This is a genomic window from Bifidobacterium sp. LH_416 (genome assembly GCF_056357055.1).
The window spans coordinates 1-57,671 of record NZ_JBKEVJ010000004.1; the positions used below are offsets into that span (position 1 = coordinate 1).

The 57,671-nt window shown below is 53.5% G+C and carries 41 protein-coding genes, 1 tRNA gene and 1 rRNA gene (1 of these 43 running past the window's edge); 22 read left to right on the forward strand and 21 right to left on the reverse strand.

The window, feature by feature from the left end; genetic code table 11:
* The 5 genes from AC1AY0_RS08340 to AC1AY0_RS08360 all read right to left on the reverse strand — a co-directional run.
* A 16S ribosomal RNA gene (locus tag AC1AY0_RS08340) occupies positions 1 to 334 on the reverse strand; the annotation flags it as partial.
* Between the two features lie 677 nt (positions 335 to 1,011).
* The gene (locus AC1AY0_RS08345; RefSeq protein ID WP_476524821.1) at positions 1,012 to 4,143 is read right to left on the reverse strand and encodes a glycoside hydrolase family 3 C-terminal domain-containing protein; all 3,132 of its coding nucleotides are present in this window, start codon (positions 4,141 to 4,143) and stop codon (positions 1,012 to 1,014) included.
* Between the two features lie 195 nt (positions 4,144 to 4,338).
* A complete protein-coding gene (locus AC1AY0_RS08350) occupies positions 4,339 to 5,646 on the reverse strand; it encodes an ATP-binding protein (protein ID WP_476526317.1) in 1,308 nt (435 codons plus the stop codon).
* A 10-nt stretch (positions 5,647 to 5,656) separates the two neighbouring features.
* Complete coding sequence (locus tag AC1AY0_RS08355) at positions 5,657 to 6,412, reverse strand: LytR/AlgR family response regulator transcription factor (RefSeq protein WP_476526196.1); 756 nt, start codon at positions 6,410 to 6,412, stop codon at positions 5,657 to 5,659.
* Between the two features lie 366 nt (positions 6,413 to 6,778).
* Positions 6,779 to 9,688: a beta-glucosidase gene (locus AC1AY0_RS08360; RefSeq protein WP_476524818.1), complete on the reverse strand. Its 2,910-nt coding sequence runs from the start codon at positions 9,686 to 9,688 to the stop codon at positions 6,779 to 6,781.
* Positions 9,689 to 10,079: 391 nt separating this feature from the next.
* Here AC1AY0_RS08360 and AC1AY0_RS08365 point away from each other — a divergent pair, with 391 nt between their 5' ends.
* The 7 genes from AC1AY0_RS08365 (at position 10,080) to AC1AY0_RS08395 (ending at position 18,100) form a co-directional block, all read left to right on the forward strand.
* Complete coding sequence (locus AC1AY0_RS08365) at positions 10,080 to 12,323, forward strand: serine/threonine-protein kinase (protein ID WP_476526197.1); 2,244 nt, start codon at positions 10,080 to 10,082, stop codon at positions 12,321 to 12,323.
* A 199-nt stretch (positions 12,324 to 12,522) separates the two neighbouring features.
* Positions 12,523 to 13,482, forward strand: a complete 960-nt coding sequence (locus tag AC1AY0_RS08370) for a DsbA family protein (protein ID WP_476524816.1) — start codon at positions 12,523 to 12,525, stop codon at positions 13,480 to 13,482.
* A gap of 205 nt (positions 13,483 to 13,687) precedes the next feature.
* A tRNA-Thr gene (locus AC1AY0_RS08375) sits at positions 13,688 to 13,761 on the forward strand.
* Between the two features lie 311 nt (positions 13,762 to 14,072).
* Positions 14,073 to 15,563 carry an aggregation-promoting factor C-terminal-like domain-containing protein gene (locus AC1AY0_RS08380; RefSeq protein WP_101625826.1) on the forward strand — a complete coding sequence of 497 codons (1,491 nt, stop codon included), beginning with the start codon at positions 14,073 to 14,075 and terminating at the stop codon, positions 15,561 to 15,563.
* Positions 15,564 to 15,581: 18 nt separating this feature from the next.
* Entirely contained in the window at positions 15,582 to 16,487 is a 906-nt protein-coding gene (gene rsmA / locus AC1AY0_RS08385; RefSeq protein WP_101625825.1) for a 16S rRNA (adenine(1518)-N(6)/adenine(1519)-N(6))-dimethyltransferase RsmA, read from the forward strand.
* Positions 16,487 to 17,425: a 4-(cytidine 5'-diphospho)-2-C-methyl-D-erythritol kinase gene (locus tag AC1AY0_RS08390; protein ID WP_242689715.1), complete on the forward strand. Its 939-nt coding sequence runs from the start codon at positions 16,487 to 16,489 to the stop codon at positions 17,423 to 17,425. The genes rsmA and AC1AY0_RS08390 overlap by 1 nt, the downstream gene beginning before the upstream one ends.
* A gap of 45 nt (positions 17,426 to 17,470) precedes the next feature.
* Complete coding sequence (locus tag AC1AY0_RS08395) at positions 17,471 to 18,100, forward strand: LytR C-terminal domain-containing protein (RefSeq protein ID WP_101625823.1); 630 nt, start codon at positions 17,471 to 17,473, stop codon at positions 18,098 to 18,100.
* A 60-nt stretch (positions 18,101 to 18,160) separates the two neighbouring features.
* Here the strand turns inward: AC1AY0_RS08395 and AC1AY0_RS08400 are convergent, their stop codons facing one another.
* Entirely contained in the window at positions 18,161 to 19,579 is a 1,419-nt protein-coding gene (locus tag AC1AY0_RS08400; RefSeq protein ID WP_476524815.1) for a CCA tRNA nucleotidyltransferase, read from the reverse strand.
* A gap of 87 nt (positions 19,580 to 19,666) precedes the next feature.
* On the opposite strand from AC1AY0_RS08400, the gene AC1AY0_RS08405 reads away from it, so the two are divergent.
* The 5 genes from AC1AY0_RS08405 to AC1AY0_RS08425 all read left to right on the forward strand — a co-directional run bounded on the left by AC1AY0_RS08405 (position 19,667) and on the right by AC1AY0_RS08425 (position 29,282).
* Positions 19,667 to 20,959 carry an NUDIX hydrolase gene (locus AC1AY0_RS08405; RefSeq protein ID WP_476524814.1) on the forward strand — a complete coding sequence of 431 codons (1,293 nt, stop codon included), beginning with the start codon at positions 19,667 to 19,669 and terminating at the stop codon, positions 20,957 to 20,959.
* A gap of 80 nt (positions 20,960 to 21,039) precedes the next feature.
* The gene (locus AC1AY0_RS08410; protein ID WP_476524822.1) at positions 21,040 to 23,235 is read left to right on the forward strand and encodes a DUF6049 family protein; all 2,196 of its coding nucleotides are present in this window, start codon (positions 21,040 to 21,042) and stop codon (positions 23,233 to 23,235) included.
* Positions 23,232 to 27,290, forward strand: coding sequence for a lipid II flippase MurJ (locus AC1AY0_RS08415; RefSeq protein WP_476526198.1), 4,059 nt, complete (start codon positions 23,232 to 23,234; stop codon positions 27,288 to 27,290). Before AC1AY0_RS08410 ends, AC1AY0_RS08415 begins: the two co-directional genes overlap by 4 nt.
* A gap of 168 nt (positions 27,291 to 27,458) precedes the next feature.
* Positions 27,459 to 27,815, forward strand: a complete 357-nt coding sequence (locus AC1AY0_RS08420; protein ID WP_476526199.1) for an endonuclease domain-containing protein — start codon at positions 27,459 to 27,461, stop codon at positions 27,813 to 27,815.
* 459 nt (positions 27,816 to 28,274) lie between these two features.
* Positions 28,275 to 29,282 (forward strand): NAD(P)/FAD-dependent oxidoreductase, encoded by a 1,008-nt coding sequence (locus tag AC1AY0_RS08425; RefSeq protein WP_476526201.1) that lies wholly within the window; start codon positions 28,275 to 28,277, stop codon positions 29,280 to 29,282.
* Between the two features lie 113 nt (positions 29,283 to 29,395).
* On the opposite strand, the gene AC1AY0_RS08430 is transcribed toward AC1AY0_RS08425, so the two are convergent.
* The gene (locus AC1AY0_RS08430) at positions 29,396 to 30,841 is read right to left on the reverse strand and encodes a YfcC family protein (RefSeq protein WP_476526203.1); all 1,446 of its coding nucleotides are present in this window, start codon (positions 30,839 to 30,841) and stop codon (positions 29,396 to 29,398) included.
* A gap of 50 nt (positions 30,842 to 30,891) precedes the next feature.
* On the reverse strand, positions 30,892 to 32,253 hold the full coding sequence (locus AC1AY0_RS08435) for an amidohydrolase family protein (protein ID WP_476526205.1): 1,362 nt from the start codon (positions 32,251 to 32,253) through the stop codon (positions 30,892 to 30,894).
* Between the two features lie 93 nt (positions 32,254 to 32,346).
* Between AC1AY0_RS08435 and AC1AY0_RS08440 the strand changes: the two genes are divergently transcribed.
* Positions 32,347 to 32,511 carry a hypothetical protein gene (locus AC1AY0_RS08440; RefSeq protein WP_476526207.1) on the forward strand — a complete coding sequence of 55 codons (165 nt, stop codon included), beginning with the start codon at positions 32,347 to 32,349 and terminating at the stop codon, positions 32,509 to 32,511.
* A gap of 52 nt (positions 32,512 to 32,563) precedes the next feature.
* Here the strand turns inward: AC1AY0_RS08440 and AC1AY0_RS08445 are convergent, their stop codons facing one another.
* The 3 genes from AC1AY0_RS08445 to AC1AY0_RS08455 are packed head-to-tail and all read right to left on the reverse strand — an operon-like array spanning position 32,564 to position 35,164.
* On the reverse strand, positions 32,564 to 33,295 hold the full coding sequence (locus AC1AY0_RS08445; protein ID WP_476526208.1) for a GntR family transcriptional regulator: 732 nt from the start codon (positions 33,293 to 33,295) through the stop codon (positions 32,564 to 32,566).
* Positions 33,296 to 33,354: 59 nt separating this feature from the next.
* Complete coding sequence (locus AC1AY0_RS08450; protein ID WP_476526209.1) at positions 33,355 to 34,182, reverse strand: PfkB family carbohydrate kinase; 828 nt, start codon at positions 34,180 to 34,182, stop codon at positions 33,355 to 33,357.
* 13 nt (positions 34,183 to 34,195) lie between these two features.
* The gene (locus AC1AY0_RS08455; protein WP_476526210.1) at positions 34,196 to 35,164 is read right to left on the reverse strand and encodes an SIS domain-containing protein; all 969 of its coding nucleotides are present in this window, start codon (positions 35,162 to 35,164) and stop codon (positions 34,196 to 34,198) included.
* A 408-nt stretch (positions 35,165 to 35,572) separates the two neighbouring features.
* Here AC1AY0_RS08455 and AC1AY0_RS08460 point away from each other — a divergent pair, with 408 nt between their 5' ends.
* Both AC1AY0_RS08460 and codA read left to right on the forward strand, forming a co-directional pair.
* Positions 35,573 to 36,916, forward strand: coding sequence for a cytosine permease (locus tag AC1AY0_RS08460; protein WP_476526211.1), 1,344 nt, complete (start codon positions 35,573 to 35,575; stop codon positions 36,914 to 36,916).
* 77 nt (positions 36,917 to 36,993) lie between these two features.
* Positions 36,994 to 38,241 carry a cytosine deaminase gene (codA, locus tag AC1AY0_RS08465; RefSeq protein ID WP_476526212.1) on the forward strand — a complete coding sequence of 416 codons (1,248 nt, stop codon included), beginning with the start codon at positions 36,994 to 36,996 and terminating at the stop codon, positions 38,239 to 38,241.
* A 72-nt stretch (positions 38,242 to 38,313) separates the two neighbouring features.
* Here codA and AC1AY0_RS08470 read toward each other — a convergent pair whose 3' ends face one another.
* From AC1AY0_RS08470 to rpmH, 8 genes are all read right to left on the reverse strand, one after another.
* Positions 38,314 to 39,630: a ParB/RepB/Spo0J family partition protein gene (locus AC1AY0_RS08470; RefSeq protein ID WP_476526214.1), complete on the reverse strand. Its 1,317-nt coding sequence runs from the start codon at positions 39,628 to 39,630 to the stop codon at positions 38,314 to 38,316.
* A complete protein-coding gene (locus tag AC1AY0_RS08475) occupies positions 39,630 to 40,598 on the reverse strand; it encodes a ParA family protein (protein WP_476503413.1) in 969 nt (322 codons plus the stop codon). Before AC1AY0_RS08475 ends, AC1AY0_RS08470 begins: the two co-directional genes overlap by 1 nt.
* 262 nt (positions 40,599 to 40,860) lie before the next feature.
* Entirely contained in the window at positions 40,861 to 41,526 is a 666-nt protein-coding gene (gene rsmG / locus AC1AY0_RS08480; RefSeq protein WP_476503497.1) for a 16S rRNA (guanine(527)-N(7))-methyltransferase RsmG, read from the reverse strand.
* 144 nt (positions 41,527 to 41,670) lie between these two features.
* Positions 41,671 to 42,204: a Jag family protein gene (locus tag AC1AY0_RS08485; protein WP_476503414.1), complete on the reverse strand. Its 534-nt coding sequence runs from the start codon at positions 42,202 to 42,204 to the stop codon at positions 41,671 to 41,673.
* A 126-nt stretch (positions 42,205 to 42,330) separates the two neighbouring features.
* Positions 42,331 to 43,344, reverse strand: coding sequence for a membrane protein insertase YidC (gene yidC / locus AC1AY0_RS08490; RefSeq protein WP_476524801.1), 1,014 nt, complete (start codon positions 43,342 to 43,344; stop codon positions 42,331 to 42,333).
* Positions 43,341 to 43,658, reverse strand: coding sequence for a membrane protein insertion efficiency factor YidD (gene yidD / locus AC1AY0_RS08495; RefSeq protein ID WP_476524800.1), 318 nt, complete (start codon positions 43,656 to 43,658; stop codon positions 43,341 to 43,343). Before yidD ends, yidC begins: the two co-directional genes overlap by 4 nt.
* A gap of 1 nt (position 43,659) precedes the next feature.
* Positions 43,660 to 44,007 (reverse strand): ribonuclease P protein component, encoded by a 348-nt coding sequence (gene rnpA / locus AC1AY0_RS08500; RefSeq protein ID WP_476524799.1) that lies wholly within the window; start codon positions 44,005 to 44,007, stop codon positions 43,660 to 43,662.
* 36 nt (positions 44,008 to 44,043) lie between these two features.
* The gene (gene rpmH / locus AC1AY0_RS08505) at positions 44,044 to 44,178 is read right to left on the reverse strand and encodes a 50S ribosomal protein L34 (protein WP_007054596.1); all 135 of its coding nucleotides are present in this window, start codon (positions 44,176 to 44,178) and stop codon (positions 44,044 to 44,046) included.
* A 317-nt stretch (positions 44,179 to 44,495) separates the two neighbouring features.
* Here rpmH and dnaA point away from each other — a divergent pair, with 317 nt between their 5' ends.
* The 7 genes from dnaA (at position 44,496) to AC1AY0_RS08540 (ending at position 55,348) form a co-directional block, all read left to right on the forward strand.
* On the forward strand, positions 44,496 to 46,019 hold the full coding sequence (gene dnaA / locus AC1AY0_RS08510; RefSeq protein ID WP_476524798.1) for a chromosomal replication initiator protein DnaA: 1,524 nt from the start codon (positions 44,496 to 44,498) through the stop codon (positions 46,017 to 46,019).
* 722 nt (positions 46,020 to 46,741) lie between these two features.
* The gene (dnaN, locus tag AC1AY0_RS08515; protein ID WP_476524797.1) at positions 46,742 to 47,866 is read left to right on the forward strand and encodes a DNA polymerase III subunit beta; all 1,125 of its coding nucleotides are present in this window, start codon (positions 46,742 to 46,744) and stop codon (positions 47,864 to 47,866) included.
* A 44-nt stretch (positions 47,867 to 47,910) separates the two neighbouring features.
* A complete protein-coding gene (recF, locus tag AC1AY0_RS08520; protein ID WP_476524796.1) occupies positions 47,911 to 49,107 on the forward strand; it encodes a DNA replication/repair protein RecF in 1,197 nt (398 codons plus the stop codon).
* Positions 49,104 to 49,583, forward strand: coding sequence for a DciA family protein (locus AC1AY0_RS08525; RefSeq protein WP_476524795.1), 480 nt, complete (start codon positions 49,104 to 49,106; stop codon positions 49,581 to 49,583). Before recF ends, AC1AY0_RS08525 begins: the two co-directional genes overlap by 4 nt.
* A gap of 166 nt (positions 49,584 to 49,749) precedes the next feature.
* Positions 49,750 to 51,840, forward strand: a complete 2,091-nt coding sequence (gyrB, locus tag AC1AY0_RS08530) for a DNA topoisomerase (ATP-hydrolyzing) subunit B (protein ID WP_476524794.1) — start codon at positions 49,750 to 49,752, stop codon at positions 51,838 to 51,840.
* Positions 51,841 to 52,069: 229 nt separating this feature from the next.
* Positions 52,070 to 54,718: a DNA gyrase subunit A gene (gene gyrA, locus AC1AY0_RS08535; RefSeq protein ID WP_476524793.1), complete on the forward strand. Its 2,649-nt coding sequence runs from the start codon at positions 52,070 to 52,072 to the stop codon at positions 54,716 to 54,718.
* Between the two features lie 69 nt (positions 54,719 to 54,787).
* Positions 54,788 to 55,348 (forward strand): DUF3566 domain-containing protein, encoded by a 561-nt coding sequence (locus AC1AY0_RS08540; RefSeq protein WP_476524792.1) that lies wholly within the window; start codon positions 54,788 to 54,790, stop codon positions 55,346 to 55,348.
* A gap of 260 nt (positions 55,349 to 55,608) precedes the next feature.
* On the opposite strand, the gene AC1AY0_RS08545 is transcribed toward AC1AY0_RS08540, so the two are convergent.
* Both AC1AY0_RS08545 and AC1AY0_RS08550 read right to left on the reverse strand, forming a co-directional pair.
* Positions 55,609 to 56,655 (reverse strand): LacI family DNA-binding transcriptional regulator, encoded by a 1,047-nt coding sequence (locus AC1AY0_RS08545; protein ID WP_476524791.1) that lies wholly within the window; start codon positions 56,653 to 56,655, stop codon positions 55,609 to 55,611.
* A gap of 152 nt (positions 56,656 to 56,807) precedes the next feature.
* Positions 56,808 to 57,671 carry the 3' portion of an alpha-L-arabinofuranosidase C-terminal domain-containing protein gene (locus tag AC1AY0_RS08550; RefSeq protein ID WP_476524790.1) on the reverse strand. The gene runs 1,605 nt beyond the window's last position, so only the last 864 of its 2,469 coding nucleotides appear in the window; its start codon lies off the right edge, out of view; its stop codon occupies positions 56,808 to 56,810.

Consider the following 57,671-nt stretch of genomic DNA (forward strand, 5'->3'; position numbering starts at 1 on the left):
CTGGGCCGTATCTCAGTCCCAATGTGGCCGGTCGCCCTCTCAGGCCGGCTACCCGTCGAAGCCACGGTGGGCCGTTACCCCGCCGTCAAGCTGATAGGACGCGACCCCATCCCATACCGCAAAAGCTTTCCCACACCACCATGCAGCGGTGTGGAGCATCCGGCATTACCACCCGTTTCCAGGAGCTATTCCGGAGCATGGGGCAGGTCGGTCACGCATTACTCACCCGTTCGCCACTCTCACCACCAAGCAAGCTTGATGGATCCCGTTCGACTTGCATGTGTTAAGCACGCCGCCAGCGTTCATCCTGAGCCAGAATCGAACCCTCCACAAAAAAACACGAAAAATGTCATTGCAGAAAGCATCCGAAAAGATGACTCTCAAAACAAAAATTGACGAGAACGTCCTAATAAGGAAAGGACGCTCACACAAAAAACCTCATTCCGATTCAACCAACCAAGGACCCGACGGACAAACCATCAGGCTCGGAACAAGCTGGCAATCATTGACTATAAAGAAGTAGTACAAACACGCTCTTGAGTTCTCAAACCACCACCACACACAAACCGATCCGGACCCGTATTCTCCCTTCCGGGAGGAACCCGAACCGCTCAGCGGCAGCGAAGGAATAACTTACACGAAACCAAACAACAACGCAAACCCACCAAACCAAAAACCACGAAAACCATTGGAAAGACACGCTTCGCCCGGCGTGTCGAAAACGCTGGTTCTCGCATCATCAACGCCACCATAGCTTGCAAAACAACCGCAAACTGCCCCAAATATGTTTCACACCGGCGTGTCACCCACACAATCCTTCCCCTATCAACTCCAAACCAGCCCCAACACAACAACAGAACAGCCGAATCCGCTCACGACCATCTATGGGCAGGATGGACAGCCAAGCGGATTCGACTGCTCAGTTTCAGCAATATTCAGTTATGAAGGCACCGAGCCAGCAGGAGGAAAGCCACCCGGCGCACGATGTATTGAGGTGAGAATACGGAACAGTTACTCGGCTCCAATCACCTTGGCCTTGCGCTTACGCTGCTTCGGTTTGCGATACAACTCAGGGCGTCGCTTCTCATCGCGAGCGCGCATCACCATGCGGGTGATCAGCAACGCAACGATAAGTGCAATAACCACATCCACTGCTACCAAGGTCTTCTTCCACGGACTCATCGTGATATGCAATGTGGAGCCTGGAGTAATACCGTTCATGGCGTTCGAGTTGGCGGTCATGTACGCGATGTTATGAATGGCGTTGCGCATAACCGTACGAGCAGTTGCGCTGTCGTAATCGGAAGCGTTATATCCGGGAGCCTGAATCATATACATATCGGTTCCGGCGCGGATAATCATGTCTCGTTCGGTCTTCGACTTCGACATGAACAGATCCGTGACCACAGCACCATGGAAATTCCATTCGCCACGGAGCACATCAGTGAGCAAGCCGTGATGGGCAAAGCCCATCACACCACCGATGAAGTTCTGGGCGGACATCATCGCCGTAGCGGAACGAATGGTCTTGGTCTGCATCTTGCCGTTGGTGTCCAGATACTGCTCGGTGCTGCGCGCCTCCTGTACGGCGATCTGGAATGGCTTCAGGTACAGTTCGCGTACCGCCTGCTCATTCGCCCATGTTGCCAAGCCTTCGGAACGGTAGCTTTCCTGGTCGTTGAGTGCAAAATGCTTGAGGTAGCTGAACACACCCTTGTCACCTACGCCACCGATTGCAGCTGCAGCCAGCTTGCCCGACAACAAGCCATCTTCGGAGTAATACTCGTACACACGGCCGGAGAACGGGGATCGATGAGTGTTCACAGCTGGCGCATACCAACCGTTAAGCCCAGCTTGCAACGCCTCTTCGCCAAGGCATTCGCCCACCTGGCGCAGCAAATCCACGTTCCAGGTTGCAGCCATCACGTTGGCACCAGCCCATGATGAGGCACCCTCAATGCTCCAGCCCATCGCACCATCCTTGTCGACGGTCGTAGGCTTGCCAATCGAAAGCACATCCTTGGTCTGGTAGGCGGCCATGTACAGCAGCGATTGAATATCGCTCTTGTCACCTTCCCAATCGATCTGATCGAGCAACTGATCCCACTTGGGGTCATCGTATGCCAGACCGCGAAGATCAATCAGTGACAGACCATTGTCGGCATTGGAGGTCGGCTGCTTGGCGGCGTACACTTCGCTGCCCTCGACATTGCCGAGTTTGGCGTCTGTCTGTGGATCGTAGTTATCCCACCATGAGAACTCGTCCAACGCGACCTGAGGAGCCTTGCCCTTGCGATCCTGAGGAGCGGTCGGGAAGGTGCCAGTCCAATCGGAGCGGCTCAGCTGAGTCACCGAAGCGTCATCCATGTATGCGTTCAGCGTCTCGAACTCATTGCTGGCGGCAACATACTTGCCGGATTCAGGTTCGTTCGTAATGGTGCCATCGTCGTCCATCACTGACTGTGCCTGCTTGTCGGCAGTAGTCGGGTTATCATCCGTAAACCACGTGGTTTCATCGACGGAAATCGTGCGGGAATCGATAACGTCATGCGAATTGTTCTTCAGCTCGATGGCATAATCACCGGCTTCCAGCACATATGCGCCAGTCGTACCGTTATCGTTTGCGTGATGGTAGTCGTAGGAGGCCATGTCGTCCCTGTGGAACGTCAGCTTCACCGTAGTGGATTCGCCGGGTTGCAGTTCATCGGTCTTATCGAATGCGCCCAGCACAGTAGCGGATTTCTCAACCTTGTTCGCACGGTCATAATCGGTGTATGGCGCCGTGTAGTACAGCTGAACCACGTCCTTGCCGGCAGTTTGGCCAGTATTGGTGACCGTCACCTGGGCTTCGATATCGCCGTCATGTTCTTCGACGGATTCCAGTTTCTGGTCGAAGGTGGTGTAACTCAGGCCATAGCCAAACGGGTATGCCACGGCTCCGGAAACCGTCACGCCGCCTTTGCCGTCCAACTGGCCATAGACGAATTGAGGATCTTCGACATCGGCGGTTTCGTAATAGCGATAGCCAATGTAGATGCCTTCCTCATATTCGACGTAAGGACGGTCAATCGTGCCAAAACCGGCGCCGGGGATAACATCCCCGAGCAATTGGTTATCCACGAATTTAGCGTTGGTGTAACGGTAGTCGCCAAAGTTGGCATAGGTCGGGTCCTTGGTGAAATCCGTGGCATAGATATCGGTCAAACGGCCGGACGGATTCACCTCGCCACTGAGGATCTTGCCCAGCGAGGCAAAACCACGAGATCCGGCAGTGCCCATCCATACAATGGCATCAGCTTCGAGTTCCCCGCTCATCAGAGGGGTCACTTCCATCGGATTCGCAGCGTTGAGCACCACGACGACCTTGCCGCAATGCTCTTTGGCGGCACGAATGGTGTTCTTCTCGTTTTCGGTCAACGCCAGATAATGCGGCGTGCCATCGTCGTAGGCGTAGGTGCGCTTGTCAATGCCTTCGGAGCCGTTGCGCCGAATGAACACCAAACCTGTGGTGCCTTCAGCGTTATCGATCTTCTGGTAGATCGACGGATCGTATTCATAGATGCGGGCCGACTCGCCTTTATCCATAATCGCCTGCAATGAATTCTTGTCCGAGTCCAAGGCCGGCGTGCCTTTGGCGGCGTCTGGAGCGGTCGCTGTAGCATCGTTCATGGCTGTAACAGCGGACTTGTTGATGGTGAAATGATCGGAGAGGCCCTGTTCGATGGTCACCATGTCTTTGTCGGTCGTCGCTGCGGCGCCTGTGCCGGAATAGACGGGATTCAGATATCCGTAACCGAATGGCGTCACCGTGCTTTTCTCGGCGAGCGGCAATGTGCCATTGTTCTTCAGCAGCACAATGCCTTCATCCGCCACTTGTTCGGAAACTTTGTCGCTGGCGGCCTTGGCTTCAGTAAGGGATCCGGTTTCCTTGGCGTTATAGGTGGCGTCCCAGGTTTCGGTACCTTCCGCCTTATTGATTTGAAGAGTGCCACCGCCCAGGTAGCTATCCAGAACACTGGAAAACATGCTGCCTGCCACAGTAAGCGCCACTGCAATCACCGTTAGCATGGTGACGATGGGTATCCATATTCTTCGGAAGGTACGATTGCTCATCTTGAGCTTCGGGGTCTTTGGCGAAGCCATCTCTTTCTCCTGTCTGCAATGGGAAAAGAACCCTTCAATCAGCTTCGATGCTGAGTGGTTCTCAATTGTCCGACATCACAAACGTATAAGAAATCGTAGGAAGGCACGTTGCCAACCGCATGGGTGGTTATTTTCATTGCATGGAACGCACGGAAGCTCACGGTGCCATCCGGCGAGCGCAGTCCGGCTAGCACATCAGTCCGGCAATGGAATAACCGCGGACAGGGAGAACATGCCATTCACGCCGCTCATGCGCAGCTCCCCATGATATTTCCGTACTTGGTAGGCAATGGACCGAGTACCGAATCCATGGAAGCGCGTATCGCTTTTGGTGGTGACCGGCAGTCCATCGCGCATGACGAGTTCGCCAACGTAATAATTCTGTTCTTCACATATCAGCAGACGTCCAATCGTCTTGACAGTGAGACTAATCGTCTTTTTCCCTGGATCATCGCACTTGACGGCACTCTCAATCGCATTGTCGAGTATGTTGCCGAACAGTGCATATATATCGGATGATTCCATGAAATCCAAGGGCCTGCCGTCTACCATGCAAGTCAACGTTATGCCGTGAGACGAGCAGTACAGGCTCTTTTCCGTAAGCAGTACGTCCATTGCTTCATTACCGGTATGGAATATGGAATCATAGACGCGAATGGAATCCTCAATCTGGCGTATTGACGCATCCGATGGCCGTCCGTCGGCATCTCGGTACAGCGACGCAAGATTCTTACGGATATCGTGACATTTGATATTAATCAGCTCGATATTCTCTTTGGCTAATTCGTAATGCTGCTCCTGCAATCGATTGATCTGGCGCATGACTTGTAAATCGTTCTGCAATCGATCGTTCGAAGAGGCGAAGGTCAGCGTCAGCAATCCCAGCGCCGTGCAGATGGCGTCATATACAAAGCACACCATCTGCGACTGCAACGGGAGCGTCAGCACAAAGAAGAGATTGAATACAACAACCAATACCAGCAACGCCATGCCGCCGATAATCCATGCGGCAGCATACCGGACTTTGTCATCATCAATATCGAATCGGCGCGCGAAACACAGCCATATTGCGCCATATACGGCAACATAAACCGTGACATACATTACGTAATACGTCGGCGTGAAATAGAACGATGAATCAGTGCGTCCACTGCCAATCATCACAAGTTTCATCGTGTCATAAGCGATGTGCTGGGCCGCATACCCGGCAGCTACCACCACCAATGCTTCCAACCATGAAGCCCGTGTCACAAACCGCAGCAGCAGAACGAGTACTACCACATGAGCAAGGTAGTAGAACAAACTGAACGTATAGTTAGGCACCATCAGCTCAGACATCACATACGACATATCCGTAGGTGATAGGCAAGCCACCAATACCACCAATGGCAGTACTATCAACCTCCAGTTCTTCCTCCACCCACAATGCCGGGAGAATAGTAATGTGCCGGCCAACAGCTCAATCATGAAGAAGCCGAGCCGGAGATCGAAATGCACTAACATCACTGCTCACTCACCCTCCGTAATAGGCGGCGAGGGCCTGCATCAGGGGTCTGCGTTTGGAGCGGGAGACGGGCAAGGTGGTGCCGTCGACCACTACGCTGTCGTTGGTTACGGCCTTGACCCATTCGAGATTGACCAGGCAGTAGCGGCTGGCGGCGGCGAAGTGCACCGGCTCTAGGAGCTCGGCGGCTTCTTTGAGACTGGACCATACTTTGTATGCCACATGTTCCGTGTGGTAGATGACTTCGTGACCGAGTACCTCGACATATCGCACGTCATGCGAGGACAAGAACTGCGTGCCCGTGCCTACGGTCAGCGGAATCGTGACGCCTTGGCGTTTGGCTACGAGCTCCTCCACTTTGTGCATTTTGAGCGCGAAACTGAAGTATTCGAGTGGTTTGACAAGGTATCCGATAGCGTCCACGTCATAGCCCACGGCCGCGTATTGGGCCATTTTAGTAGTAAAGACCAGCACCACATGACTATCGATCTCGCGCAGACGATGTGCGGTTTCCAGGCCGTCGATGCCGGGCATCTCCACATCGAGGAACATGGCATCGAACTCGGCTTGGTAGTCATCGAGGAATGATTCACCGTCTGCGAATCGGGTGATGGTGTATGCCGGGTTCGCGGCACTGCCCGTGGCACTGTTCGCAACAGTGTCGCCGCGCTCGACATAGTACCGCTGAATCATCTCGGTTGTGCGAGCGGCATCAGTATCGTCATCATCAACGATGGCAATGCGAATCATGGTCTCTCCCTCCATGCTCCATGCGTATTTGCCACGGTATCGCAATTTGACTGTTTTTCGCGAACCGGGACAAAAATCTCGCCTATCGCCGAAAGCAGCAAATTCAAAAATGGCGGAATTCCGCGGTTTTGCTGAGCGGCCTTTCCTTGATATACCCCGAGAATCTGCCACGGTTGCATAATTTGGCCTGTTTTTACGAACCGTGGCACAGATTTTTGCCACGGTATGCTCATCAATCGATTGATTGATATACCGGGACACACCATCGGCGCAATGCAACAGCAGCGCAACGTTATTGCTGGCGCAAAAGCACAAAAGTGGCCCGCTCTGGTTTCAGCAGAACGGGCCACTCTGTGTTGTTATTCAGTTATTGATATTGCCTCAGGCCTCGGCCGGAGCTTCGACTGCAACAGCCTGCTTGCGGCGCTTGAGGTACTTCATGATGGTCAGCACCTCGAGGCCAACCACCAGAACTGCGGTCACGCCCCAGACCGCGTACATGGCGGTCTTCCAAACCGGAGTTTCAACCTCAGGTTCACCATTCTCGTACTGCCAGCCGTTGGCCACGGTGTACAGGATGTTGTGAGCAGCGGTACGCATGGCCTTGACGGAGGTGGCGGACTTGTCGCTCACGTGGTTGGTGGTCACCGTGGTGGCGAGCATGGAGTCGTTACCGTTGCGGATTTCCTGGTCGGCATCCTGGTAGCCACGGCCGCGGAAGTAATCCGTCAGCACGAAGCCTTGGAAGCCCCATTCGTCGCGCAGCACCGTGTTGAGCAGGTTAGGCGAAGCAGCGGCGTAGGTCGGGCCCACGTAGTTGAACGCGCTCATCACAGCCTGGGCACCGCCTTCCTTGACGCTCATCTCGAACGGACGCAGGTAGGTTTCGCGCATGGCCTGTTCGCTGACCCAAGTGGTCAGGGTCATCGTACGGTTGGTCTCCTGCTCGTTCAGGGCGAAGTGCTTCATGAAGGAGTACACGCCCTTTTCGCGGGCACCGGCAATCTGCTGGGCGGCCATCACGCCGGAGAGCAGGGAATCCTCAGAGAAGTACTCGAAGGTACGGCCTGCGTAGGCGTTGCGGTGCAGGTTCATAGCAGGTGCATACCAGCCGGCCACGTGCATGTCGTGAGCCATGTCGCCGATCATCTCACCGAACTGCTTGGCGAGGTCACGGTTCCAAGTGCAGGCGAATGCGGTGGAGGCAGGGAAGCCGATGGAGCCAATGCCGGTGAAGTTGTTGTTCAGCGAAGCCGGGCCGTCGGCGTCGGTCACCTGAATCTTGCCCACAGAGGTCACGGCTGGGGTGCCATAACCGCCGTTGGCGATCAGGGAGTCCATGTCGTCGAAGGTCAGCTGGTCAAGCAGCTTGTCCCACTGAGGATCGTCGTAATCCTTACCGTAGAGGTCGGAAAGCTTCACACCGTTCTTGGCACCAGTGGTCGGCATCTCATCGGAATCATCATTATGCTCGGCAGGATCATAGTTACCGTTGTTGGTGTATTCGGACTTGATCTTGTCGCTCATGCTGAAATCGGTGGGAGCCGCAGTGGCTTCTTCGTAGTTGGCGAAGTGGTCGGCGCGAGACAGGTAGGTCACGTCACCTTCGGCGTTCTGGAACTGGTTGGTGGCCACGATCTTGTCGCCATCATGGGTGTTGTCTTCGCTGTTGTAGGTGATGGTCTCCGGCACGTTCACGGTGGCGGAATCGATCACCGTGTGGGAGTCGGACTGGAGGGAAATCTCGTAGTCGCCCTGTTCCAGCACCCAAGCCTTGGCATCGTGCTCGTCATAGGAAGCCATGTCGTCGTCATCGAATTCGATCTTCACGGTCTCGGATTCGCCCGGCTTCAGTTCCTTGGTCTTCTCGAAAGCGGCCAGGTTCACGGAAGCCTTCTCGATGCCACCGTTGGTGTATGGCGGGTTGTAGTAGGCCTCGACCACATCCTTGCCGGCCTTGTCGCCGGTATTGGTCACGGTCACATCGAAGCTGACCTTGCCGTTCTTATAGGAGACGTCGCCCATCTCCTGGGAGAAGGTGGTGTAGCTCAGGCCGTAGCCGAACGGGTACTGCACCAGATCGTCGTAGTTGATCAGACCTTCGTCGGCAGCGGTCTCGTAGAACTTGTAGCCCACGTAGATGCCTTCGCTGTAGTTCACGAAGGTCGGGGAAACGTGCAGCTTGCTACCGGTACGATCGTCAATCACCTCAACGGCCAGGTCATCCACGTTGTCGTAATCGAAATCACCGAAGTTGTTGGACGATGGGTTCTTGCTCAGATCCTTCAGGAAGGTGTCGGAGGTCTTGCCGGACGGGTTCACATCACCGGCGAGGACTTCACCGAGTGCGGAGAAACCGGTCTGGCCAGCAGGCGGGCACCACAGCACGGACTGAATCTGCGGATAGTCATTGAGGAAGTCAAGCTGGAAAGTGTTAGCACCGTTGTAAACCAGGGTCACCTTATCAAAGTTCTTGGTGACCAGGTCCAGCATGTTACGCTCGGTCTGGCTCAGCTGCAGGAAGCCTTCGCCGTCCTGGAAGTCCTCGTAATCCTTGGAATTGTTGGTGTAGGTGATGCCTTCGGCCTTCATGTTCATCGGTAGGTCAGCGCCTTCGCCGCCAACGCGGGTGATGACCACAACAGCCTCATCAGAGAAGGACTTGGCATCGGAAATCAAGGAATCGGAGTACTGATCGGCCGGCACTTCCGGCAGGGTCCAATCCTGGGCCCACATGCCCACTTCCGGACGATCCTTGCGGTAATCGGTGTACAGCTTGGTCAGTTCGCTGTTGGTCTCCAGGCCGGCTTCCTTCATGCCGTCGAGCAAGGAAACGGTCGGGTACTGCTCAGACATGGAGCCGGAACCGGTGCCGCCGTAAACCGGGCTGGTGGAGCCCCAGCCGAACACGTTGACCTTTTTGCCGGAGAGCGGCAAATTGTCATTATCGTTCTTCAGCATCGTGATGGCCTCGGCCTGCACGTCCTTAGCCAGCTTGTTGGCTGCGGCAACCGTGTCATCAGACAACATGTACTTGGTGATGGTGGCATTGTTCAGCAGCGTGGCCAGCGGGCCGGAAAGCATCATGGACACGGCCACGACGATGCCCACGAGAGCCACGAGCCAGGACTCAGAATGAATAAGCTTGCGGTTGGCAACAGCCTTCACCGTCTTCTTATTGACGGCGAACGTGATGATGATGGCCAGCACCAGCAGAATGCCAACGGCCACCAGATAGGGGATCACCGAATTGATGACGCCCATCACATCAGCCATGTTGATTTGCAGCATGGGTTCTCCTCCTTGATTCTTACCTTTGCGCGGCATGTGCGTCCAGTTCCGATACCGTTATCGAATCCGAACCGCGGCCTATGGACCTGCCCTGTCCATGTTGACCGCTGAAGAACTTGCCCGCTTGGCACTCCATTGGGTTGCTACGCTGACACGTCCTCGATGCCGATAACTCTAGGGTTGCAGATTCTTTCCAGCCGTGAAGAGCTCTCCGCCTATCCTGTCATTTCGGACGCATAATCTGCTATCACACAATCTCAGCGAAACTCAGCCACAATGCGTGAATGGCTGTTTTGAGTACGTGAATGGCAGTTATTTGCAACGCTTATCTGCAGCCCATATCGCGAAGAGCCGCAAAGCATCACGCAGCTCTCACCTACCCACAGCTAGGATGGAGCACATGAGCGATTTGAACGCGTTGAATCTTGAACCTGGTGAAGTAGTTGGCGGCTACACGTTGATATCCCGCCTTGGCTCAGGTGCTATGGGTTCCGTATGGCGGGTGCGCGATGACGGCGGTCAAACTTACGCGATGAAGATTCTTCGTGATTCGCTTGCCGATGATTCCGGCAGCAATGCGTCCGGCTCCAACGCCGGCAATCCCGCGGCTCATGACCCGAATCTCAAGGAGGACGTGACTCCCCGCGAGCGCCTGCGCCGCGAGGCCATGGCGTTGAAAAAGGTCAATCATCCTGGTGTCTGCGGCATTGTGGATATGGAACTCGATGATTCGCTGGCATTTATTGTCACCGAATTGATTGAAGGCAAGAATCTTAAGGATGATGTGGCCATTAATGGCCGGTATGTTGGCGATGATCTGGAGCGTTTGGCTCGAAAGCTGATCGATGCTACTAAGGCTGTGCATGCAGCCGGCATTATTCATCGTGATATTAAGCCTACGAATGTGATGGTGTCCGCTACTGGCCCGGTACTGGTGGATTTCGGTATTGCCATGGGTGAGGGTGAAAGTCATGTGACTCGCACCGGATTGGTTATGGGTACTCCTGGTTTTATTGCCCCGGAAATCATTGATGGTGCTGAGGCTGACGATATGACCGATTGGTGGTCGGTGGCGTCGGTGCTGGCGTTTGCTGCCACGGGAGCCCCGGTCTTCGGCACGAAGCCAATGATGGCAGTACTGGAGCGTGCGGCTGCGGGCAATGCGAATCTCACTGGACTGCCAGCCGGCACATTGGCGGCTTTCCGCGCAGCGTTGAATCCTGATCGTGCGCAACGTTGCACGCCTGATGAGCTGTTGCATGCGATTGCTCTTGATGCGTTGAATCCTTTGGCTTGGCAGAGTTCTTCGGCCAGCCCGTTCGGCGCAGGTGCTATTGCTGGCGCTCCGACTGCGATTGTTGCCGCACCTACCAGTGCAACCGAGGTGATGCCCCCTTTTGGCGGCAACGCTGACGGCAATACTGCTGATAACGACGGCGATTACGCTGAAACCGCGATTCTTAATACACCGGATAACGAGCCGGATAAGAACAATCCGCGTACGTTGTGGCGCGCAGCCGATGCAATTCGGACCAGAACATTGCTGGCTGAAGATGCGCCTACGGTTGCCTCGCCGGCAAACGCTACCGCAGATGCCACTACAGCCGCTACAACCGCTGTTTTTCCGCACGTAGACGCCCCAGATCAGGCTACGCGCGTACTGCCGGATACTGCAGAACCGGCTACTGCAATCCTCCCGCCAAGCCCTCCAACTCCTCCAGCTCCATCATTCCCACCGGCAGTCCCCTCATTCCTGTCCCCAGTGCCATACAGTTCGGCAGCCGGAAACCCAGCTGCCACAAGCCCAGCAATGCCACCGGATGCGAACCCGGCTGTGCGCCCTGCTGTGCAGCGCATGATTGATCAAACTGCTCAGGCTGTGCCGACTGAAGCTTTGGTGCAGAATTCTCTCGCGCCGAATCCGGCTGATGTAAAGCGTGGCGAATACTTGCAGCGCGGCACGTTACCGTTGTTCTTGCTGGCTATCCCTTTGGCTTTGCTCGCTGCCAGTTTCCCGTTGATTGCTATTGCGGCAGCAGCTGTACTGCTGTGGATTATTCTGACGTTGGCATACAACACCGAGTCCCAGCTTGAGCGCGAAGGCAGGCGCGGCGGCGAGCGCAAAGGCTCTGACGCACTTATTCGCGTGGCTTCACTCCCCTGGCATTTGGTGAAAGGATTATTGCTGTCGCTGCCTCGCTTGGCATTGCTGATCATTATTGATATTGCTGGCACAGCGGTGGCTGCCATCGCGTTGGCGTTGCCGATTGAGTCACCTATCATCTGGAATTTCACAGCTGACTGGAGTGTTCTGGTACCACTGCTCATCGATATGCCGTACTCGGCTTCCGGCTTGACTCTTGGCGGGTTTATGGCAATTGGCTGGCTTATCACAGCGTTCGGGCCACAGGCCATGATGATGCGCTTGGGAGCCGGCGTATTGCGTGGCTTGGCACCTCAGCAGCCGAGCGTTGCCACTGGTCTCAATGCATTCGGACAACCATTGCAACCGGTTGCTGCACCAATCCGTGGTCATCGTGGCACTGTGATGTTCACCATATGGCTCATTATCACTTTGGCTTTAGCAGCACTGCCTGTGATGGGCATGCCTATTAGCTGGATTCCGTTGGTATGACTGGGCTAGCGAACCGTACGCGCATCCCATAACCACGATGCGCCGCGCACGTGAACGCTGATAGCTACCCACAGAACCATCCTGGCTTTCACATGGAATTCACTTCCAATCAGCTCTCAGCACAGTCTTCCTCAGTACTGGCCATTATGATTAGCCCCAGCATTTGAACGATTATCGAACTCATTTCAGGGGGATTGTTATGGCCGACTCCAAGCGTCCAGCCAAGCGCGTCACGCGTGCAGAGCGTCGTGCAGCTGAAGAGGCCGAACGCCAAGCGCGCGAGGCTCAGGCAGCCAAAGAACGTAAGCAGCAGACCATCATCGGCATCATTGTGGTAGCCATTGTGGTGGCTCTGGTGGCCGTGATTGGTGTGGTTATTTACCGCAATATCGCTGGAAGCAGCTCTAGCGCCACTGACGTCTCTTCTGCATACAGCAAGATGCAGGCCGTAAAAACCCAGCCTTCCAAGGCGGATGACAAGGGCGGCTTCCTGATTTCCAAGGATGGCTACGGTAAGAAAACCGCTGATGTGCCTACCGTGGGCATTTATATGGAGCCGTTGTGCCCGGGCTGTGCTTCGGTGAACCGTCAGCTTGATCCGACGCTAGTCAAGATGATGAACGCCGGCCAGCTCAACCTGGATCTGCACTTCCTGAACTTCCAAGACAACAAGAGCTCGGACAACTACTCCAACCGTGCGTTCAACGGCGCTATCTACATCGCCGAGCACGATAGCGACCCGAACCATCTGATGAACTACCTGTCCAACATTTACGCTGAGGACTTCCAGCCTGGCGAGTTGGACAACTACGTGTCCGTCAATAACAGCAAGCTGGAGAAGCAGGCTGTGAAGGCTGGCGTAAGTGAGGATGTGGCCAAGGCTGCGTTCAGCGGCAAGAACGAGTACGTGGAATGGCTTTCCGCGTCCAACGATTACACGATTGCTCGCCCGGAACTGTTCTCCAGCTCTGGTGCCTTCTCCTCCCCCACGCTGACCATCAACGGCACCTATTGGAGCCTGAACAACATTACTTTGGCGAACACCACCATGGTTGACGGCTTCCTGAAGGCTGTGGGCTTGAAGTCCGATCAGGTCGGCGTGGAAGGTAGCCTGCCGTCTATCGGAGCGAATAAGAAGCCGATTGACATCACGGCCTGAGTGAGCGAAACGCGTACAGCCGCTCACCGGTAATCGTGCAAATGGGGCTCTCCCTTTTCAGACAATTCATCACGATTCGTCAGAAAGGGGGAGCCCCATTTGCATGCTTCGAACCGTTCCGACACAAATTCAGCGCGTTGGCATAACTGCTGGTATGATTGCCACTTGTTCAAAACGTTCATCGTTGATGTTGCATTTTGAATATGCCTCTTTAGCTCAGATGGCCAGAGCGGCCGCCTTGTAAGCGGCAGGTCGTCGGTTCGATCCCGACAAGAGGCTCGTTGCGCGGGAAAAAAGCGTATCATGGTAACAGGGATGCGCAGTTGCTTCCCGCGTATAACTAAGTCTTACTTTGAGTAAGTTCTCCAGGAGCCTTCCCCCAACTTATGGCTTCCTGGAATGAGGGCGGAGCGTCCCCCAACCAGCTCCGCGCCTTCCAGGGGGCGGGACATCCCCTTCTCTCCCGCCCCCTTTTTCTTTTATTCGCGCCCACATCCGAGCAGGTATGGTAACGGTGCTTTTGCCCCGAGCACCCCGAACCAGCCCAACCGTTACGATGGTGGGCGGTAACTATTCGCAATCAGGAAGAGATGGACATGGCACGGCGTTGGACCCCGCAGCGGTTTGTTACACTGCGTCGCATCCGCGTAATTGCTTGCATTGTGGCGCTTACAGCGTCAATGGTGGGATCATTTGCGTTCACCGCGCGCAAGTCAGTGGCTTTAAACGTAAACGGCAAAACCACTCAGGTCACTACCTATGCAATGACGGCAACGCGACTGCTTGAAGAGCAGGGCATTGATGTCAAATCCCACGATATTGTTCAAACTTCTTCCGGCGATCGCCTTGCAGACCATTCTGTGGTTACCGTGCGTTCCGCGTATCAGACCACCATCAATATTGATGGCACAGCAGTACCATTCTGGACTGTGGCTACCAGCGCCGATCAGCTGCTTGGCTTCTTCAAAGAGAACAATGCTCAGGCCAAGAAAATCACCGTGGACATTGATAATGTCTACAATCAGCTCACCGGTGGCTTGGTGATTAATCAAGACGGACCGGTTACGGTCATTGCCGATGGTAAGAGCTCTGTGGCTCCCAATGGCAAACTGCCAGCTGCATCCATTCTCGATTCCAAGGGCATTGTTTTAAATAAGGAAGATCGCGTCAGTGTGGAAAAGGACGGCGATCAGACTATTTTGCGCGTTCAGCGCGTTACCCACGGCGAGGAAACTCGTACGGTTGCTATCCCGTTCGAAACGCAAACCATTATTGATCCGAATCTTGATGAAGGTCAGACTGAAATCCGCCAGCAGGGTGAGAATGGTGAGAAAACTCAGGTTTATAGCGTCACTTATGTGGATGGTGTGGCCGAATCGGAAACGTTAAAGTCGGAAACCATTACGAAGATGGCTGTTGATCAGATTATTGCCGTGGGTCAGGCTAAGCCGAAGACTGATGACAGTTCTTCTGATTCCGGGAACTCTGATAATTCCAATAGTTCCAAGGATTCCGATACTAATGCCGATTCCGGCTCTAATGATTCCGGCAGTAATAATTCATCATCGAATAACAGTTCCGGAAGCAATACCAATAACGGCAACAGCTCGAATTCCGGCAACAATAGTTCGAATAATTCCGGCAATTCCAGCAATAATAATTCCAGTAATTCGAATAACTCCAGCAATAGCGGGAACAACAATTCCAGCAACTCTGGTAACAGCAATAACAACAGTTCGACTGACACCACCCCGTCCGGCCGCCTATGGCATCCGACCGTTGCTCAGGCACAGTCGTATGCGGCTGGTGCTGCAGCACAGCGCGGATGGACTGGTGCTGATTGGGATGCGCTCGTGAAGCTGTGGAATCGTGAATCCGGCTGGAAATGGTATGCCGAGAACGCATCGTCCGGCGCCTACGGTATTCCGCAGTCGCTGCCTGCCAGCAAAATGGCGGCGTTCGGCGATAACTATCGTGATGATGGAGCTGTGCAAATCGATTGGGGCTTGTGGTACATCGCACAACGGTATGGCAGCCCATCTGCAGCATGGCAACATTCCGAGCAAACCGGCTGGTATTAAAGATTTCAAGGAACCGATATGACTGATAACACCACCGCCACCGGCCATCTGCTGGGAGCCGCTGATATTCGCCGTATTGCTGCCGATGCTGGCGTAAGTCCTACTAAAAAGTTCGGCCAGAACTTCGTTATTGATCCAGGTACGGTTCGTCGAATCGTGCGCGAAGCCGGAGTCACCAACACTGATCATGTGATGGAAGTCGGCCCAGGCTTGGGATCGCTCACTTTGGCGATTCTGGAAACCGGCGCTTCAATGACCGCTGTGGAAATCGATCCTCCGCTGGCTAAGCGTTTGCCTAGCACTGTGGCGGAGTTCATGCCGGAGGCTGCAGACCGACTCAAGGTTGTCAATCGTGACGCGCTCACCGTTACGCCGGACAATGTGCCCGATTTCAATAATGATGAATCGTTCACGCTTGTAGCCAATCTTCCGTATAACGTGGCCACGCCGATTCTGCTGACCCTGCTTGAGCGCTTCGATAATCTCGGCTCGTTCTTGGTTATGGTGCAGAAGGAAGTGGCCGATAGGCTTGCTGCCAAGCCAGGCTCCAAAATTTATGGCACTCCGAGCGTGAAACTCGCTTGGTATGGCACTGCCGAGCGCGTGGGCACGATTGGCCGCAATGTATTCTGGCCGGCCCCGAATGTTGATTCGGCACTCGTGAAGTTCACCCGCTACGCTGCGAATGATGACGCCAACCCTGCTGTGGGAGAAGCGGCTCCAGACCGTGAGCGAGTGTTCCAACTTATTGATGCCGCATTCGGTCAGCGCCGCAAAACATTGCATGCCGCATTAAAGCATCTCGTGCCGGCTGCGGCATTTGAGGCCGCTGGCATTGACCCGACTCGTCGTGGTGAAACGTTGACCATTACTGAGTTCGCTGCACTGGCTTCCGCAATGACCGCTCACGGCGAGGCGGCATGATGACTATCGCAACAGCTCCTATCGTCGAACGGCTGCATACCTCGCAGCTAGCCGACACTGTCCGTGTGGATTGTCCGGCAAAAACCAATCTCACCTTAGAAGTAGGCCCAACTCATGAGGAGTGGGGCGGGCGTCATGCCTTAGACACGATCTATTGCGCGGTTGGTGTCTACGACACGGTCACAGCAACCGCCAAAGCACCCGGCACCGGCTTCTCACTGGAGCTTGAGGGTGCTCATCTTGGGGATTTGGCGTCTTCCAGCAGTGACATGCGCCGCAATCATGCGGTATTGGCGTTATTTGCCATGGCGCAGGAGGCCGGCCGAGAACCAGATGTGGCACTTACCATCACCAAACGTATTCCGGTTGGCGCTGGTTTGGGCGGAGGATCCGCAGACGCAGCTGCAGCGATTCTGGCTATTAATCAGTTATGGAATCTTAATTGGCCAATGGAGAGGCTGCGCACTATTGCAGCCACACTGGGCGCTGACATGCCGTTCTGCCTTACCGGTGGCTTGGCACATGGCACTGGATTCGGCGAACAGATTGAAGACATCCTGGACGATAGCCCGCTAGCACGCGAATTGCAGGCGCAAGGGTTTACCGGCGAAGTGTTGATTGGCGCATATCAATCGCAATTAAGCACTCCAGAGGTATACCACACGTTTGATGTTGTGGGTGCAGGCTCGGGTGATCGCAATCATCTGCAAGCCGCAGCCATCAGTTTGCATCCACGCAGTGGGCAGGCTATTGAAGCCGCATTGCAGGCCGGAGCACGCCATGCGTTTGTTTCCGGGTCAGGGCCCTCGGTTGTGGCGTTTGTACCGGATAGCACTACAGCACAGCGTGTTATCGATACGTGGGTCATGCACGACGCCGCTGACCGCATTATCCGGGCTCAAGCCCCAGTAACCCCAATAATCGGCGTCACCCAGTGACGCTAAGGTAGCAACAAGCCACTTGTGAGTGAAGGAAGTTAAACGATGCCGCAACAGATTGACGAACGTCAGGCCCGTAAACGATATGTACGCCGCCGCCAGACCGTCGTATTTACCATCAGTGGCGCAGTGATGGCGGTTGCACTGGTTATCTCACTGCTCTTCAATTTCCACGTTGGCGGCTTGGGTCTTGTCTCCACGCCGTTGGCAGAACCGAATTACGGTAATCCTGCCCCGTGTGCCGTGAAGGGTGACGATGGCAAAGCCAAGTACGTGTCTAACACGTCCATCGGTATCCGCGTGCTGAACGGTACTTCTCACTCCCAGTTCGCTGCCGCTGTGAGTAGCGCCTTGGGTGTTCGCGGTTTTGCTATGCAGCAGGCCGGCAACTTCTCTTCCACCAGCGTGGAACGCACGACGATTTACTTCGGTAAGAATGCCATTAACCAGGCTTACACGGTAGCTGGCAACTTCACTGATGCCACAATGATTATGAACGCTCGTGAAGATCAGCTGATTGATGTGGTGCTCGGTGCCACCTTCAATGATTTGAAGGACGAAAAGCAGTCTCCGCAGGAAGGCAAGGAAATCACCAATATCGAAGGCTGCCAGGCCGCCGATAAGATGACCAACCTTCCGGCCGATACCAAGCACGACGCGTACCCGGCACAGTAAAACAACCAGTACCGCTGGTATTGCTTAACGAAAGAGGCAGCCAATCGGCTGCCTCTTCGTTTACTGCTGTATTTCCGCGTACCAGCGTTTGAGCTCGGCCACGGCTACATCATGCTCCACTGGGCCGTTATCTAAGCGGTAGTCAAGCATGTGCTTATACGCGCGGCCAATCATCGGGCCAGGTTCAAGACCGAGTAGGGCCATGATTTCATTGCCGTCCACGTCCGGGCGAATCGCGTCGAAGTCTTCCTTCTTCTTGAGCTCGCGGACGCGTTCTTCCATCTCATCCATCGCATGAGCGAAAATCGCTGCCTTACGCTTGTTTTGCGTAGTGGCATCGGCACGCGTAAGACGGTTCAGACGCTCATACAGGTGGCCGGAATCCTTCACATAGCGGCGGACCGCGGAATCAGTCCACGGCTCATCCACATACCCATGGAAGCGCAAATGCAGGTTCACCAGTTCGGACACATCTTCCACCAGATGATGATCGAAACGTAGCGCCTTCAACCGCTTGCGAGTCATTTTGGCACCCACCGCGTCATGGTGGTGGAAGCTCACCTTGCCACCCGGCTCGAATCGGCGGGTCTTCGGCTTACCAATGTCATGCATCACGGCAGCAAGACGCAGCGTCAAATCAGGAGCAGGAACTGGACCGTCTGGACCGGTTTCCAGTGCAATCGCACGCTCCAGCACCATCATCGTGTGCTCAAACACATCCTTATGGCGGTGGTGTTCATCAATCTGCAACTGCAGTGCCGGAATCTCCGGGAATACAATGTCCGCCAAACCAGAGTCCACCAGAGCCTCAAGTCCTGCACGCGGACGATCCGAAAGCAGCAACTTTGTCAGTTCATCACGCACACGTTCTGCGGACACAATCTCAATACGATCGCGCATCGAAGTAATCGCTTCGGCGGCATCAGGAGCAATACTGAAGCCAAGCTGAGCCACGAATCGCACCGCGCGCATCATACGCAGCGGATCATCATCAAATGACTGACGCGGATCGACCGGCGTGCGCAACACACCCTTCGCCAAATCGCTGGCGCCACCGAATGGGTCCACGAATTCCAAGTCCGGCACGCGCAATGCCATCGCGTTGACGGTGAAATCTCGACGAGACAGATCACCTTCGAGCGTGTCGCCATAATTGACCTCCGGCTTACGTGATTCCGGGTCATACGTGTCCGAGCGGTACGTAGTGACCTCTACCTTCACTTCGGTGCCGTCGGCGCGTCGGCGCATGGCACCCAGCGTGCCGAATTTTCGGCCCATATCCCAGAAGCCATCGTGCCCCCAACGGCGCAGAATTGGCTCGAATTGCTCGGGTCTGGCGGATGAGCAGAAGTCGAGGTCATGGCTAGGCCTATGCAGCAACAGGTCTCTGACCGGACCGCCGACCAGTGCCAGCTCATAGCCTTGTTCTTTGAACAGTCGGCCAAGTTCAATCGCCTCGGGCCACACTTCGAAATCCAATGGGCACCTTCCCCTATGTGGACGTTTTTCTGCCCTCCTAGCATACCGTTACCCCACCTGCACACGGGATTGAGTAAGGTGGAAAGCATGATTACGCCCGCCGACCTTGCCCACATGCTTGGGCAAACACCCAATGCCGCGGGCAACCATACCCAAGATCAGCTGCTCTATACCTCGCAAACACCGCAGAATTCTGCGGATTCTGAGGATTTCACACCGGTTGAGCACACCGAAATCCATGCCGAGCCGGCTGCTGAAATAGCGCAGCCTGTTATGCCGACTCCGGCTACCGTGTTCGGTATGAAGGCCACGGTGACTATCGCCACGCCGAACGAAACCATCGCCGGGCAAACCGATGGCATTGCAGCTGAGGCAGAAGCTGAAGCAATGGCCAGCATCGCCATTGCATCTTCAGCGGCACAGGTTCCATCAGCACCGGTTACGCCGACACCGGCCACAGTATTCGGCCGAAAGTTTGCCGACTCCAGTGATGCTGAAGCTCACGATGCTGCAGATTCAGCACCAGAAGCAGTAGTAAGTACCGTTGAGCAGAACGGTACTGATGGCACCAACGACACTGTCGATGCCGCCGTTTCTGCCGATGCTCAGTCTGCTGCAGAAGCTGAGGCAGCACCGAAGACTGCCGCACCAATGTCCGCTGCTGCCGCCATGCGTGCGATTGCGGCGGCAACCATGCATATTGCAGCGCCGATTGCCAAGCCGAAGCCTGCACCGGTTCAATCTGTGCCGGCACAACCGCAGCCAACACAGCCGACTGTTGCGCCAATCGCTTCACCGGTCGAAGTCGAAGTTGCAGTTGAATCTGAACGCGGCGCATCCGCATCAGCTCCGGTCTCGACCGCCCCAACACCTGCCATGATGCCGCAGCGCCGTACTTCTGACGGCCCTACGACATTTGCGTCGTTGGATGCACAGGAATTGCCAGTAGTACGCGAATATTCAGCAGGCGGCCTGATTTTCGATAATCAGAACCGTGTGGCTATTATTGCCCGGCACTCCCGTTCAGGTCACCTGGAATGGTGCTTGCCTAAGGGGCATATCGAAAAGGGTGAAACCCCTCAGCAGACCGCTGTGCGCGAAGTGCATGAGGAAACCGGCATCCTCGGTGAGGTGATTGATTCCATCGCCACTATTGATTACTGGTTCACTGGCACCACCCAACGTGTGCATAAGCTGGTGCACCATTTCGCGCTGCGTCAGACCGGTGGTGAGCTCACCGTGGAAGGCGATCCTGATCACGAGGCCGAAGACGCTATTTGGGTGCGTTTTGACGATTTAGACGATGTACTGAGCTACCCGAATGAACGCAAAATCGCGTGGCTGTACGCCAGGAAGAAGAACAGGCAGGCAAACGAGTGACCCTACCCGCAATCCAGCACCGCCAGCATCATGGCGGGCGTTTCACACGTGCAATCGCCGCAGTCTTGGTAGCTGGGGCGATGCTCTTTACGCCAACCGCTTGGGCGGATAACACGGCAGATGATGCGACTACAGCCAATGCAACCAATGGCCAGTCGCAGTCTGAATCATCTACGCAGCAGCAACCGACTGAAACGCTCACCATCGAGCAGAGCACGCCGATTGTAACCGCATCATCGGGCTTCCATATGCAGGTTACGGTGGCGAATACCACTGATACAGACAATCCTGCCGGCTCGCTTACTGTCAATACGAATGCATTGTTCACGTTCGCGTCGCGTTCTGATATGCAGTCTTGGGCGGAAAACGGCACCAACATTCCCACCCCGAACAATATCGCGTCGGTGGATGTTCCGGCGATTGCTGCGGGCAGTAGCACAACCGTGACCATCGATGTGACGGCCGATCAGCAAACCCTTGCCGCGATGCGCAGCTGGGGCCCTAAGCCACTGAGCTTGCTCTATGCTGCCGGAGATGCGCACGAGACACTGCATAGCTTCCTCACCCGTTCTGCAGATGGGTTGAATACCGCGCAAACGCCGGCCATGAACCTTACCGTGGCCATGCCTTTGACGTCCAGCGACTGGCAGGCTAATGACACGGCAATCACCGATCTGATTGAGGAAAATGATTCTTCGACTTCGGCATCGCAGGCTTCTGGCAGCCAGTCTTCAGAATCTGCTGACACCGATGGCGATAGCGATGATTCCAGTACTCACAGCACAAGCACTGAGCCTCTGCTGCTCAGTACGCAAAGCACTGAGCAGGCCAAAGCGGTGGAACAGGCTGCAGCCAAGCATCCCAAACTGCAGATTGTGGCGGATCCTCTGTATCTGCAGGAATCAGGCAGTAAGCCAACCGTTGCCGGCGTAATGCAGCCCGCAGATTTCGACATTACCGCCTATGCAGCAGTCAACAATGCTTCCGCATATACCAGTGCAGGCGTCTCAGATGCACAGTGGACTGCAACGAATACGCAAACACTGTATGCAGTAGCCACCAAAACCACGGATACGCCGGACGCGTACGCGTGGCAAGGCTCAGATGATTGGACGTTGGACGCCCTGACTAAAGCCCGCGCGCAAGGCTATTCCACGGTTATTGCCGGCTCTTCTTTCGACGCCGAACAAACCGATACCGTGCATACCGGCACGTACGTGGTCAATACCTCTGCCGGCGATATCACTGTGCTGAAAGAGCAGTCTGAATTAGGCACTTTGGCTCACGGCAATGCCACCAGCAAGGAAGCCACTGCTGAAACCAGTGATGCCGGGCGCTTGGCTCGATTGATGGCTCAGAGCGCGTTCTACCAAATGGAGCAGCCTTACACCACTCGTAATCTGTTAATGACCTTCACGCGCTCGAGTTCGGCTGACTGGATTAATCAGGTTATGAGCACGCTTGAGCAGGCATCGTGGCTCAATCTCACCGATTTGAAGACCATGGCCAGCATGGATCCTTATCAGGTCAACGACTCTGTGAATCAAAACGCTGATGCGCCGGACACGTCCTCCACGCAATCGATTCTGACCCAGCTTGCCGATAGCAGGCAGAATATGGTGCGTTTGGCCAGCTCCATTCTCAAAAACAGCGTGAGTTCCAACGATATTGCCGAATTGGATACACAGGCTTTGGCTCGCCGTGACGCGGATACGACGGCGAATCACAGCAATGATCCCAAGCAGTGGATCAGTGGTCTGCTCACTTTGCATGACAATATGGCCTTGCGTGCACTCACCGGATCCGAGCCGAGCGAAAGCCATCAGCGTATGGCGGACGCGGCCCAAAATATGGCAAATACGCTGTTGAACAGTGTGAGCATTACGCCTTCTGAATCGATTTCGGTGTTCAGCGAATCCGCGAAAATGCCGGTAACCGTGAGCAATAATCTGCCGTATGCCGTCAATGTTCAGGTCAATTCGATTACCGACTCCATGCAGATCGTGACCACACGCTCCAACACCATCGTGATTCCTGCGCATAGTGAAGCTCAGGTGGCGTTCACTATTCGTGTGTCCACATCCGGCTCCACTACCGCGCACATCTCTTTGGCTGACCGTCAAGGCAATGCGTTCGGCAATACGCAGAACACAGCCATCACCAGCGTGCTGCGTATCAGTGATGCCAGTGGATTCATCATTATTGGTTTCGCAGCGCTGCTCGGCGTTGTGGGATTGTGGCGCCAGTTCAACCGTAAGAAGGATCCTGACGAATGAGTTCTACCGTAGGCCGTAATTCACTCATCATGGCTTCCGGCACTGCGGCTTCCCGTGTGACCGGTCAAATTCGCACGATTTTGCTGGCTGCAGCCATCGGAACCACCGGTCTGGCCGCCAATGCCTATCAGGCCGGTTCCATGATTCCACAGGCCATTTTCACGCTGGTGACCGGCGGTATTTTCAATGCCGTGCTGGTGCCGCAGATTGTGCGCACACTGAAGGAAAAAGATGCGCAGGAGAGGCTGAACCGTCTGATCACGCTGGCCATTGTGATTCTGGCTGCAGTGACGATTCTGATGGGTGCCGCCTCGCCATTGCTGACTCGCCTTTACGTGGGCGGCAATGATGCCCAGATGATTGCACTCACCACCGCTTTCACGCTCTGGTGTATGCCGCAAATCTTCTTCTACGGCTTGTACACCGTGCTGGGCCAGATTCTCGCAGCCAAAGATCATTTCACGGCGTATGCGTGGAGCTCCACTGGCGCCAATGTGATTAGCTGCGCCGGTTTCACCGCGTTCATTCTTCTCTTCGGCAAAGCGAACGAGCAGCCGCTTGATTTCTGGACGGGTGGCAAAATTGCGCTGACCGCTGGCACCTGGACGTTGGGTGTGGCTTTCCAGGCATTGGTGCTGTTTATTCCGCTGGTGCGCCTTGGCTTTAAGTACCGCCCGCAGTTCGGCTTGTCTGGTTTTGGTTTGAAGGCTATGGGACCAGTGGCTTTGGGTTCGCTGGGCGTGGTGATTATCACTGAGATTTCCGGCATTATTCAGACTCGTATTGCCACGCTCGCCCCGCTTCGCGCGCAGGAGCTGGTGGGTGCCAGCCTGTTTGATATCGCTGGTAATGCGACTTATCAGAACGCATATACGCTGTTTATTCTGCCGTATTCGCTGATTGCAGTGTCTGTTTCCACTGCAATGTTCCCGAAGATTTCCCGCTCTATTGCCGAACACAATCTTGATGAAGCACGCAATGATTTGAGCAGCGCACTGAATAATGTGGGACTGGTCATCATGTTCTTCGCTGCGGCAATGATCGTGTTCCCGGAACCAATTATTCGCGCACTGTTGCCTTCGGTTTCAATGAACGAAACCATGCTGATTTCCTATGCGTTGATTCCGTTGAGCTTCGGCATTCCGCTGGTTTCTGGATTCCTGCTGATTCAACGCACGTTCTATGCGTTTGAGGATGGCTGGCATCCGTTCCTGTGCAATCTTATTGATTACGCTTGCGTGATTACGCTGATGGTGGCCAGCATGGTGTTCCTGCCGCCTCAGTATTGGGTGGTTGGTATTGCATGCTCTGCGCCGATTGGTTCCATCGTCGCGTTGCCGCCAACGCTGATGATGCTGCGCAAGAAATTCAATGGCCATCTTGGCCTCAAGGTGGTAGGCGTCGCCTATGGCAAGGCGCTGGTTGCGGCCGTAGTAGCGGGCGTGGCAGTCTGGCTGTTGAAGAATCCTATTGTGGACTTGTTCCAAGCTGATATTCAGCCCGCCAAGCACATGGAAGGCGGTATATTCCATCGCCCTGCCCTTGATAATCCCGCAGTAAACCCGGGCGGCGGTCATATGGGATGGCTCTCTGCCGTTGGTATTTGCGTGGTGCTCACTATTGTGTTGGCCGCCGTATATGTGGCAGTGCTTTGGCTGCTGCGCACGCAAGAATTGAAGGCTATTGCACGGCCGGTTCTTGCCCGGCTGGGATTGAATCGAGCTGCTGCTGGTGAGGTTGAAGCTACGGTTACTGCTGCGGGTGAGTCTGCGGACGGCGGCGATAATGGTGAAGATACTGGTGGCATTACGCCCGATTCTCCTGACGATCAGCCCAGCGATACCCCCGATTCTGCAGATGGTGTTTCACCTAGTGAACTGCCGCAAGAAATCACCCCTGAGGAGGACTTCTCTCAGGCTATCCCCATGGATAGAATGTCAAAGACAATCCCAAGCAATACAAGTAACAATCGTATGGAGCCGGACACGCATATGAAACCGCAATTGGGCGATACCATTCTTAACCGATACACACTGGTGTCAGCGCTGCGTGAGGAACCCGGCATGGAGGCTTGGAAGGCCAACGACCGCATTCTGGCCAAGGATTGCCAGCTGTATTTGGTTACGGACCGTCGCAAGCTCAGCACTATTAACGATATTGCTGGCACTATCACCGCAACTCGCCCTAAGTATTTCGTTCCTGTGCAGAAGTACCGCAGGCAGGGCGATTCCATGCTGGTTATCACGCCGGTGGATAGCGGTAAATCTTTGACGGAATACATCAGCGCGCATTCTGGTAATCCGCTGAGCTTTACTGCCATGCGTTCGATTATCGGCGAGCTGTCTGAGGCTATTCGCCCGATGCTTCGCGGTGACGCTACCGCTGGTATTGTGCTCACTACGGATACTGTTCGTATTTCCAACACTGGCCTTGAGATTACTGGAGCTCCGTTCGCTCCATTGTTGGCTGATACTTCCGGTGCCACGCTGGAAGAGGATGGTGCGGAACGTCATGCGGTCCGTCAGCTTGCCGCACTGCTGTATGCCTTGCTGACTAAGCATCGCAATCCTAAGCAACATGAGTTCAATCTTGCCGCACTGCCACAAGATACTCCTGGTGAATTCCAAGTCATTTGCAAGCGTGGACTTGAGCTGTTCAGCGGCAATGAGCTTACGTTGCCGATGGCTTCGTTGGCTGAGTTGGATGCTCTGCTGGGCGATTGGAAGCCGCTGTCTGATCTTTCTGACACTGAGATTGCGTTGCCGAATGTTGCTGGCGATCCTTCTATCATTCGTGTCTTACTGAATGCTGATGGTACTGCTGATGACTTCGGTGAGATTCCGGACTCGTTAGTAACTAGTAAGCAGCTGCCTGATTTGGCGATTACCCAGGCCGGCCCGGTTGCGGCTGCTATTGGTGCGAATGGCGAAGCTGTTGATGATCAGGGTCGTCGTCTGTTTGACTTCAAGTTCTCCGATGCTTGGAATGCGGAGAATTTGTCTGGCGACAATACCGCCGATTGGTTCAATGATTTCAACGCTCCTGCTGCCGGCGCGTTTGGTGGCAACTCTCATCCGACTGTGCCGATTTCTACGGACGGTTATGGTGAGACCACGAGCCGTATTCCGGTGTATGATGCAGTCGGTCGTGAGATTCAGCCCGGTGAAGAGTCGTTGCGCGCACTGGAAGAAGAGCAGGCTCGTATTGCTGAGGTTGCTGCTATTCCGCCGAGCTACGATCCGAAGAATCCTCCAGTAAAGAACACTGGTGAAGATGATCACCTGCCCGATGAGAACCTCTTTGGTAGCTTTACCACCAAGGTTGTGGCACTGATTGTGGCACTGGTCGTGGTGGTTGCTGCTGGTTTCTGGGCATGGAGTGCGTTCCAGAAGAGTGGTGTTGACCCGGCTGACGCTACGGATACCACCAATTCTTCTACCGGCGACTGGCCTGATGTGAATATGAACGAGGTGCCGTTCGGCGATCAGAAGTCCACTGATTCCAGCACGACGGAAGCCAATGGTTCTACAGATTCCTCCCAGTCTTCTAAGTCGTCTTCATCTTCGGACTCTTCGTCTCAGTCCAGCACGAGTACGCAGGACTCTACCAAGTCTGATTCTTCTTCCAGCTCTTCCAGCTCATCAGAGGCGAAGAAGAAGACCACGGTTAAGAAGGTTGTGGAAGATAGGTCGGTGAAGGCCGTTCCTCAGCCGCATGTGGTGAACACGACGGCGTACACGATTTCCAGCGCCAACTTCGTTTCCAACCCGGGCGGTCAGTCTGGTTACGGTTACACGCTGCATCTTGACCAGCCTCATGATGTGTCTCGCATGATCATTTCCATCCGCAGCTCTGGCGGTAAGGGCTACATTCGTGCCAACACCACAGGTAACCCGTCTGACGGTGAAGAAATGGCGTCCTTCACGTTCGCTGAAGGTGGCACCACTGAAGTAAAGTTCAGCAAGTCCGTCACCACTCAGGACCTGATGCTCTGGGTCCCAATGGACAGCCTCCCCCAAAACCAGCTCTACATCGTGAAAGTAGAAGTCTTCTAATTTCACAGGTATCTTCGGAATCGGCCTTCGGCCGATACATATCATTGGCTCCCTCTGACGAGGGAGCTGGTGCCAAAGGCGCCTGAGGGAGAGAAGCACCGCAAGCTTCGCTTGCGGAAAAATCTATCGGCCGAAGGCCGATTCCTCAAAACCACGTATGCTTGTCCCATGAAGGACTACAACCGTAGTAATACTGCCGTAGCAAAGAAGCTACGGCAAAGCATGACACCTTGGGAGCGCAAACTCTGGTACGAATTCCTGCGCACGTATCCCATACGATTTCAAAGGCAAAAACCTATTGGCAAGCGAATCGCTGACTTTTATTGTGCCAAGGCAAGATTAGTTGTGGAACTCGATGGCGGCGGGCACTACACCACCGAACAACAAGCCGAGGATACTCTCAGAACACAGGAACTAGAAGAACAGCAATTAGCAGTACTACGATTCTCTAATCATGATGTAGACAGGCACTTCCATGAGGTATGCGAACAAATAGATGCAGCGGTAAAGCAACGGATTGGCTGATTGTTATTTGCTCTGCTCGCTGGTATCGGAATCGGCCTGATGGCCGATAGATTTGCCCGCAGGCTATACGCCTGCTCGGCTTCTCTCCCTCAGTCGCGGGCTTCGCCGCGACAGCTCCCTCGTCAGAGGGAGCCTTGGCTCCCCTTGTCAGGGGAGCTGTCAGCGTTAGCTGACTGAGGGGTAGTAGAAGAGCAGGCTTCAGCCTGCGGACAAATTGCATCGGCCAACAGGCCGATCCCAATATGGGCTCCCTCTGATGAGGGAGCTGTCAGCGTAGCTGACTGAGGGAGAGAAGGACCGCAAGCGATAAGCTTGCGGAAAAATCTATCGGCCAAAGGCCGATCCCAATACAACTCTGCTTTGGGCCGAAATGCGCAGACCTCTGACGTGCCTCGCCCGTATTATGAAAAATCTGAGGAAGGGCTCGCACTATAGAGTCATGTAATGGGAGGGGTGCGCATGGCACATAACGTTATTATTATCGGCTCTGGTCCGGCTGGCTATACTGCAGCTATTTATCTGGGTCGTGCAGGATTGAATCCGCTGATGGTTACTGGTGCTCTGGCTCCGGGCGGACAGCTGGTCAACACCACTGAGGTCGAGAATTTCCCTGGATTCCCGGAAGGCATCTTGGGTCCTGATCTTATGGACAAGATGCGCGAGCAGGCTGAACGATTCGGTACTGAATTCATTGCTGATGATGTAACCGGCATTGAAACTGTTGAAGATTCTCCTGCACAGCCGCTGTATCGTCTGCATTTGTCTGATGGCGATGTGTTGGAAACTCGTGCGGTAATCATTACCACTGGCTCCAAGTTCCGTAAGCTGGGTGTTCCTGGCGAGCAGGAACTGTCTGGCCATGGTGTGTCGTATTGCGCCACCTGCGACGGTTTCTTCTTCCGCAATAAGCCTATTGTTGTGGTCGGTGGCGGCGATTCCGCATTCGAGGAGGCACTGTTCCTCACTCGTTTCGGTTCTTCGGTGACGTTGATTCACCGCCGCGACGAGTTCCGCGCCTCCCAAATCATGGTCGATCGCGCTAAGGAGAATCCGAAGCTCACGCTGCTGACCAATACTGTGGTCACGGAGATTCACGGTATGGAAAGCGCACCAGCAGCACCAACCGCTCCCGCCTTGAATTTGGGTGGTATTGGCTTGATGCCAAAGCCGCAGGTTAATGTGAGCAGCGTATCGCTGAAGAATACCGTTACCGGCGAGGAAGGCGAACTGGAGACCGCAGCTGTCTTTGTGGCTATCGGTCACACCCCAGCCACTGATTTTGCCGCTGACACGGTGAACCGTGACGAAGACGGGTACATTATCGTGGAAGGTGCTAGCACACGCACCAGCGCGCCTGGAATCTTCGCTGCAGGCGATTGTGTGGACCGTGTCTATCGTCAGGCCATCAGCGCAGCCGGCATGGGCTGCCGAGCTGCACTGGATGCGCAGGCATATCTGAGTAAATAAGCACCGACCCAGAGTTATGACACACACGTTGTGCATATAAATATTCACGAAAACCAGTAATGGGTTGGTCCTTACGATAAGGACCAACCCATTACTCTTCATTGCATTATCTTTCAGACAAGCGTGGCAAGCCACAAGAACACAGCAGCAAAGACGAAGAGAATCGCGAATGCTTTAAGTCCAACTTTCAGCCATTTGCCGAAGCTGATACCTGCCACAGATAGGCCTGCAAGCAGCACGCCACCAGTCGGATTGATGATATTCATCAGGCCATTGCCGAACTGGTTGCTAAGCACAATCACATCACGATTAATGTTGACCAAATCGGCAAGCGGACCCATAACTGGCATAGTCAGGGCAGCGGAGCCAGAAGAGGATGGCACAAACAGAGTGATAAATGCTTGAACAGCCAGCAGAATTGTGGTGAAGAGCGCTTTAGGCAAACCGCCAAGGAGTCCGGCTAAACCGTTGAGAATAGTGTCGATAATCATACCGTTCTGCAGGATGACCAGAATGCTATTAGCAAGGCCGATAATTACTGCAGCATATACGAAGTCTGCGCAACCGGAGACGAATGCATCGCAAATTTCATTGACACTAAAACGAGCAATGATGCCAGTAATAAGACCCATGGCCAGGAACAGCGCTCCGATTTCGGTCATATACCAGCCTTGGGAAACAATGCCATACACCATCACCGCCAGACCGAGGATAAACACAGTGATAATGGCTTTATCCTTGCCTGTGAAGCGTTCTTTACCGGAATCGTCAGCAAGGTTCTCAGCATTCTTGCCGAATAATTTGGCCTTCAATACTAAGTCGGAATCATACACAACCGAGGATTCGGGGTTCTTGCGCACCTTGAACGCGTACCGCATGGTGAAGGCAATGGCAATAATCGTGAATGCAGCCCAGTAAATCAAACGCAACCATAGCAGCGGATTACCGTGCACATCGCCAATACCTTGTGCAATCAGCACGTTAAACGGGTTGATTGTAGAGCCAATGTAGCCAACCTGGCTGGCAAGGAACAATGTGAGAATAGCCGTCATGGAATCGAATCCCATAGACAACATAAAGGTGATGAAGATGATGAACAGCGGAATCAGTTCTTCGCTCATGCCATAAGTAGATCCACCAAGGCTGACGAGAATCATCATCAGCGGGATAACCAAAATACCTTTAGATCCCAGGAAATCAGCCAACGCACGCAGGCCGCGATCAATGGCTCCGGTCTTCAGGATTATGCCAAACGCACCGCCCAGAATAAGTACGAAGGCGATTACCTCCACGGCCGCAATGATGCCGTTGCCTGGTGCTTCAAGCACTGCGCCCAATCCTTGACGGTAATCTGTACCATCTTCAGCTATTTTCGCAATCTGATGGTATGTGCCGGGAACTACAACAGTACGTTCACTACCATCTACCGTCACGGTTTTAGTGTCATACTGGCCGCTGGGAACAATCCAAGTCAGGACAGCACAGATGATAATCAGGAAGAACAGCAGTGTATAGCTGTGGGGGAATCCGATTTTCTTAATACGATCGATAAGTTTCATGGTTTGCCTCTTTGCAAAAAATGGAATGAATTACGCTGATTAGCGAGTAATTACGCCTGATATGCACAGTGCCCGTCGATAAAGGTTTCCAGCACTTTGGCTTCGTGCAATTCATCATCGCTGGCGCTGACAAGATCACGATCGAAGATCACGAATGTAGCGGTGGAACCGCGTCGGAGCACACGTCCTTCACCACTGCCAGGCAAAAATTCACCTGACGGTTTGCCGTTCAGCTCTTCAGAAGGCTTGCTACTGCCGCCTCTAGTCCACGAATGAAGCAATGCATTCTGACTCATCGCATATTCCGGGAACCAACGTTCTGATCCGTTATCGAATCGACGACGGCTCGCACGCAACAACGATTCAGGTACACTGGCCACGAATAGTGGGCAATCCGTACCACTGGTGATTACCACATGATTGTTGGTCAGATTGGTGTAATGGAAGAAAGCTTGACCATTTTCACCGGCGATAATGGTAGGCATGTACGCATCAGCCAAGGATGGATTTAAACCAAGGATCTGCGGATAGATTTCCGCTGTAATCCCCGCTTGGGCCATAACTTGAGCAGCGTGGTCAGTGACCATCTCCATATCGCTGATGGAATGACGTACTTGAGGATTCATGTGACGTGCAAGCAATTCAGCAGAACGCTCAATGGCTTTATCGCCTTCAGCGGTCAGACAACAAGAAATGCCGCGTTCGGCTAGATACGCTACCTCGGTTTCAATGGCGTCGTAATCAATACGCTCAGGTTCGGCACCATTCGCATATGTTCCACGAATATCGCCAGTACCGTCTGCAACAACACCATCAACCATTATTTTTACGCCACCGAATCTGGTACGCGGCCCGAATGAACGGTATCTGTACCGAGGAATCGTGGCAGTATCAAGACGATGCGCCACCGGTTCGATGGTCATGGTCACATCGAGTTGCTTGTCTCGAATCGGTAAGTGGACATCGCAATCATCGAACACAATGTCTTTGCAGGAAACGACACCACGGGAAAGCAGCAATTGCTCAAATTGTTGCCATGAGGAACGAACTAGTTCAATGTCATGGCACATTTCCCGAATCAGGCGCACACGTGTTTCAGCAGATAGTTGGTTCTCCGTGAAACCATATCGGGCCACGGCCGCACTATTCATCCAATAACGACTGCGAGCATCATCAATGGCAGTAATGGGCACCGTGGCAGACACCGCGTCCAAAAGCTCACGCCCTGGATCGGCTCCCCACGCCTCACGATTCCAACCATGTGCATATACAGGATGATGAGGGTTAGCCTCAATACTTGCTGCTATGACGTCTACTGCTTCATGAGCATTCGTCGACTGCGACAAATCAATGCCAGCGTTGGCCGCCATCCAACCGGAGAAAAATACATGATTATCATGCAGACCAGGCATGATCAAATGATTGTCATGCTGAATCAATCTCGTGTGTGAATCATCGATTGGACCATAATCCCATCCATGCTCCACACGGGCAATAAACGGGCCATGGAATTCAATGAATCCCTGAAATGGATCCGCTCCTGTCCCATCAAAGATATGGCGGGACCTAATGATTGTTTTCATGGGATTTCCTTTGAGGAAAAAACCGTGGAAGAAGCATACCTGCCGATTCATTCGCTTACTGCGCTATCGCATCACAACAAGGCATAGCTCACGCTAGGTTCCAAGCAATAAATCGAAAAACCGGCAGTTGAGTCCCCGATTAGAGGGTAAAGGTATACAACTCCCCTAGATAAAATTGGTGACCAACATGTACAGGCTGGTCATCCTGATCGCAAATCAGCGTTTTAATTTCGAAGAAAGGCGTACCAACAACCACATTCATGCGTTTGGCGAGCTCGGCATCAGCCAATGCCATGCTCAACGTTGTGGTTTTGGGATTAATAGGACGAATGCCATGCTCATCAGAGAGCAATCGGTATAGTGAACCACTTAAATCAGCGTGTTCAAGAAAAGCGAATCGATTAGCTGGAAAATAATTGTTTTCCAACATAATTGGAATATCATCGCCTTTACGCAACCGCTGCACGTACAGCACATCATCACCTGCAGCAAGATTAAGCTTATCGGCAAGATTGGCGTCAGCCGGAATAATTGTTCGTTCCAGCACTTCGCTCGATGCATGGTAGCCAGCGCGTTCCAGGCTTTCGGTGAAGCCCATCACATATTCAATCTTTCGATCGATAACGTGACGACGCACAAAAGTGCCCTTGCCTTGTTTCTTAATCAGATAGCCTTCGTCCACCAATTCCTTGATGGCCTTGCGAACAGTAATGCGCGATACGCCGTAACGATCGCCCAGTTCCGGTTCTGCAGGGATGCGTTCGCCTGATGCGTATTTACCGGAAGCAATGTCGGAAAGTAATGATGCTTTAAGCTGTGCGTACATAGGAATACGTGCGTCATCTTGCAGCATCATATTGCTCCTCTCCATCAAGCTTCCTTGTGGTTAATCGTATACCGAGTTTCGCCCAGTATGTTGCCGGCTAGCCGTCAGTTGATGGGGGTTCCAAAGCCGAACGATCCATCAAGCTGTACAGCCTGAGCAGCAAATTGCTGCCCAGCCAACAGACTTTCGTCAACGTTTTTCCCTTCGATAACGTGTGCGAGCAGGAATGCGGTAAGGAATGAATCGCCAGCAGCCATGGTATCTACTGCTTCTACTACATGTGGTTCGAGCTCATGGAACGATGCACCGTCATATACCACGGTAGATTGAGAACCACGTGTTGCCACCAGCAGCTCATTGGGCTTGCGATACAGACTGCGCAGAAGAACTTTAACCTGATTTACAGGCATGCCACTCAGTGAGAAGAAACCATACTGGACATATTGAAGAGCAGCATCAATAGTGCTGGTTTCAAACTCGTCGGAGAAATCATAAGAAATCGGAATGCCCATAGTTGAAATCTCAGGCAGCAAATGATCTGCATTGCCCCAAATACCCATGTGAATCAGAGAGAATTCACTGATATAGGATAAATCATCTGTATTCGCTTCGATGGGTTCAATACCAGCAATTCCGCCTTCATTGCTCCCAACGAATACGCGATCGCCATCTACAATGTTGACTTTTGCACAGCCATTTTCGCCATGTTTTGTTTGGCAATGGCTGCGATCAATGCCTAGAGCATCTATGCTGTGCTGCACATGTGTAGCATTAGCGTCATCACCAAATACGCCCATGAATGCGGCATCATATCCCAGTTTTTTGGCGAATGCGGCGAAGTTCAACGCATTGCCACCTGGGTACATAACGTTCAGATTGACGTACTGATCAACAACCTGATCGCCAAGGCCTAATACCTTACTGTTGCTCATCGGTACTCCCTTCTCAGTACTCGACTTTGCCCATGTATCGGCGAACATCAAGATCATGGTTGTGCACTACGGACAGAGCGTAACGGTACTTGCTCAGCACGCTGTAGAACAGAATCGGATTGAAGTATTCGCTGACTGCATCATCGATAAGATCGAGGCCAAGTTCCTTGGCATCAACAATCTCAACCTTCTTCGCATACTTATCGAGGAAAGTAAGGACACGATCATCAAGCTCACGGGTACGGCCAAGGCCTCGAGCCACGATGAATGGAGTATCTTCGTCGGTTACCTCGAATGGTCCATGGAAGAATTCACCTGAGTGAATCGGGGCTGCGTCCAACCACTGCATTTCCATAAGCGAGCAAATCGAGAAACCATAGGCATGGCCATACGATGCGCCAGATGCCAATACATAGAACATCGTTTCGTCCTTGTATTTGTCGGCAAATTCCTTAGTTCGTGGCTCAACTTGCTTTTCGGCATTAGCCACAACGGTATCAATAATTTCCATACCCTTACGGAAAGCTTCAACGTGTGCGTAGCCTTCAACCTTGTCGACCAAGTTGATGGTGAGGTCAAGCATGATGGCCATCGGATTGTTGTGAACGCGAGTTTCATCGCCCCACTCATACACGAATGAGTAATCCGACTCCTCAAGAAGCTTTGCCTCATTGTTATAGGTGAGGCCAACAGTCTGTGCGCCGTGCTGACGAGCCAGTGCTGCTGCAGCCACAGTTTCCGGGGTGTTGCCACTGTGCGAGCACAGAATGACTACCGACTTGGATCCCAAGCGCTTTGGCGTAGCATGCACGAACTCATTAGCCGTATACCAGCCGCTAGTGATACCTGCAGACTCAGTACGCACAAAGAAATCGGATACATACATGTCAACCAAAGAGCCGCCGCAGGCAACATAATAGATTTCACTGACCGTGCCGCCGTTGCGCTCGATAATTTGTTCAACAGTAGGAATGACGTCCATGAATAACCTCCTCGTTATTATTTATGACGTTTCATAACGTCATGTTTATTAATATAACGTTATATGACGTTTTATTCAAGGCGGCGTGTCTTTTGCACTGAAACATAACCAAATATTCTGTGCAGCCGTAACTCTTAAGAAATACAGTGCGTAGCTTGTAAAGCGCTCTTAACACAGAGCAATATGGCCCTTTACACGAAACCCTTATCTTCATAGACAAAGGTTCGCCTCTCAAAGCCCAGACCTTGAATCCGAGGTTCTTCTCCATCTGGAGCCGGATTCACGGGTGATGAGTATCGCAATAGACAATATTCATTGACTCAAGGGGCCATCATGTCCATATCGATAAGCACCGACGTACCTGCCGCACAATCACACGAATCCAACAAGAGTCATCAACAATTCAGTTTGGAAATCATCAAGCCGGAACAACGAACCGTTTCCAATTGGGATTCCTTTGCCACCTGGGTTGCAGCAAATGCGAACAATGGAACCTGGTATATAGGCGGAGTCATTGCAGTATGCGGCTTCGCTGGCGCATTATCTCGCCTAGCAATCTCCTCCATTCTTGCCTATATATTCCTTATGCTCATCGGATACATGGGCTACAAAGTGGGGGCAACCACTATGGGAACCGCCCGAGCCGCCTTCGGCATACGAGGCAGTTATGTGCCATCCATCGTCAACATGGTGCAATATATAGGTTGGACTGCTGTCAACACTTTTATCGCAGCTACTTCTGTTAGCTTCTTGCTCGCCGAACTCTTTGGATGGCCTGTATACGGCCAACCTGGAGGTCTGAAAGGACTCATCGTCGGCATTGTGGTTATGAGTCTGCTGCATATCATCAGCGTTTCGACAGGTGCTCGCTCCGTACAACTTATCGAACGAATCGGCATTGTTCTCGTTGCTTTCTTTGCCATTTGGGAAACTGTTGTCGTGTTCCAGCACGTTTCGTTCTCTCAAATTGTGCAATGGAAGCCTAACGCATCGCTCTCAGTTCCTTCAGGAAGCATCATTGATTCCTTAGCCGCATTCAACATGGGGTGGGTAACCTGTGCGGCTGATTTCACTCGATTCAGCAAGCGTAAGACTGGCTCCACTGCTATCCCATTCCTCGGTGCCCTGCTTGGTGTATTTTGGTTTGCTTTTGTAGGCCTCACTGCAACAATCAGTATCGCAGTAACCACCGGCGTCTACGATGCCAACAATTCCGACCCCAGCACCATTGCCAGCAAGCTTGGTCTTGGATCAATCGCCCTGATTGTAGTAATTCTCACCAGTATGACCGCCAATGCAGTCAATCTTATGGCCGCGGGCTCTTCATTGACCAATATCGTTACCCGACTTCGCTTAACCCCATCACTGTGGATCGTTACCATCGCAGCTACGCTAATGACGTTTATTCCAGTTGTTATGGGTAGCTTTTTGGATTCGTTTGAAGCATTCCTGGATTATATCGGCATGGCTTTAGGCCCAATTATCATCATTATGATTGTGGACTTCTACCTGCGTCACCATGGGCAGTATCAGGCAACGGATCTCACTCAGAAAAACGGGAAATTCTGGTATCGCAACGGTATCAATTGGATTGCTATTGTTTGCTGGGCTTTTGGTATCGCATTGTTCTTATTGCTGCAAAAGGTTGACCTATTTACTCAAACTACGGGCGTCACTTTTATCAACATGGCGGTAGTAGGTGTGCTGTATTGGCTTCTGATGCATCTGGTTCCTTCCGAATCACAAAACTGACCAATACCGCTCTCCTCCCCCTATGAATAACGATTCATTCTTCACACATTGCCACATAGATAAGAAGACTTCATATCATGCTCATTACATCAGTACATATCAATAACTCTGAGACTCTTCAGGATGTACGTATCACTGACGGTGTATTCACAGAAATCGGAACTTCTTTGATCGCGAATCCCGAAGAACAAGTAATACACGGAAACGGGAAACTTTTATTGCCCCCATTCGTTGATCCGCATATTCATCTTGATTCAACCCAAACCGCAGGGCAGGTGGAATGGAACGAATCTGGCACATTGTTCGATGGCATTCGCATTTGGGCTGAAAGGAAAAAGACGCTCACTGTTGAAGATGTGAAAGAACGCGCTAAAGCTACCATCCGTAAACAAGTACAACATGGCGTGCAACTCATACGAACTCATGCCGATGTGACCGATACTTCGTTCACTGCATTGCACGCATTACTTGAATTGCGAGATGAGTTACAAGATACGGTTGATATTCAGGTGGTCGCTTTCCCACAAGACGGCATTCTTTCATTCCCGCATGGAAAGGAACTTATGGAAGAAGCCGCCAAAGAAGGCGTAGATGTTATTGGAGGAATTCCTCATTTTGAATTCACTCGTCAATATGGCGTTGAATCTGTTCACTTCATCTTTGACCTTGCGCAAAAATACGACAGACTCATCGATGCGCATTGCGACGAAATCGATGATTCTGCATCACGCAATCTTGAAGTGATGGCAACCTTGGCTTTGGAAACAGGTATGGCTGATCGGGTGACGGCAAGCCATACTACAGCCATGGGCTCGTATAACGATGCTTATGCTTATAAACTCATGCGACTGCTTCATCTTTCGGGCATCAATATCATCAGCAATCCTTTGGTGAATGTCCATTTAGGAGGACGATTTGACTCCTATCCCAAGCGCCGAGCTGTGACCAGAATCCGTCAATTGGTTGAAAACAATGTCAATGTGGCACTGGGTGAGGACGCAGTCCGAGACCCTTGGAACCCATTAGGTAATGGCAATATGCTCGACGTGGATATGATGGCGGTCTATATCGAACATATGATGGGGTACTCTGAAATTCAGAATTCCTTCAAGCTCATTACAGAAAACGGTGCCAAGGCTATGCATATGACTGACCAATACGGCATCGAAATAGGCAAGCCCGGTAATTGTATACTGCTGGACGCTCCTGATTTTTATCAGGCATTGAATACGCACGCTACTGTGTTGTATAACATCAGGAAAGGCAAGGTACTGTGCAGCAATACACCTCAGCACACTTCATTTGATTCACCACTGCTGCTGTAATAGAAGTAACAACGCATAAGTATTGCCGGCTTCTCTCAGTGAGAGACGCCGGCAATACTTATTGTGAATTCATCAGACCCACTTGGAAGTGGAATCGCTGCTGTCGGACTGGCCGGGCACCAAAAGCTTCAGAATACGATCCATGTCTTCGGGCGAGGAGAAGACGATTTCGATACGGCCATGCTTTTGCGTGCCCTTGATGGACACCTTAGTATCGAAATGATTCTCCAAGCTTTGCTGCACAGCGGAACCAACCCACGGATTAGTCTTCGACTTCTTGGGCTTCTTTGGCTGCTCCCCCGACGCAATCTTCATTGCCACGATCTCTTCCGTGCTGCGCACGGAAAGACCTTCGGAAATAATACGGGAAGCCAGCTTGTCCATTTCCTCCGGATCGGTCAAGCCCAGCAAAGCACGCGCGTGACCGGAAGACAGTACGCCGGCAGCAACCTTCTTCTGTACAGCAGCAGGAAGATTCAGCAGTCGCAGCATATTCGCGATTTGCGGGCGAGACTTGGACACAGACTTCGAAAGCTGAGCCTGAGTCAGTCCGAACTCATCGATCATCTGCTGATATGCTGCGGCCTCTTCCAGAGGATTCAATGCCACACGATGCAAGTTTTCGAGCAAAGCATCACGGAGCATGTCATCGTCAGCAGTGGTTTTCACAATGGCTGGAATAGTTTCCAAACCAGCCAACTGCGATGCACGCCAACGGCGCTCACCCATAATCAGCTCATATGGGCTGTCTAAATGACCAGCGAACGGATTTTGAGAAGCTTCCTGATCCTGCTGCTGTTTCTTTGCCTCAGCAATCTGATCAGCCGGACGTTTGCGAACAACAATCGGCTGCAGGATGCCAACTTCCTTAATGGAAGCAGACAGCTCGTTCAGCTCGTCTTCATCAAAGATGGTTCGCGGCTGATGTGCATTCGGACCAATATCCGAAAGCTTCAGCTCAGCGAGATAACCACCTTCTACAGGCTTGAGCTCCACCTTCTCTTCTTCAGCACTCTTAGCCTGGGAAGCCTTGGCATCTTTTGATGTTTCACGTGAAACATTCTTTGCTGCAGAAGATTTCACATCATCGACTGCCAAACGAGGTTGGGCTGGAGTGTCCGAGCCAAAGAACAAATCGCTGGGATGAGCAATATCATCCAGCGCTGGCATAGCTGCACGCTTAGCCATATTCTTCTTCACATTAGAGGAAGCCTTACCTGGATTCGCTACAGACGTCGCTGCAGATGCCAGCACCTTAGTGGCTGACTTAGTTTCAGCAACCTTCTTCGCGTTCTCAGGAGAAGCTGCCTTATGCTCTACGGTTTCCTCCCCTGGCAGATCAGGAAATAGTGCGCCGAGGCCCTTGCCCAGTCGTGATTTCGATGCCATTATTTCCTCCTCGCATCCAGAGCGTCAAGTACATTCTGAGAACGCCCAGCGATTTCCAGTGCCGCTTCACCATATGCGATTGCACCCAATCCTCGCGGATCATATGAGATAACCGACTGCGAGAAACTCGGAGCTTCAGAAATCTTGACCGAGCGAGGAATTGTGGTGTCCAGAACAATATTGGGGTAATGTCCCTTGACTTCGTTGAACACTTCCCTACTGAGCAGCGTACGTCGATCAAACATCGTGACCAGCATAGTGGATACCAGCAGCACCGGGTTGAAATGATCCTGCACCAAGCCGATGGTATTAATCAGCTGTCCCAAACCTTCAAGTGCATAGTATTCAGCCTGAATCGGAATCAGCATTTCTGTTACGGCGCACATCGCATTAATTACCAGCAGGCCAAGGCTCGGCGGGCAGTCAATAAACACGTAGTCATAATGCTTTTCCGATTGACGCAGGTACTGCTCAAGTGCATCCTTCAGCAACGTATTACGATTCGGAAGATCTGCAACCTCAAGTTCAGCACCGCTCAAATCGATGGAGGCTGGCACAACATCTAGGGTTGGGAAATCAGGACAGACACTAATCACATCTTCGATTGGCGCACGACCCTCGAGCACGTCATATGTGGAGGGATCGCCAGACGCGTGAGGCACACCCAAAGCCGTGGATGCATTACCCTGCGGATCCATATCGATGACCAAAACTTGAGCGCCAAACTGAGCCATCGCTGCAGCAAGATTCACAGTAGACGTGGTCTTACCAACGCCACCTTTCTGATTGGCGACGGCAATAAGTCGAGTACGCTTTGGCTTCGTAAATACTGCTTGCTGAAGAGCTTCATACCGAGAATTCTCATCGGCCATCTGGCTTCCCAGACCAGAGCCTTGCCCTCCAAAAATACGATGAAGGGTTTCGGAAGCTGATTCAATCGCTTCCTCTTGATGATCCTTCATGGTCATCGCTCCTCCTTGCACTGATGTATGTTCCAAGTGTTCCTACTCGCATGGACAGGTCCAGCACTTATCCACTTTTTCAGCACCCAATGTGGATAACTGTGGATAAGTTGATATCAACTGGACTGATTCTGCGGTTTTATCTGGCTGTAAATCTTTGATTTTTCAACGATTTTGGGTTTATCCACGGTTTTGCGCTATCAATGTGGATAACTTAACGCACATGTGCAAAATGTGGATAAGTGGACCGTTGAGCTACGCATTGCGGTTACCATTTATCGACGATTACAACATGCGTGGGCTCGAGTTCAGGACCTACCGGAGCTTCCACAACTCGAGCGTTGCGACCCCCATAGCGAGAAATTTGATCTTTAGCCTTCTCAAGCTCAAGCTGAGCAGAGCGTCCCTTCAGAGCAATCAATTGACCGGAAGCCTTCAGCAATGGCAACGTCCAGCCGGAAAGTTTTGTCATCGGAGCAACAGCACGGCAGGTCACCACAGCAAACGGATGAATCTTGTGTTTGCGAACTTGTGCAATAACTTCATCCGAGCGGCTACGAACCAGCGTGACATTAGTCAGCCCCATTACATCGACGCATTCAGTCAGCCAATCAATACGACGTTCCATTGGTTCAATCAACGTGAACTGATGGTCAGGCAAGCATGCTGCAGCAACCAATCCAGGGAAGCCTCCCCCACTGCCCACATCAGCAACGGTTTTAAAACGTTGACCAGCAGTGGACTGTTTCACGTATGGCACGATGGCTGCGGAATTCAAAATGTGACGTTCCCAAATAATATCCACATCGCGCGGTCCAATAAGACCTCGAGGTTCGCCCTCCTCCTCAAGTTTCTTATGGAACAATTCGAGCTGTGGCAGCGCATCACCAAGAACCTCAGATAGAACTGAAGCTCCTTCCAAGGCGTCTGTCATAATCACTCCTCTTCTGTGTTTCACGTGAAACATCACACATGGAATGAGGCGCCGCACGCTACGACGCCTCGCTCTCAAGAATTCATCTGTAACCGAAACGCAAAGACAGGAACATTGTCTTTGCTAGTTCAGTTGCAGATGAAATCACTCTTGATCAAAATCCTCAGTGTCTTCAGACTCTTCGCTCTTGTTGCGCAGATACACCGTCACATAACGATGAGGCTCTTCACCGTGAGAGCGAGACTTCAGACCTTCTTCGCGAACCACGTCATGAACGACCTTACGCTCGAAGGAATTCATCGGCTTCAAATCATACGGTTCACCGGATTCCTTTACGGCATCAACTGCATCAAGAGCGACGTCGCGCAGATGCTGACGCTTGCGCTTCAGGAAGCCATCAACATCAACAATCAGATGAGAACGTTCGCCGGTCTTCTGCTGAACGGCAAGACGAGTCAACTGCTGCAGTGCGTCAACCACTTCACCATTGCGGCCAATCAGATGCTTGATGTCGGTATCATCATCAGCGACGATCTGAATGGTCGGGCGGTTGTTACGAATTCCCATTTCAATATCGCCTTCATAATCAGCGATATCGAGCAAGCCCTCGAGATAATCGGCAGCGATGTCAGCTTCCTCATTGAGCTGATCAATCGACTTCTCGTCATCCTGTGCCATGCGGTACTCCTTCTAACAGGTTCTGAGTTTTAAGTCTAGGCCTTGTTTCTAGAAACAAGGGCCGAAGTGTCGAATGTGCTCCATGTTTCACGTGAAACATGGAGCACATTCAATCCACGAATTTGATTACTTGCGCTTGCGCTTACGCTGCGGCTGGACTCGCTGGTAGCCCTTGCTGTCCTTATGCTCGGCAGCTTCCTTGGCCTTCTGCAGCTCCTCTTCTTCCAAGGACGGCAGACCAGCCTTTTCTCGGCGAGCATTCTCGCGGCGATGATCGCGCTTCTCCTTATCCTCGGCGGCCGGAGAACCCGGAGTTGGGAAGTACGTGACCTGCCAGACGGTACGAATCAAGTTGCACACGTTGTTGGTCAGCCAGTAGACCAGCACGGCGAACGGCATAGTGACACCGGAGAAGATGTACATGATCGGGAAGATCCACAGCATCATCTTCTGCATGGATTCGGCCTGCTTGTTCATGGAGGCCGCAGCCATATTGCGCTTCATGCTGAAGTACTGCACAAACCACAGACAGAAGCACATCAACGCCACGAAGATGCCGATCACGATCTTGCCGGCGAATGCAGCGGAATTGAAGTTATCGGTAACGCTGACAATGCCAAAGACATCAGTTTCAACGAACTGCTTGGCAGTCGCCACATCGAATGCGCCCAGCGGATCTTTGCGCACACCATTGGCGATGTACGGAATGGCGGACAGCGTGTAGAACATGGCCATGAACACAGGGCCCTGAATCAGCATCGGCAAGCAGGAGCCGGCCGGGTTGGCATCGTTGTCCTGATACAGCTTCATCATTTCGCGGCTCTGGGCTTCCTTGGAAGCCTGATCCGTCTTGCCTTTGTACTTGTTCTGGATACGCTGCATCTTAGGAGCCAATGCCTGCATCTTACGCATCGACTTAATCTGCTTGTAGAACAGCGGGAAGATAAGCGCCTGAACCACCAGCACCAGGAAGATAATGGCAAGAACCCAGGAAACACCGATTTCATTCATGCCTAGCATCACGAAGAAATCATGCACCAGCTTCAGAATCCAGGTCTGAAGCCACTCGATCGGAGTCAGCAGCTTATAGAAGAATCCCCAGAATCCGCTATCGAGAAAGAATTGGTTTGGATTAGTCATCGATGGGCCTCTCCTTGGATATTGGCCAATGGTGTGAGTCGCGGCTCCTCATGAGCCTTTGACCACGAAAATCTATAAAAAATTGAATATTGCTGCGGCACGTCGTCGATTCCCCCACGACTCCACGGCCGGCAACGAAGCAACCTTAATACGGCAAGCACTCCACCTTTGAAAGCACCATACCGTTCAAGGGCTTCAATGGCGTAATTCGAGCATGACGGATAATACTTACAACAAGGCGGTGTATTCGCAGAAATGTTGCGCTGGTACCAACGCACACCGCGAATCATCACCGCCTTGATGGAAGTTGACATGTCACTTCGCCTTATGTGCCACTGCAGCAAAGCATCGTGCAATCTGTTCGTCCAACGATTCGAACGAAGCAGTTGCCGCGCTCGGCTTAGCGCGCAATACGATGTCGCAATGTTCCGGGAGTTGGTGCTCGTGCATCCTGGCCAGGACTCGGAACCTACGCTTTACCGTATTACGGGTAACCGCTTTGCCTACTGATTTGGAAACGGCTAAACCCAGGCGACGATGATTCGCCTGGTCGTCATGCTGTTCGTCGAGCACCAGATAATGCACGACGATATCTCTGCCACCAACTTTGCGCCGACGCTTCAGTACCGACACAAAATCACGATGGCTTTTCAGCCGCTCCACTTTTCGACTATGCCGCTGTGGTAATGATCGCTAGGATCAGGCGGACAGGCTCTTGCGGCCCTTGGCGCGACGGCGGTTGATCACCGCGCGGCCGGAACGGGTGCGCATACGCAGGCGGAAGCCGTGCTTCATGTGACGACGACGGTTGTTCGGCTGGAACGTCCTCTTCATATCAATGCTCCTAGGTCTATTTGGCAACGCTTCGCGCTGCCCTCACGTGAGTCAAGCTATACCAACCTACTCTCAACCCTGGTCACAAGTCAAAATAAGGCACGAGTTTTCACATTTCGACACAACATCCACAACACGCCGAACACCCCATAAGTGGCGTAATATCAACAGTTTCAGCTCCAAAGTTATCCACAAATTACATGTTTGTTATTCACATTCCAGCATTTCCAACACGCAACACGGTGGATAACTTCCGTGGATAGGAGTAAACATTACCTATTGTATCCATGTACGTACGAGCAAGAAGAGGGGTCTTTATGGCTGGTTCATCTGCCGACCCCGCGGTCGAGGCAGCCCGCATCTGGTCGGATGCACTCACCATGCTCAAGCACAGCAACTCGCTGACCCCACGAGAAAAGGGTTGGCTTGAGGGCGTGGTTCCCGAAGGTGTATTCGGCTCGACCATTGTGTTGTGCGTGGATTCCAACGATACGTTGCAGGCCATTCAAGGCAATCTCAATGAGCAATTGCTGCGCACGCTGCAAACCGTAACCGGCATCACCATGTTCCCGGCATTCAAGGTTGCACCGCAGCCCATTAAGCCGTCGCCTGCTCCAGCTCAACCGAAAGAAACTCCGTATTCGCGCGAAACCGCGCCTACGGTTGCCGAATTCGGTCGCGATCCATATGGCATCAAGCAGCCGGAATCTGCGCCGAAGCCTGAGCCGAAGTATTCGCCGGCCCCCGCTTCCGAACCGCAGTACCCGGGCAGTGGCCAAAAGATGAATCTCGACCCGGAGACTCATCTCAATAAGAACTTTACTTTTGATTCCTTTGTGCCTGGCGATTCCAATCGTTTCGCCCGTACCGTCGCATTGGCAGTGGCTGAAGGATCAGGTCAAGATTTTAACCCGTTATGTATTTACGGTGGATCCGGTTTGGGCAAAACGCATTTGCTCAATGCTATTGGCAATTACGCCTTGGTGAAGGATCCGAGTCTCAAGGTTCGTTATGTCACTTCCGAGGAATTCACGAACGAATTCATCGATGCGTTGCAGAATCCGAACCAGAGTCAGGGCCAGATCGCCGCATTTAACCGTCGTTATCGTCAGGTTGACGTGTTGCTCATTGACGATATTCAGTTCTTGGGCGGCAAGGAAGCAACGTTGGATCAGTTCTTCCACACGTTCAACTCCTTGCATCAGGCGAATAAGCGCATCGTGATTGCATCTGATGTGGCGCCGAAAAATCTTAAAGGCTTTGAGGCACGACTGATTTCCCGCTTTGAATCCGGCCTGACCGTAGACGTCAAGCCGCCGGATTTGGAAACGCGTATCGCCATTTTGAGGATGATTGCCTCAATGAACGGCTCGAAGATTCCAAGCGACGTGCTTGATCTTATTGCCGAACGCTTTACGGAGAACATCCGAGAGCTGGAAGGTGCGCTGACGCGCGTTACTGCAGTGGCTTCATTGAGCAATCAGCCGGTGACTCGCGCGCTGGCTGAGCAAACATTGCAGGATTTCTTCACTACTGATGTGGAAATCAAGCCCACGGACATTATTGGTCAGGTGGCCAAGTACTTCCATTTGACGTTTGATGACTTGGTTGGCCGTTCGCGTACTAAAAATGTGGCACTGGCTCGCCAGATTGCCATGTATTTGGCTCGCGAAATGACCAGTATGAGCCTGTTGGATATCGGCGAAGTGTTTGGTGGCCGTGATCACACCACGGTTATGCACGCATACACCCGCGTCAGCGATGAAATGCAGCAAAAGCAGGAGATCTATAACTACGTTATGGAACTCACCGTGCGTTTGAAGCAAAACAACGCCGACTGACACAATCCGTTTGACAGACCATTTTTGGCACTTTGCCACGTCTGAAATCCAAAACACGCATTTTTCGTCTCCTGAACGCGTTGTAACGGACGCAGCAATAAGCTACTATCCTTGCAGGCATCAACTCACTCCCCCACTCCATACTTGCCGCCACTCTGCCGCACGCAAGACCCTTCCGTACCTGAATACAGCCCTATTCAGGAGAATCCGTCTGACAAACCGTTTTCGGCACTTTTCCGGAAGCTCTCGGAAAAACCCGCAAAAACGGTCTCCAGAATCGATTCTCCTCGATGAAAAACAGGTTCAACACGCCGTGTAAACAACGAAAAAGCATCAAAGTTATCCACATAGTTATTCACAAATGTGGGTAAAGTCTGCGGATAACTCGTGGATTACCCACTGTTTTTCGGTGGAAAACTCGTGTATAAATGCTATTTCGCAGTGGAAAACAAAAATCGGACGCGAAGACGGTGGATAACTCGGGCATTTATCCACCGGATATACAGAAGTTATCCACATTCGGTGCATAGCTCGCACGCGTTGCGGGAGAATACTTTTCCCCACTTATCCACACTATCCACCGTGCTTATTATGTCGATTACTTACTTGGTACTTAAGAAAGCATCACCAGCGTAACAATCGGCCGAGCACCAAACGAATCAACTTCGCTGCCTAACAGCTAGAATGTTCTTCAGCAAATTACGACGAAGGGAAACCCACACATGAAAGTCGAAATCGATACCGCAGCCTTGGCCGACGCCGTAGCCTGGACGTCTCGCGTCATCGACGCTCGACCCTCCAACCCGATTCTCGCAGGCGTTCGTCTGGAAGCCATCGATGGCACCCTCCAGTTTTCCGCCTTCAACTATGAGATTTCCGCTCGCCACCACATCGAGGCTGGCGTTGACGAAGCTGGCTCGGTACTGGTTCTTGGCAAGCTATTAGCCGATATCACCAAGTCACTTCGCTCTGAAAAAACCTATCTGAGCACCACCGACTCGACGCTGACCATCACTGCCGGTAAGTCAACGTTCACGCTGCAGCTTATGCCAGACACTGAGTACCCAGATTTGCCTACAGTGCCACCGGCTCTGGGTCAGGTGGATGCACCGACGTTTGTACAGGCGGTCACTCAGGCATCTGTTGCCGTCTCCCGCGAGGAAAATCGCCCGGTTTTGACTGGTGTTCGCATGCAATTCCAGGGCGACAAGGTTGTTATGACCTCCACCGATCGCTTCCGTTTGGCTCGCGCCACCTTCACATGGACACCGCAGAACCCGGATGTGGACACCACCACTCTGGTTCGCGGCTCTTTACTCAAGGATGTGGCTCGTTCTCTGGATGAGCATCAGAACATCCGCCTTGACTTCGATGCTGATAACCCAACGCTGCTGGGCTTCGAAAACGCCGGTCGTGTCTCCACTTCTCAGCTCATCGACGGTGAATTCCCTGCAGTCGATCGACTCTTTGCCGATGAATATCCGATTCAGGCCGTGGTGAACAAGCAGGATTTGCTTGATGCCATTAGCCGTGTGGCTTTGGTGGCCGAGCGCAATGCTCCAATTCGCATGTCGTTCACTGGCCAGGAAGTGGCGCTGTCCGCTGGTTCCGCTGATGAAGCTCAGGCCAACGAAACCCTGGACATCGATATGGATGGCGATGACATCACGGTGGCCTTCAACCCCTCGTACCTGAAGGAAGGTCTTTCCGCCATCGCCGAACCGTTCGTGCGCATTAAGATGACCACCCCGGTGAAGCCCGTTGAATTCAATGGCCAGCAGGAAGCTGATTCCGACGAATCCATGGATTATCGTTACCTGCTTGTGCCGATGCGCTTTAACAGCTGAGCCGCTGAACGACCACATTTCAAGAAGAAATCGTTCAACATCTGATGTACGTTTCACGTCTTGCACTCGACCACTACCGCTCCTGGAGCCAGGTAGTGGTCGATTTCGTACCGGGCGTAAATCTCATAGTGGGGAAAAATGGGCTGGGTAAAACCAACTTGGTAGAGGCTGTTGAAATCCTCTCCACAGGAGCCAGCCACCGTACCTCCAGCACTCTGCCGCTGATTGAACGAGGCCAATCCACGGCTACTATTCGTGCCAACGTTGTTGGAGCTGAATTCGCGAACGCCACTGAGCAAGTCACTACCTACGAGGCATCCATCCATGCGCGCGGTGCCAATCGTGCCCGCATCAATTCAGGATCCTCGATGTATTTGCGCGATATCGTGGGCCAGATTCCTTCCGTGGCATTCACTCCCGAAGACCAGCGTCTTGTCTCAGGCGATCCAGCTGCCCGCAGAACATTGCTGAACCAAGCTGGAGCCCTGCTAGAGCGCGGCTACGCTGAATCCTTGCAACAGTTCACCCGCATCGCCAAACAGCGCGCCACGCTGCTAAAACAGCTCAATGCAAGCTCAAATACCGGTCAGCCGATAGACGCAGTCCTGAGCGGCCTTGAAATCTGGACAGGGCAGTTTATCGAGGCCGGCATCACGCTCACTCGTATGCGCAAACGCATTATTGACATGCTTGCTGAGCCATTTGCTGCCATCTATCAGGAGCTTGCCGGCGAAACCGAGCAGGTGTCGCTGAGATACGTGCCATCATTCGATGAAGTCCTGTTGTATGACGAGCCTCATCAAGCCATAAGCGAGCATTTCCAGCGCATCTATCCAGGCGAGGTGGCGCGCGGCGTCAACCTTATCGGCCCGCAGCGCGATGATCTGAGCTTGGAATTATTTGACATTCCTGCCAAGGAATTCGCGTCGAACGGTGAAATGTGGACCATGGCACTGGCGTTGAAAATGGCGTTATTCCAAGTCATACGAGAACAATTAGGGTCCCGGCCGATTGTGATTCTCGATGATGTGTTCGCTCAGCTGGATGATAGTCGCAGGGCGCAAATCCTTGATTTTGCGGCTCAGCAGGAACAAGTACTGATTACGGTGGCAGCTGAGGGCGATGTGCCGCAAGCCGCACGTACCATGCTTGGCAGCACGCCGCATGTGATTGATGTGGCCAAGCTCAGAGATGCGTTCAAAGATCCGTTTGCAGAACTTGCACAGCAGGTGCGCTCATGATTCCGCCAGTGGCTTTCCGGCTGCATCTTGACCAGACCAAGCTGCCGGCCGAAGTGTTCGACCGTCTTTCACGTCGTGGTGCATTCCTGAAAGACCCGCGTACGCAGCGCAAGCGTCGCGAAGAGGCCATCGAGAACTTTGGCAAGCCGGGGCGTGATCCAGCTGAACTGGGCAATGTGATGTCCACTATCGCCGGCAATGGCATCTGGAGCACCAATCTGAAGTTGGCACAGCTGCGCAATCATTGGGATCAAGTAGTAGGAGCTGGTATCGCAGCGCACAGTGCAGTGGCAGACTTTAGCGATGGAGTGCTGATCATTCGGGCTGAATCCACGGTTTGGGCAACGCAGCTGACCTATCTGATTCCACAGCTGACCGACACTATTCGTGGCAATCTCAAAGGATTGACCATCAATGAAATTCGCGTCACCGGACCGGCCATAGGGTACTCGCGCAAATGGGCGCGACGGAAGTAGGAAAGCAATAAAAGCCTCGCTATGGCGCTCGTCGGGCTGGACGAGTAAAATCACATGCAGTATGGTCAAAAGGCTAGAAGAGCCCTTTACGGGCGTCTTAAGCCATATCGCCCCTGCAAAAGACGAAATTTGCAAGGCTGACCTGGTAGTTACGGAAGGAAGCCTGTTGGCAGACGAAACCAGCAAAGAGGAGCAGCTGAAGGCGGCTGCAGAGCATATCAATAATGCGGAACTCACTGAAGGCGAACTCGACGAATCCATGGCCCCCGAACATTATGAGGCCTCCGATCTTAGGGTGTTGGAAGGCTTGGAGGCCGTGCGTATCCGTCCGGGTATGTACATCGGTTCCACTGGCCCGCGCGGCCTGCACCACTTGGTCTACGAGATCGTCGACAACTCAGTGGATGAGGCATTGGCCGGATATGCCAGCCACATCGAAGTCACCATTCTGCCGGACAACGGCATTCGCGTCGTAGACGACGGCCGAGGAATTCCGGTCGATGAAGTGCCTGGCGAAGGCGTCTCCGGTGTGGAAACCGTGATGACCAAGCTGCACGCCGGCGGTAAGTTCGGCGGCGGCGGTTACGCCGTTTCCGGTGGTTTGCATGGCGTGGGCATTTCCGTGGTGAATGCACTGTCCACTCGCGTGGATATCGAAGTGCGCCGTCAGGGCTTCCACTGGACCCAGACCTACATCGATCAGCATCCGACTGCCCGCCTGAAGCAGGGTGAGCCGATGGCTGAAGGCGAGTCCACTGGTACTTCCGTGACCTTCTGGGCTGACCCGAAGATCTTCGAAACTACGGTGTACGACTTCGAGACGCTGCGTTCCCGCTTCCAGCAGATGGCCTTCCTGAACAAGGGTCTGAAGATCAGTCTGACTGATCTGCGCGAAACCGACCAGGCCGGTGACGAAGTGGCAGGCGACGATGCGCCTGAAGCTGGCGAAACCCACCAGACCGTGACCTACCAGTACTTGAACGGTATCAAGGACTACGTGGACTATCTGGTCAAGTCCCGCAAAGCCAACCCGGTGGAAGAGGAAGTCATCAGCTTTGAAGCTGAGGATTTGAAGCTCGGCATTTCCGCCGAACTGGCCATGCAGTGGACCACCGCATATTCCGAAGCCGTGCACACCTTCGCCAACACCATCTCCACTACCGAAGGTGGTACCCACGAGGAAGGCTTCCGCGCGGCACTGACCAGCTTGGTCAACCGTTACGCGCGTGAGAAGGGCATCTTGAAGGACAAGGACGAGAACCTGTCTGGCGATGATGTGCGCGAAGGCCTGACCGCCGTAATTTCCGTGAAGCTCACCAACCCGCAGTTCGAAGGTCAGACCAAGACCAAGCTCGGCAACTCCGAAGCCAAGACCTTTGTGCAGCGTGTGATGACCGACAAGCTTGGCGACTGGTTCGATTCGCATCCGGCTGAGGCCAAGAACATCATTCAGAAGGCCATTGAAGCCTCCCGCGCCCGTCTGGCTGCCAAGAAGGCTCGTGAGAACACTCGCCGCAAGTCCATCTTTGAATCGGCCGGCATGCCGGACAAGCTCAAGGACTGCCAGTCTTCCAACCCGGAAGAGTGCGAGCTGTTCATCGTGGAGGGTGATTCCGCAGGTGGCTCTGCCATTCAGGGCCGCAACCCGATCACCCAGGCCATCCTGCCGCTTCGAGGCAAGATTCTGAATACCGAGCGCGCCAGCCTGGATCGCATGATGAAGTCCGACACCATCGAATCGCTGATCACCGCAGTGGGCGGCGGCTATGGTGAAGACTTCGATATCTCCAAGGTTCGCTACCACAAGGTCATCATCATGGCCGATGCTGATGTGGACGGTGCTCACATCGCTACCCTGAACCTGACCCTGTTCTTCCGCTATATGCGCCCGATGATTACCGCTGGCTATGTGTATGTGGCTATGCCGCCGCTGTACCGCCTCAAGTGGACCAAGGGTCCGCACGACTTCGTGTACACCGATGCCGAGCGCGACCGTGTGCTTGCCGAAGGCAAGGCTGCCGGCCGCCAGCTGCCTAAGGGCGAAGGCATCCAGCGTTACAAGGGTCTGGGCGAGATGAGCTATCAGGAGCTGTGGGAAACCACCATGGATCCGGAGCATCGCATTTTGAAGCAGGTGCACATCGAAGATGCCGCAGCTGCCGACGAGACGTTCTCCATGCTGATGGGCGACGAAGTGGAACCCCGCCGACTCTTCATCCAACGCAACGCCAAGAACGTCCGCTGGATCGACGCGTGATTAAACGGGCTTAGATAGGCCCCCTCTGGCGAGGGGGCTGTCGGCGAAGCCGACTGGGGGAGAGCAGCAAGGCCGAAGGCCGTCAGCAGACACTGAATCAGCCTTCGGCTGATGCTGATTCCTAGCGGCTGCGCCGCGGTCTCTCCCTCCGTCATCGCTTCGCGATGCCACCTCCCTCGTCAGAGGGAGGCAAAGGCCAGAACAGACTTCACAACAAAAGGAAACGTAAGTGGCAGACGAAAATAACAATGTGCCGGCGGACGGCGACGAGCAGTTCGTGCCGGACGGCTCGATGGAGCCATTAAGCCCGCAAGAGGCAGACAGCACCGACTACGGTCTGATGACCGGCGAACGTATCCAGCGTAAGGATTTGCAGCAGGAGATGCGCGAATCCTACCTGGCTTACGCACTCTCCGTCATCGTGGAGCGTGCTCTGCCGGATGTGCGCGATGGTATGAAGCCAGTGCACCGTCGTGTGGTATACGCCATGTACGATGGCGGCTACCGTCCGGACCGCGGCTACAACAAGTGCTCCCGCGTGGTGGGCGATGTCATGGGTAAATACCACCCGCATGGCGATGCCGCCATCTATGACACCCTCGTGCGCATGGCCCAGTCCTGGTCAATGCGCTACCTTCTGGTGGACGGTCAGGGTAACTTCGGCTCCCCCGGTGATGATCCGGCAGCAGCTATGCGTTACACCGAATGCCGTATGGCGCCGCTGGCCATGGAAATGGTGCGCGATATCGACAAGGACACTGTCGATTTCGTACCGAACTACGATGGCAAAACCCAGGAGCCGACCGTACTGCCGGCCCGTTTCCCGAACCTGCTGGTTAACGGTTCCGCTGGTATTGCCGTTGGTATGGCCACCAATATTCCGCCGCACAACATGCGCGAAGTGGCCGAAGGCGTGCATTGGGCGCTCGAACACCCGGATGCCAGCCGTGAGGAACTGCTGGAGAATCTGATTCGCATCATCAAGGGACCGGACTTCCCTACTGGCGCTACGATTCTGGGTCACAAGGGCATCGAGCAGGCCTACCGTACCGGCCGTGGCCTCATCACCATGCGTGCCGTGGTGAACACTGAGGAAATCAATGGTCGTATGTGCCTGGTGGTCACCGAGCTGCCGTACCAGGTCAACCCTGACCGTCTGGTTGTGTCCATTCGTGAAGCTGTGCGCGACGGCAAGATTCAGGGCATCGCCGACATGCGAGATGAAACCTCCGGCCGTACCGGTCAGCGCCTTGTTTTGGTGCTGAAGCGTGACGCTGTGCCGAAGGTGGTGCTGAACAACCTGTACAAGCATTCCCAGCTGCAGCAGACCTTTGGCGCCAACATGCTGGCATTGGTCGATGGTGTGCCGCGCACGCTGTCTCTGGATGCCTTCATCCGCCATTGGGTAGGCCACCAGCTCGATGTGATCGCTCGCCGTACCGCGTACTTGAAGCGCGAAGCCGAAGAGCGTGACCATATTCTGCAGGGCTATCTGAAAGCCCTCGATATGCTCGACGAGGTCATCGCCTTGATTCGAGCCTCCGAAGATACTGATTCCGCTCGCACTGGTTTGATGCAGTTGCTCGACATCGATCAGGTGCAGGCCGACGCTATTCTGGCCATGCAGCTGCGCACGCTGACCCGCATGAACCGCGACAAGATTGTCAACGAACATGAGGAACTGCAGCGCAAGATCGCCGATTACATCGACATTCTTGCCAAGCCTGAACGGCAGCGCAAGATCATCGGCGACGAGCTCGATGAAATCGTGGCCAAGTACGGTGACGAACGCCGCACCAAGATTCTGCCGTTCTCCGGCGAAATGAATGTCGAGGACCTGATCGCTGAAGAGAACGTGGTGGTCACCGTGACCCACTCCGGTTTCATCAAGCGCACCAAGGCCGACGAATACCGTGCACAGCACCGCGGCGGCAAGGGCATCAAGGGCACCAAGCTGCGCGAGGATGACGTGGTCGATCACTTCTTCCTGACCTCCACGCACAACTGGCTGCTGTTCTTCACCAACAAGGGCCGCGTGTACCGAATCAAGGCATACGAGCTGCCGGAAGGTTCGCGTGATTCCAAGGGCCAGCATGTGGCCAACTTGCTGCAGTTCGCGCCGGATGAGCAGATTCAGGCCGTGCTCTCCATCCCGAACTATGAGGTGGCCAAGTATCTGGTACTCGCCACCCGCTCTGGCAAGGTCAAGAAGACCCCGCTGGCTGAATACGACTCCCCGCGTCAGGGTGGTTTGATCGCAGTGCGTCTGATGGCTGATGAGAATGGCGAGAACGCTGACGAACTGATTGGTGCCGCACTGTGCAACGCTGAGGATGACATTATCCTGGTCTCCAAACTTGGCATGAGCCTGAAGTTCCAGGCTGATGATGATCAGCTGCGCCCGATGGGCCGCCAGACCGCTGGCGTGCAGGGTATGAAGTTCCGCGAAGGCGATAACCTGCTGGCAATGGATGTGGTGCCGAATGATTCCGATAAGGATTTGTTCGTTGTCACCAACGAAGGCTTCGCTAAGCGCACCGCCATTTCGGAATACCGACTCCAGGGCCGTAACGGCCTCGGTGTGAAGGCTGTACAGCTGGTGGAAGGCCGCGGTTCCCTCGTGGGCGCACTGGTGGTTTCCGAAGATGATCAGGTCATGGCCATCATGAAGTCCGGCAAGGTGATTCGCTCCAATGTGGACGAAGTCAACCGCACTGGACGCACCACGCAGGGCGTGACCTTCGCTAAGCCTGATAAGGGCGACGAAATCCTTTCCATCGCTCGCAACGAGGAAAAGGACGAACCAGAAGAGGAATCCGGCGAAGCTACGGAAACCACTCAATCCGGTGAGAATGTGAACAACACGGACGCAGCCTGAGCCGCGTCCGGAAAAGCTGGTAGCCTCACTAACAGCAGAGGCTACCAATAGCCTGTTTAAGGAGAAACGATGAGCGAGAATCTCGAAGGCAACGAGCCGGTTATTCAGCCCGCAGCCACTACCCCAGCGAACGAACCCGTCGAGCCGCTGATCGGCTCTCATCAGAGCGCTCCGCGCGTGGCCCGTTCCATTTCCAGCGATCCGGAGGAATCCGCTTTGCCGAACGGCAGCACGCCGACCACTACGCGTCCGAACGTGCGCCGTACGCCGCGTGCCCGCCGCATGAGCCTGTCCCTGACCCGCGTGGACGCATGGTCTGTGGCCAAGGTGTCGTTCATGCTCTCCATCGCAGGCGCCATCATTCAGATTGTGGCTGCCGCCATCGTATGGCTGCTGCTGGATGCCGTTGGTGTGTTCAACCAGCTCACCCAGATCGTGTCCGCCACCGGTTTGAACGCTGACTTCGATTTGAAGAACGTGCTGTCCCTGACCACCGTGGTCTCCGGCATGACCATCTTCTCCATCGTGGAAGTGGTGCTCTTCACCCTGCTGACCACCATCATCGCGCTGATCTACAACGTGGTCAGCTCCTTGGTCGGCGGCGTGCACCTGACACTTGGCGACGACTGAGCTACGTTTGTAACGTGATGAAAAAGCGGCCTCCGGGCCGCTTTTTTCGTATCGGAATCGGCCTTTGGCCGATGCTATTTTTCCGCAAGCTTACCGCTTGCTCAGCTTCTCTCCCTCAGTCAGCTTCGCTGACAGCTCCCTCGTCAGAGGGAGCCCCTGGCTCCCCTTGTCAGGGGAGCTGTCAGCCGTAGGCTGACTGAGGGGTAGTAGAAGAGCAGGCTTATAGCCTGCGGAAGAATCTATCGGCCGAAGGCCGATTCCTAGGCGGATTCGCGTTGCTCGATGTGGAAGTCGGCGATGATGCGCTGGCGGTCGCGGTCTGTTTCGTCGTCGATGCGTTCGATCAGCATGTCGACGGCTTTTTGCGCCACCATGGGAATATCCACGGCCACAGTGGTGAGCGAGGGAACCATCGTGGCACCCATTTCAATGCCGTCAAAGCCCATGACAGCAATATCCTCGGGGACTCGTAAACCAATATCCTTCAGACCGCGAATCACTCCGAATGCGGTGGTATCAGTCATGCAGAACAGTGCATCACAGGAACGCACCAAGTCAGCCTGCTCGTTGATAGTCCGACGCGCATCCGTATCATTCCAAGGCGTGGCAATAATCGGCACGGAATACCAATCAACACCCAACTTCTCAAAAGCGTTCCGGCAGCCCATCATACGGCGGTGGCGAGTGTCATTGGAGTCATAGGTCTCATGCTCATCAGCACTTTCGCCAAGACCTCCCACAATGCCAATGCGGCGCTTGCCAGTGCTCCAAAGATATTCAATGGCCGCTTGTGCGCCGGCTTCGCTGGGCGTCAGAATCGTATCGAGATCCTGCTGCGGGCGATCATCATCCAACAGCACCGTCGGTCGGTGATTGGAAAGCTGCTCGATTTCCGCCGCAGACAGTCGACTCGAACTAAAAATCAAACCATCGCAGAACTGATTGGAAACGCGCTCGATAATCGAGCGTTCGTTATCCGCATTGATGCGAGTCTCCTGCACTACAGTCTGATAACCGCGCTTTTCAGCCGCTTGGGAAATCAATGAAGCAAGCTGCGATGGGTATGGGCGGTCAAGCTCGAAAATAGCCAGGCCGATAGTGCTGAAATTCCGCCCATGACGGCTGGTGGAAACGCGCAGGCTTCGTGCGGACAGGCTGGTGGTATTCAGCCGGTAATGGAGCTTATCGGCCGCCTCGCGTACGCGTTGTGCTGTTTCCGGAGTGACGTTGGTATTGCCGCGCAATACGTTGGATACCGTCATTGCGGAGACTCCGGCCTCGCGCCCGACATCTTTCATGGTGACCATAAGAAACCCCTTTGCTGCTCACCAATATACAAAATAGGGTGGTTTTATCGTTAATCACTTGTTGCTTCGGAATACGTGCAAGCATGTTTACTACCCCTCAGTCAGCTACGCTGACAGCTCCCCTGACAAGGGGAGCCAGAGAGAGGGGGGAATCACGCGGGAAGCTGGAAGACGGTGAATGAGTAGGGGGCAGCTTGCCAAGCAGACAAGTCAGAGGCTGAAACGTTCACCGTCTGCGGCTGTACAGGAGCTGGTTCAAACGGTGCGCCGGCATTCCAATCGGCGGTAAGAGTTGTGGCTGTGCCGCGCTTGTCGCCTTGCAGTACCGGTTGATCGAAGTTCATGTCAATCGTCTGCGGCTGATCGGTGGCATTCACCACGCGCACAATCAGCTGATTAGTTCGCTCATCTCGCCCAGCATGCACCACAAAACGCGTCTGCACACTGTTATCGCGATACTCATGAATCAACTGCCCATTCAGCAGCACGCGCACCTGCTGGCCTTGATCAGCAACCTCGAACGTCACGTGATAATCCAGATTCGATTCAACGCTGCCCTCAACTGCAGGCACTGCCTCATCCTGAAGCCCATTGCCCACGCGCTTCAGGATGTAATACTTATTGCCCCAGTCGCCGAATGCCCAGCGGAAGTAATCGGAACCGGTCACGGCACCGAAATCAATCTTCAAACCATCCTCACCATCCGTACGGCGAACAGTGAAATCAATTCGGTAGTCATTGGCAGACACATGCAGTCCGGTATCGAGCGCAGTACCAGCGCCGGTCAGTGTGAGAGAAGGCGCGGTTGTGACCTGTTCAGAACCATCAGCGCCGGGCACAGTAACCCGAATATCGCTGAATGCGAACGTGCCTTGATTCACGCTGGAGAACCGCAAACCAGCCCAATCGCGCGGCTCTGGCGTAAACTGCGGCGCTCCATTCACCTCAGCGCCAAGCACATGAGTCATGGAAGTGCTGGCGAACATCTGCTGCACCCAATAGTTCAGGGTGGGCAT

Coding starts and splice junctions, on each gene's coding strand:
- AC1AY0_RS08345 (WP_476524821.1), bottom strand. CDS start 4,143: ATGGCTTCGCCAAAGACCCCGAAGCTCAAGATGAGCAATCGTACCTTC.
- AC1AY0_RS08350 (WP_476526317.1), bottom strand. CDS start 5,646: ATGTTAGTGCATTTCGATCTCCGGCTCGGCTTCTTCATGATTGAGCTG.
- AC1AY0_RS08355 (WP_476526196.1), bottom strand. CDS start 6,412: ATGGAGGGAGAGACCATGATTCGCATTGCCATCGTTGATGATGACGAT.
- AC1AY0_RS08360 (WP_476524818.1), bottom strand. CDS start 9,688: ATGCTGCAAATCAACATGGCTGATGTGATGGGCGTCATCAATTCGGTG.
- AC1AY0_RS08365 (WP_476526197.1), top strand. CDS start 10,080: ATGGAGCACATGAGCGATTTGAACGCGTTGAATCTTGAACCTGGTGAA.
- AC1AY0_RS08370 (WP_476524816.1), top strand. CDS start 12,523: ATGGCCGACTCCAAGCGTCCAGCCAAGCGCGTCACGCGTGCAGAGCGT.
- AC1AY0_RS08380 (WP_101625826.1), top strand. CDS start 14,073: ATGGACATGGCACGGCGTTGGACCCCGCAGCGGTTTGTTACACTGCGT.
- rsmA (WP_101625825.1), top strand. CDS start 15,582: ATGACTGATAACACCACCGCCACCGGCCATCTGCTGGGAGCCGCTGAT.
- AC1AY0_RS08390 (WP_242689715.1), top strand. CDS start 16,487: ATGACTATCGCAACAGCTCCTATCGTCGAACGGCTGCATACCTCGCAG.
- AC1AY0_RS08395 (WP_101625823.1), top strand. CDS start 17,471: ATGCCGCAACAGATTGACGAACGTCAGGCCCGTAAACGATATGTACGC.
- AC1AY0_RS08405 (WP_476524814.1), top strand. CDS start 19,667: ATGATTACGCCCGCCGACCTTGCCCACATGCTTGGGCAAACACCCAAT.
- AC1AY0_RS08410 (WP_476524822.1), top strand. CDS start 21,040: ATGCTCTTTACGCCAACCGCTTGGGCGGATAACACGGCAGATGATGCG.
- AC1AY0_RS08415 (WP_476526198.1), top strand. CDS start 23,232: ATGAGTTCTACCGTAGGCCGTAATTCACTCATCATGGCTTCCGGCACT.
- AC1AY0_RS08420 (WP_476526199.1), top strand. CDS start 27,459: ATGAAGGACTACAACCGTAGTAATACTGCCGTAGCAAAGAAGCTACGG.
- AC1AY0_RS08425 (WP_476526201.1), top strand. CDS start 28,275: ATGGCACATAACGTTATTATTATCGGCTCTGGTCCGGCTGGCTATACT.
- AC1AY0_RS08430 (WP_476526203.1), bottom strand. CDS start 30,841: ATGAAACTTATCGATCGTATTAAGAAAATCGGATTCCCCCACAGCTAT.
- AC1AY0_RS08435 (WP_476526205.1), bottom strand. CDS start 32,253: ATGCCTGGTCTGCATGATAATCATGTATTTTTCTCCGGTTGGATGGCG.
- AC1AY0_RS08440 (WP_476526207.1), top strand. CDS start 32,347: ATGGAATTCAATGAATCCCTGAAATGGATCCGCTCCTGTCCCATCAAA.
- AC1AY0_RS08445 (WP_476526208.1), bottom strand. CDS start 33,295: ATGGAGAGGAGCAATATGATGCTGCAAGATGACGCACGTATTCCTATG.
- AC1AY0_RS08450 (WP_476526209.1), bottom strand. CDS start 34,182: ATGAGCAACAGTAAGGTATTAGGCCTTGGCGATCAGGTTGTTGATCAG.
- AC1AY0_RS08455 (WP_476526210.1), bottom strand. CDS start 35,164: ATGGACGTCATTCCTACTGTTGAACAAATTATCGAGCGCAACGGCGGC.
- codA (WP_476526212.1), top strand. CDS start 36,994: ATGCTCATTACATCAGTACATATCAATAACTCTGAGACTCTTCAGGAT.
- AC1AY0_RS08470 (WP_476526214.1), bottom strand. CDS start 39,630: ATGGCATCGAAATCACGACTGGGCAAGGGCCTCGGCGCACTATTTCCT.
- AC1AY0_RS08475 (WP_476503413.1), bottom strand. CDS start 40,598: ATGACCATGAAGGATCATCAAGAGGAAGCGATTGAATCAGCTTCCGAA.
- rsmG (WP_476503497.1), bottom strand. CDS start 41,526: ATGACAGACGCCTTGGAAGGAGCTTCAGTTCTATCTGAGGTTCTTGGT.
- AC1AY0_RS08485 (WP_476503414.1), bottom strand. CDS start 42,204: ATGGCACAGGATGACGAGAAGTCGATTGATCAGCTCAATGAGGAAGCT.
- yidC (WP_476524801.1), bottom strand. CDS start 43,344: ATGACTAATCCAAACCAATTCTTTCTCGATAGCGGATTCTGGGGATTC.
- yidD (WP_476524800.1), bottom strand. CDS start 43,658: ATGTCAACTTCCATCAAGGCGGTGATGATTCGCGGTGTGCGTTGGTAC.
- rpmH (WP_007054596.1), bottom strand. CDS start 44,178: ATGAAGAGGACGTTCCAGCCGAACAACCGTCGTCGTCACATGAAGCAC.
- dnaA (WP_476524798.1), top strand. CDS start 44,496: ATGGCTGGTTCATCTGCCGACCCCGCGGTCGAGGCAGCCCGCATCTGG.
- dnaN (WP_476524797.1), top strand. CDS start 46,742: ATGAAAGTCGAAATCGATACCGCAGCCTTGGCCGACGCCGTAGCCTGG.
- recF (WP_476524796.1), top strand. CDS start 47,911: ATGTACGTTTCACGTCTTGCACTCGACCACTACCGCTCCTGGAGCCAG.
- AC1AY0_RS08525 (WP_476524795.1), top strand. CDS start 49,104: ATGATTCCGCCAGTGGCTTTCCGGCTGCATCTTGACCAGACCAAGCTG.
- AC1AY0_RS08540 (WP_476524792.1), top strand. CDS start 54,788: ATGAGCGAGAATCTCGAAGGCAACGAGCCGGTTATTCAGCCCGCAGCC.
- AC1AY0_RS08545 (WP_476524791.1), bottom strand. CDS start 56,655: ATGGTCACCATGAAAGATGTCGGGCGCGAGGCCGGAGTCTCCGCAATG.